The following is a 56174-nucleotide window of genomic DNA, read 5'->3' as shown; positions in this document are numbered from 1 at the left end:
GCGGGAGTGTCCGCGGCATGGATGCCGCGGCCAAGCCCCCATGGGTGAGGGCGCTTTGCTTGCGAAGCACTGCTTCGCAAGCGCCCGAACGCACAGCCGCCAGCGGCTGGGCCGGCCTGGGGGTTTACGGCGTCTCCCGCAACCGGACCCACCCCGCCTCCCCTCAGGAAACCAGCTTCTGCTGTTGCTGTTGCTGTTGCCGTTGCTCTGGATCGTACCCGGGTGCAGGGCGCAGCCCTGCCGAGCAACCCTATACTTGCCGCCGTGACTGCCTTCCCTGCCCTCGTTCCGCTGGATGCGCCACTGCTGGTGGGCTACAGCGGCGGTGTCGACTCGACGGTGCTGCTGCACTGGCTGTGGCGCTGCGCCAAGGCCTCCAGCACGGCGCTGCGCGCGGTGCACGTGCACCATGGCCTGCACCCCGATGCGGACGACTGGGTGCTGCATTGCCAGCAGCAATGCGCAGCGCTGGGCATCGAACTGGCCGTGCATCGCGTGCAGATCGACCCCACATCGGGCCTGGGCCTGGAAGGCGCAGCACGGCAGGCGCGACGCGCCGCGTTCGCCACCGAACTGCGCGACGGCGAAACACTGGCGCTGGCGCAGCACCTGGACGACCAGGCCGAGACCTTCCTGCTGCGTGCCCTGCGTGGCTCCGGCGTCGATGGTCTTGCCGCGATGTCCGCAGACAGCCGCGTAGGCGAACACCGTGTGTGGCGACCGCTGCTGGCGGTGCCGCGCCGTGCGCTGCTCGATTATGCGCACCAGCACGCGCTGCACTGGGTTGAAGACCCCAGCAACGCCGACGACCACGCCGATCGCAATTTCCTGCGACTGCAGGTGCTGCCGTTGCTGCGCCAGCGCTGGCCGCACGCCGCCGCGGCATTGGCGGGCAGCGCCCTGCATTGCCGGCAGACCCGCGAACTGCTGGACGAGGAGGACGCCGAGCTGATCGTGCATCTGGAGGTGGCACCGCGTGTGCTGTCGCTGCAGCTGCTGCGCCAGGTGTCACCGGGCCGCGCCGCGCGCGTGCTGCGTGCCTGGGTGATCGGCCATGGGGCCGCCCCACTGCCGGCCACGGTGCTGCAGCAGGCGCTGGACGAGCTGCTGCCAGCCAGCAACGATCGCCAGGCGCGGGTGCGCTGGCACGATCATGCCATCCAGCAATGGCGCGATCATGCCTATCTCCTGCCCGCGCAACTGCCGGCGCTTCCCCATGATTGGCAGGCCGGATGGGATGGACGCGCGCCATTGGCGCTGCCCGATGGCGGTCAGCTGCACCTGCACGGCGCCGAGGCCTTCGAACGGCCGCTCCAGGTCCGTGCGCGTGTGGGCGGCGAACGCATCCTGCTGCCCGGTCGCCAGCATTCGCATGCGCTGAAGGACTGCCTGCAACGCGAACACCTTGCCCCCTGGCGACGCGCCCAGCTGCCGCTGGTCTTCGATGGAGCGCAGCTGCTTGCCGCCGCCGACGTGGTCATCGCAGCTCCCCTGCAGGCCTGGTTGCAGGCCCACGACGCGCAGCTGCAGTGGCGTCCGGGCGGCTGGTGAATTGACCCCCGCGCGCAGCCCGTCCACACTTGCCGCATGGCCAAGAAGTCCCCCGAAAACGCCTCCCCGGTCGCCCAGTTCGAGCAGTCGCTCGAATCGCTGGAGCAGCTGGTGGAGCAGATGGAAACCGGCGAGCTGAGCCTGGAAGCGTCGCTCAGTGCTTACGAACGCGGTGTCGGTCTGTACCGTCAGTGCCAGCAGGCGCTGGAGCAGGCCGAATTGCGCGTGCGCCTGCTCATCGATCCGGCCCAGCCGGAAACGGCCGAGCCTTTCGATCCGCCCAACCATGACGGCTGAAGCCCTTTTCGCGCGCTGGCGCGACCGTATCGAAAGCCAGCTCGATGCCGCCCTGCCCTCGCCTGCCGAAGCACCGCAGCGCCTGCTCCAGGCCATGCGCTATTCGGTGCTGGGCGGTGGCAAACGCATGCGACCGCTGCTGGTGTATGCCAGTGGCCACCTGTTCGGCGCGCAGCCGGAACAGCTGGACGCGGCGGCGATGGCTGTCGAGCTGATCCACGCCTATTCGCTGGTGCATGACGACCTCCCGGCGATGGACGACGACGCCCTGCGCCGCGGCAAGCCGACCACCCACATCGCCTTCGACGAAGCCACCGCGATCCTGGCCGGCGACGCCCTGCAGACGCGTGCCTTCGGCCTGCTGGCCGATGCGCCGCTGCCGGCCACGCTGCGCGTGGCCTGCCTGCAGACCCTCGCTCACGCGTCCGGCGCCTCCGGCATGTGCGGTGGCCAGGCGCTGGACATCGATGCCACCGGCCAGCAGCAGACCCTGGCGGCACTGACCCGCATGCATGCGCTGAAGACCGGCGCGCTGATCCGTGCAGCGGTGCGCATGGGGGCGCTGTGCGGCCAGGCCCACGAGCCGCAGCTGGCCCAGCTCGACAGTTTCGCCGATGCACTCGGCCTGGCCTTCCAGGTCCGCGATGACATCCTCGATGTCGAAGCCAGTTCCGAACAGCTGGGCAAGACCGCCGGCAAGGACCAGGCGCAGGACAAGAGCACCTTCCCCGCGCTGCTCGGCATGGACGGCGCGAAGGCGCAGCTGCGCGAACTGGCCGCACGCATGCAGGCCACGTTGGCCGGCCATGGCGAAGAGGCCGATGCGCTGCGCGCGCTGGCAACGCTGGCGGTGGAACGCGATCACTGATCGCCGCCGGTGACGCTGCCCTCAAACAGGAACGCCCGGCAATGCCGGGCGTTCCTGTTTGCGCATGCGGCCGGTATTACTTGATCAGGCGCAGGGTGAACGGGTAGCGATAGGCTTCGCCGTTGTTGGCCTTGACTGCGGCAATGATGCAGAACACCAGGTTGATGATGCCCACGATCGGCGCCAGGATGCCGCCGATGATCACCACCATCAGGATGATGCTGATGACCATGGCGATGGTCACGGTGATCTGGAAGTTCAGCGCTTCCTTGGCCTGGTCGGTCACGAAGGCCTTGCTGGCGTCATCCTTGTTGATCAGCCAGATGATCAGGGCGCCGATGAACCAGGTGAAGATGCCCAGCAGGTGCGCAGCCAGCGCCATGGTGCGCTGGTCGGCCGGGGCATCGGTGGTTGCCGGCGGCGGCGGGACGTTATCGAATTCGCTCACGACAAAACTCCTTTTCATTGGGTGGTCTTGACCCACCAGCACCAAGCTGGTTGCGTCAGGCGCGCATAGCTTACGTCATCAATGCCATCAATCATTACCGGCGACGGTCATCCGCCCCAGCAGGATCGAACCGGTCCGGATGTGCGAGCGCGGGTCGACGTCGCTGCCGACCGCCTCGATGCTGCTGAACATCTCGCGCAGGTTGCCGGCGATGGTGACGCCGTCCACCGGGTACTGGATCTCGCCGTTCTCGACACGGAAGCCGCCCGCGCCTCGTGAGTAATCGCCGGTCACCCCGTTCACGCCCTGCCCCATCAGCTCGGTCACCAGCAGGCCGTCACCCATCTGCCGGGCGATCTCTTCCAGCGGGCCGGCATTGGCCGCCAGCTGCAGGTTGTGCACGCCGCCAGCATTGGCGGTGGTCTGCAGGCCCAGCTTGCGCGCCGAATAGCTGCCCAGCACGTAGCGCTGCAGTACGCCGTCTCGGACCAGCGCCGAACTACGGGTGGCCACGCCGTCGCCGTCGAAGGCGGCCGAGCGCAGGCCACGGCGCAGGTGCGGCAGCTCGTCGATCTGCATCCATTCCGGGAACAGGCGTTGGCCGACGCTGTCCAGCAGGAAGCTGGCCTGGCGGTACAAGGCGCCGCCGGACACCGCCGACAGCAGGTGGCCGACCAGGCTGCGCGCCACTTCCGGGGCGAACAGCACCGGCATGCTGCCAGTAGCCAGTGAACGCGGCTGCAGGCGGGCCACGGTGCGCTCGGCGGCACGACGGCCGACCAGGCCCACGTCTTCCAGGTCCTCCCGGCCAAGCGCGCTGGTGTACCAGCCATCGCGCTGCATGCCATCGCCCTGCCCGGCGATCAGCGCGCAGCCGACCGAATGGTGGGTGCCGCGCTCACGACCAAAGAAACCATGCGAATTGGCATACACCGACAGGCTCTGCATGCTCGACACCGATGCGCCGTCGGAATTGCGGATCTGCGCGTCGGCCTCGCGACCGGCCGCCTCGCAGGCCAGGGCCAGGTCCACCGCCTCATCGGCCTGCAGCGCCCACGGGTGCCAACCGTCCAGCTCCGGGAAGTCGGTGGCCATCAGTGCGGCCTCGGCCAGGCCGGCAGCCGGGTCATCCTCGGTATGCCGGGCAATCGCGCAGGCCTGCTCGACCGTAGCGGCCAGGCTGGCCTCGTTCAGGTCACCGGTGCTGGCACTGCCCTTGCGCTGGCCGAAATAGACGGTCACGGCGATGCCGCGGTCGCGCGTGGACTGCACGGTCTCGACCTCGCCGAGGCGGACATTGACCTCCAGTCCGCGGTCCTCGCTGCAACTGACCTCGGCCTGGCTGGCGCCCAGCGCGCGGGCGCGGTCGAGCAGCTGCTGGGAGAGGTCGGCCAGCCGTTCCAGCCGGGCCGGGCTGTCGTCGCCGACGGCCACTTCAGGGGCGATCACGTTCAATGCTTTATCCTGTACAGGTTGGGCCCGGCATCACGCCGGGCGACTTTTTTTGAGATCAGGTAGGGACGATGCGCGGACGCGACGAAGAAACCGGTGAATTCCACGACAAGAGCCGCAGCCAGAACCGGCGCGACGCGCTCGACGTCCTGGCCCTGGGCGAGAAGCTGGTGTCGTTGACCCCGGCCCAGCTGGCGCGCCTGCCGATCCCGGAAGACCTGCTGCCGCATATCGCCGAGTGCAAGCGCATCACCGCCCACATCGCCCACAAGCGCCAGCTGGCGTTCCTGGCCAAGCACATGCGCCGCGAGGACGAGGCAACGCTGGACGCGATCCGCGATGCGCTGGACGCCAACAGCGAGACTGGCCGCCGCGAAGTGGCGATGATGCACCGCGTGGAAGACTGGCGCGACCGCCTGTTGGCCGACGGTGACAAGGCGCTGGCCGCCCTGCTTGACGACTACCCGCAGGCCGACCGCCAGCAGCTGCGCACCCTGGTACGCAACGCGCAGGCCGAAAAGGCGAAGAACAAGCCGCCGCGCGCCTACCGCGAGATCTTCCAGGTGCTGCGTACGCTGATGCTGCCGGCGGCGCTGGGCTTGAAGACGGCGGGCGACGAACACGCCGGCGATCCGGTCGACGAGGCCGACGAGGACTGAGTCCGCGCCGGCCCGGGCGGTGGCCGCGGCCATCGCCACGCTCAGGCCTGCGTACCGCCGACGGTGATGCCCTCGATCAACAGCGAGGGCTGGCCGACACCCACGGGCACACTCTGCCCGTCCTTGCCGCAGATGCCCACGCCCTCGTCCAGGGCCAGATCGTTGCCGACCATGCGCACCTTCTGCATGGTCTCCGGGCCGTTGCCGATCAGGGTCGCGCCCTTCACCGGGGTGGTGATGCGGCCATCCTCGATCAGGTAGGCCTCGGTGGCCGAGAACACGTACTTGCCGCTGGTGATGTCGACCTGGCCACCGCCGAAGTTGACCGCGTACAGGCCCTTCTTCACCGAACGGATCATCTCCTGCGGGTCGTGCTCGCCGGCGCGCATGTAGGTGTTGGTCATGCGTGGCATGGTCAGGTGCGCGAACGATTCGCGGCGCCCGTTGCCGGTCGGGGCCATGCCCATCAGCCGCGCGTTGAGGCTGTCCTGCATGTAGCCGACCAGGATGCCGTCCTCGATCAGCGGGGTGCACTGGCTCGGGTGGCCTTCGTCGTCGATGTTCAACGAACCGCGGCGACCGTCGAGGGTGCCGTCGTCGACGATGGTCACCCCCGGTGCGGCGACACGCTCGCCGATGCGGCCGGCGTAGACGCTGGTGCCCTTGCGGTTGAAGTCGCCTTCCAGGCCGTGGCCGACCGCTTCGTGCAGCAACACGCCCGGCCAACCCGGGCCGAGCACCACCGGCATCATGCCGGCCGGCGCCGGCACCGCGTCCAGGTTCACCAGCGCCTGGCGCAGCGCTTCCTGGGCCAGGGCTTCGGGGCGGCCGCTGGCGAACAGCGCTTCGTAGCCATAACGGCCACCGCCACCGGCGTAGCCGGACTCGCGACGGCCGTTGTGTTCGACGATGACCTGCACGTTCAGGCGTACCAGCGGGCGCACGTCGGCCGCCAGCACGCCGTCGCTGCGGGCGATCAGCACCGTATCGACGCCGCCGGACAGGCTCACCATCACCTGCTTCACGCGCGGGTCGGCGGCACGCAGGTAGCCATCCAGGCGCTTGAGCACCTCGACCTTGGCCTCGTTGCCGATGCCGTCGATCGGGTCCAGCGCCGGGTACAGCGCGCGCGCATTGCCGCGCAGCAGCGAACGTCCGGTCTGCGCACCGCCCTCGCGCGAGATCGCGCGCGCCGACTGCGCCGCCGCCAGCAGCGCATCGGCATGGATGTCATCGGAGTAGGCGAAGCCGGTCTTCTCGCCGGAAATCGCCCGCACGCCCACGCCCTGCTCGATGGAATGGGCGCCGTCCTTGACGATGCCGTCTTCCACGCTCCAGCTCTCGCGGCGGGCGTGCTGGAAATAAAGGTCGCCGAAGTCGACACCAGGGCCGAGCAGCTGCCCGAAGGTGAGCTCCAGGCCGGCGGTATCCAGGCCGCCGGGGCGCAGCAGGCGGTCTTGGGCAAGCGTCAGGGCGATATCAGTCATGGTTTCGATCTGGGGGTGCGGGGGCGCTCAGGCAAGCCCCGTGAACAGGACGCCGTGCTCAGCGCGAGCGCGGCAGGTCGGTGACGGTCGGCGGAATGGCCGGTGCAGGTGCCGGCACGGGCGGTGATGGGGTCTTGTCGCGGCTGCGCTCGATCACTTCCACCTTCGGCTCCTTCCATGGACCGGTCACCTTGTAGGTACGGGCGCCAATCTCGCCCAGCGGCTTGGACAATACCGCATTGGTGGCCGCGCCCAGCGCCGCCCCCACCGGGCCGCCGGCCACTGCACCGACCACGGTCAGCAGGTTGCCCGCGCGCGGGTTGACGTCGATGGTCTGGTCGAACTGCTGGTTGCGCAGGTCGGCCTGGCCACGGATGGTGATGTTGGCCGCCGGGCCTTCGATCAGCACCTTGTCGGTGCGCGCCATGCCCTGACCGAACTGCATGCTGCCCTCGATCTGGTTGAACGCGAAGCCCTTGGAGAAGAAGTCGCGGAAATCGAACATCAGCCGCCGCGGCAGCTGCGCGACGCTCAGCAGGCCCAGCACGCGGCCGGCGCCCGGCTCCAGCTCCAGCAGCTGGCCATTGCGCGCCTGCAGGTCGAGGCTGCCCTGCAGGTTGCCCAGCTGGAAGTCCGACGGCCCCCCGCTCCAGGCCGCCTGCAGCTGCGCCTGGCCGGAACCGCCGCGCAGCTGGCCGCCATAATCAAGGTTCTGCATCAGCCCGCCCAGGTCCTCGCTGCGCACCTGCGCGGTCAGTTCGGTACGGGCGCCGCCCGTACGGCCGAGCCAGCGGCCGGTGATGTCGATTTCCTGGTCCGGCGCGCGGAAGCGCAACGCGTCCACGTTCAGGCCGTTGGCCAGCGGGCGCGTGCGCAGCACCGCCTGGCCCAGCACCACCTTGCCGAACTTCAGGTCGGCGATGTCCAGCGCGAACGGCGGCAGCTTGGCCGGGTCCATGTCATTGGCACCGGCCTGTACCCGCGCCGGCGCGGCGGCCGCCCCCGGTACCGCCGGCAGTGACTGCCAGTGCACGCGGTCAAGCTGGCCGCTGATGGTGCCGCCGTCGGCGTTGGGTACGGTCAGGCGGCCGGCCAGCGACGGCCCGTCCAGGCGCACGTCCAGTGCCTGCGGGCCCGGGTGCAGCTGCAGCCGGGTCTGCTCGAACACTCCGCCGATCAGCTTGAGCTGGCCGACCTGCACGTCGACCGCGCGCAGCGGCATCGCGTCGTCGTCACTTCCCCCGCGCGCCAGGCTGATCCACTCCAGCGCATCCAGGGTCGGGCTGCGGCCATTGACCGTCAGTCCGCTCGCCGGCGGCTCGCGGTCGACATGGTCGCTGCCCAGCGTGACCTGCACACCGGTCTGGTTGTTGTGGCTGCGCGCGGCCAGGGCCAGGCGCTGGCCGAACGCTACGTCGATGCGGCCGGCGCCCATCGGCAGCTGCGCGGCCACCGTGGTCGCCAGCGGCTCGGCGGCCGGCTTGTCCAGCGGCGCCGGCAGGTCGAGCCGGGTGCCGACCAGGTCCGAACCCAGTCGCAGCTCGCTCGGCGGCGCAGGTGCGCCGGGCGCCACCTTGGGCAGGTTGACGCCGATGGTCCAGGCCGAATTGCCGTTGATGTAAGGCTTGAGCCAGGCCATCTCGGGAGCACGGTCGATCAGCACGCTGGCATCGAGGCGGGCGGTCAGCTGCGACTCGAAGGCGCGCGTGCTGTCATGCACGTAACCGCCGGCACGCAGGCTCAGCCGTCCTTCCTGGCCGAGGTGGCGCACCGCCAGGTCCTCGGCGCCGAAACCGCCATTGCTGTAGCGCGCCTGCCCGTGCATGTTGTCAAAGGTCAGCTGGAAGCGCTTGTCGACCAGCTTCACGCCGGCCAGATCGACCGTGCCCTGCAGGTGGCCCTCGCCTTCATCCTGATGCAGCGGCTGCAGCAGATCGAAGGTCACATGGGCCGGACCACTGGCGACCAGATTGTCCAGCGTATCGCCGTAATCCTTGTGCAACGGGCTCTGGCGCAGCATCGCCAGCAGCTTGCCGGCCTCGCTCGGCGCGTCGGCACGTACGTACAACGGCTGGTGCCCGAAGTCCGGAATGCCCGCTTCGAATTTCTGTACCGCCACGCCGGCAAGATCACCCCGTCCACGCATGTCGAAGCCAGGGCCGATGAAGGCGATGTCGGCGTCGACCTGGCTCATCAGCGGCCAGTCGTGCTGGAAGCGGATGTCGCCATTGGTGATGTGGCCGGTGGCCTCGAAGCGGCCATCATTGTTGTCGAACGGCCAGTCGTCCAGGTCACCGGTGACCAGGCCGACGCCATTGCGCACCTGGCCGCCAGCCAGCGCCATGTCCAGCCAGTCGGTGGCGCCCTTGCTCATCTTGGAGTGGATCCAGAAGCGCTTGGCCGCCGTCATCGGCACGTCGTCCAGCTTCGCGGCCAGCTGCAGCCACGGCCGCGTGCCGTCGCCCTGGAACCAGACCCCGCCGCGCACGTCGGCCGCGTAGTCGGTGCCTTCCACACGCATCGCCGGCGTCCCGATCCGCCAACCACCGCCCTCGTCGCGCCAGCCCACGATCTGTCCGGCCAGGTGCAGGTCATGGCGCACGCCGAAGCCGGTCGGCCAATCGAACTGCAGCTGCCGTTGCGGTTGCAGCTGCAGGCTGAAGCCGTCGGCGTCGCCTTCAAAGCGCCCGCCCAGGCCGCGCAGGCCGGGCGAGTTGCCCACGCTGGCGAAACCCAGCGACTGCAGTTCACCCTGCGCCCACAGGGGGCCATCGCGTTCGCCCGACAGCTGCAACGCGCGCACGTCCAGCTGCGGCCTGGACAGGAACAGCCAGCGACGCAGGCCCGGCTCAAGGCGATCACTCAGGGCCAGCGCACGCAGTGCGATGCCGGCCTGCACTTCACCGGAACGGACCTGCAGCTGTTTGCCGACCTGCAGCTGCAGGCCATCGAGGCGCTGCTCGCCGTCTTCATTCTTCAGCCGCAGCTGCGGTACCTGCAGCGCCCAGCCCTCGGCCTGGCGCTGCCAGCGCAGGCGGGCCTGCAGTCGCTGCAGCTGCAGCTGCGGCGCCGCCATGCCGGGTATCGGTGCGCCATCGATACGCACGTCGCGCAGGTCCGAATCCGTGGTCAGCGCCACCGGCGCGAAATCGCGCAGGGTCAACCACAGGTTCAACTCGCCCTTGCCCTCGCGCAGGCGCACGCCGCCAGCCGCCAGCAAGGGCGCCCAGGCGTGGAAATCGACCGGGTCGGCGCCCAGCCAGGCCTCGCCGTTGCCGCGCGCACGGTCCACGTCCAGCACCGCGGTCAGCGGCAGCGCTTCGGGCTGCGCCCAGGCGCGTAGGCCCACGCGCAGGCGATCGCCATTGACCCGCATGCGCAGGTCGATGCGCGGCAGCGTGGTGTCGATGCCCAACGTCGGCGCGTGCACGCCCAGGCGCCCCCCGATCACCTGCAGCTCGCCCAGCCGGCGCAGCGCATCCAGCGGATCGCCGCCGTTGTCCGATTGCGGCAGCCCGCGCACCGTCCAGCGTCCGTCCTCGCCCTGCTGCAGATCCAGCGCCAGGCCACGCAGGCGCAGCTCGGTCAGCGAGCGCCCGGGCAGCAGCCCGCTGTACATCGATACCAGCACCTCGGCCTCGCCGATCGCCAGGCCCTGCCCGGCGCCGATGCGCAGGCCTTTCAGCTGCAGCAGCGGGCCACGACGGGTCCAGGCGGTCTGCAGCTGGTCGAAACGCACCGGCTGGCCGGCACGCTCGCTCAGCCAGGCGGCGATCCTGTCAGGATGACGCTCGGCCAGCGGCAGCAGCTGGCTGAGCGTGCCCACCAGCAGTGCAAGCCCGACCAGGCCCACCGCACAGGCGGCAATGAAATGACGGCGGATCCTTCGCAGTCGCAGGCGCGGCGGCGCGCTCATCGGCCACCGCCGGCCTGCAGCCGGCGAGGATCAGAGCAGAACGACATCGAATTGCTCCTGCAGGTACTGCTCGTCCGCCTGGAAGCGGATGCTCTTGCCGAGGAACTCTTCCAGCTCGGCCACCGCCGAGGATTCCTCATCGGTAATGCGCGCGACCACCTTGGTCGAGGCGATCACCAGCAGGCGCGCAGCATCGAACTGGCGCACGGCACGGGTGATCTCGCGGAAGATCTCATAGGTCACCGTCTCGGTGGTCTTGATGCTGCCGCGGCCACTGCACTGCGGGCACGTTTCCGACAGCTGGCGCTCCAGGCTTTCCACCGTGCGCTTGCGCGTCATCTCCACCAGCCCCAGCGGCGAGAAGTCGTACACCGTGGTCTTGGCATGGTCGCGGGCCAGCGCCTTTTCCAGCGTGCGCAGCACCTGGCGGCGATGCTCGGCATCGTCCATGTCGATGAAGTCGATGATGATGATGCCGCCCAGGTTGCGCAGGCGCAGCTGGCGGGCCACCGCCTGTGCCGCTTCCAGGTTGGTGCGGAACACCGTCTCTTCCAGGTTGCGCTGGCCGAGGAACGAACCGGTATTGACGTCGATGGTGGTCATCGCCTCGGTCTGGTCGATCACCAGGTAACCACCGGATTTCAGCGGCACCTGCTTGTCCAGCGCGCGGCCGATCTCGTCCTCCACGCCGAACATGTCGAAGATCGGGCGGTCACCGGAGTACAGCTCCAGCTTCTCGGCCAGCACCGGCATGTACTTGGCGACGAAGGCCTGCAGTTGGCCGAAGGTCTCCTTCGAGTCCACCTTCACCTTGTCCACGTCCTTGCGGATCAGGTCGCGCACCGACCGCAGCGGCAGGCTCAGGTCTTCATAGATGATGCTGCACGACGGCGCTTCGCGGCCGCGGCGCTCGACCACGTTCCACACGCGCGACAGGTAGGCGATGTCCTCGGCGATGGCCTCGGCCGGCTGGCCTTCGGCGTTGGTGCGCACGATGTAGCCGTAGCCGCCGTGCTGCGCCGACAACTCGGTCACCAGCGCCTTCAGGCGGGCGCGCTCGGTTTCATCCTCGATGCGCGCGGACACCCCCACCACCTTGGACTGCGGCAGCAGCACCATGTAGCGCGAGGGAATGCTGATCTGCGTGGTCAGGCGTGCACCCTTGGTGCCGATCGGGTCCTTCACCACCTGCACCACGATGTCCTGGCCGTCACGCAGCAGCTCGACGATCGGCACGCTGGCCGGCGGCGGCAGCGTCGTGTTCTCGGTGTCGGCACTGGCCACCGGGGCCGGGCGCACCACGTCGTTGGCGTGCAGGAACGCGGCGCGCTCCAGGCCGACCTCGACGAACGCGGCCTGCATGCCGGGCATGACCCGCTGCACCTTGCCCTTGTAGATGTTGCCGACCACACCCCGGCGCCAGCCGCGCTCGATGTGCAGTTCCTGCAGCATGCCGTTCTCGATCACCGCGACCCGGGTTTCGCGGGGGGTCACATTGACCAGGATTTCCTCAGACATCGGCAGCCTCCCTGGCGGCATCGGCAGTGGGGGCCGGCACGCCACAGCGCGCCAGCAGACGATCGGTATGCAGCAATGGCAGCCCCATGACGCCGGAGTAGCTGCCGGAAAGATGTTCGATCCAGCGCTCGGCCCCGCCCTGGATGGCGTAGGCCCCGGCCTTGTCCAACGGCTCGCCGGTGGCGACATAGGCGGCGATGTCGGCGGCGGCGATCGGGGCGAAGGTCACTTCGGAAATGACCAGTTCGCTGTCCAGCCCGTCGGCGCCGACCACCACCACCGCAGTCATCACCTGGTGGGTGCGCCCGGCCAGGCGCGCCAGCATCGCGCGCGCGCCGGCGGCGTCGGCCGGCTTGCCGAACACTTCACCGTCCAGCACCACCTCGGTGTCCGAGCCGAGCACCCGCGCCTGCGGGTCTTCGGCCAGCACCCGGGCCAGCCCGGCGCGCGCCTTGTCGGCGGCGACCCGGCACACATACTGTTCGGCACTCTCGGTCGCGGCGCGCTGCTCGACGACCTCCAGGTCCAGGGCCTGGAAAGGGCGTCCGAGTCGGGCCAGCAACTGGTTGCGTCGGGGGGAGCGGGAAGCAAGATAGAGCATCGGCACAGCATAACCTGAGCCCGTCACCTGAATCGTCGGCAACCCGTTACGGAACGCGTACAACCCCTTACAGGCTCACAGCGCGTTCATCGCTACGACACCACCCTCACCGCACAACAAGGAGATCCCATGCGCCTGACCGCCACCCCGCTGCTGCTCGCCCTGTCCCTCGCCCTTGGAACCTCGATGACTGCCCATGCTGCTCCGTCGTCGCCGTCGATCGCCGCCGCGGCCGAAGGCACCCTGCTGAACATTTCGGCCAACGCCGAGGCCACCCGCGTGCCGGACGTCGCCACCCTGTCGGCCGGCGTGGTCACCCAGGCCGCCGACGGCAACAGCGCCATGCGCCAGAACGCCCAGCAGATGGACAAGGTGCTGGCCGCGATCAAGGCCGCCGGCATCGCCGAGCGCGACGTGCAGACCAGCGGCGTCAGCCTCAACCCGCAGTACCGCTATGCCGACAACGAGGCGCCGAAGATCACCGGCTACCAGGCCAGCAACACGGTCAGCCTGAAGGTCCGTGACATCGCCAAGCTCGGCAAGGTGCTCGATGCGCTGGCCGCTCAGGGCGCCAACCAGATCAACGGTCCGCAGTTTGAGATCGACCAGCCCGAACCGGTCTATGACGAAGCCCGCCTGGCCGCGCTGAAGAAGGCCCAGGCCCGCGCCCAGACCTATGCCAAGTCGCTGGGCCTGCAGGTGCGCCGCATCGTCAGCATCTCCGAGAACAGCAGCGGCGGTTTCCGCCCGATGCAGATGATGCGCACCATGGCGGCCGGTGCGGCGATGGACAAGGCCACCCCGGTCGCACCGGGCGAATCGACCGTCTCGGTCAACCTGGACGTGGTGTTCGAACTGGGCCGCTGATCGCGTCCGCCGCGGTCGACGACACAGGCGGGTCCCGCAGGGGGCCCGCCTTTTTCGTGCCCTCCGCCGTCACTGGCTGAAGGCCAGCCCAACGATCATGCCCCTGCCTCTAGGCAGTAGCCGTCATGCCGCGCTACTGATGGACTGCCAGCCGCGTGCGGCAACCCCGCCACGGGCCCTGGTGCGTTGAGGACTTCGTCACTGGCATGGAGGTGGATCATGGTTCGTACGTACCCCGTTGCATCCCTGCATTTCGACCCCGCCCGGGTGGCCGCCTGGAGCGCGGCGATCGCCCTGCACCTGCTGGCCTTCCTGTTGCTGCTCATCCCTGCGACCTACCAGGCCGTGCAGGTCCCGCGTGAAAAGACGCCGGTCCGGCTGATCGAGAAGATCCCGCCACCGCCAACGCCGCCGGTTCCGGTCCCGCCCAGGGAGATCGTCCAGGTGGTGCCGAAACCGCGAACGCAGCCGGTGGTACCGCCACTGCCCGCGCCCACCGCGACCGTGGAGGAGACCCAGGGCATCGCGCTGCCGGCCGCCGAACCGGCTCCGCCGCAGCTGGCGCCCAGCATCGACACGTCCACCCCTCTGGCCGGCGCCCAGCTGCAGTACCGCAGCGCCCCGCCGCCGACCTACCCCATCCAGTCCCTGCGCAACCACGAACAGGGCACGGTGCTGTTGCGGGTGGAAGTGGACAGCCATGGCCAACCGGTCGCGGTCAGCGTCGAGCGCAGCAGCGGCTCGCGCAACCTGGACCAGGCCGCCCGCCAGCAGGTGCTCCGGCACTGGCGCTTCGAGCCTGCCCAGCGTGACGGCGTGGCAGTTCCGGCCATCGGCCTGGTACCGGTGCAGTTCTCGCTGCCCGACTGAGCCCCACCACCGGCCCGGCCTCGCGCCGGGCCGGTCCCTGCCGCTGCCCGGGAAATGCGGACAGGCCAAGGACCAAGCGTTACCGATTAAGCAAAATTTCACGACTTCGTCACCTGCAGGAAACCTAGATTGGCGCGTCCCGGTATCGATCCGGCGACAGCCCTCAACGCTACGGTTTTCCAGTTAGGAGAGAAGCTGTGAAACACCCGATCCAACGGCCCGCCAGCCGCCGCCGCAGCACCCTGGCATCGTCCATCACCCACATCCTCACCGGCGGCGCCCTGCTGCTGGCCGGCGCCGTCGCTTCCTCCTCCGCCTTCGCGCAGGAAAAGGCCACCAACCTCGACCGCATCACGGTCACCGGCTCCAACATCCCGCGCACCAACACCGAGACACCGTCGCCGGTGCAGGTGGTGACCCGCCAGGAAATCGACCGCACCGGCAAGACCTCGCTGGCCGAGTACCTGCAGACCATCACCGCCGATGGCGCCGGCTCGATTCCCAAGACCTTCGGCAACGGTTTCGCCGGCGGTGGCGCCGGCATCTCGCTGCGCGGCCTGGGCGCCGGCTCGACGCTGGTACTGTTGAACGGCCGCCGCATGGCCACCTATGGCCTGGCCGATGACGGACAGAAGGTCTTCACCGACCTCAGCACCATTCCGCTCGATGCCGTCGAGCGCGTGGAAGTCCTGAAGGACGGCGCTTCGGCGATCTACGGCTCCGATGCCATCGCCGGCGTGGTCAACATCATCCTGCGCAGCGACTTCCAGGGCGCCATCCTGCGTGGCTCCTACGGCCTGTCCGGTGACAGCGATGGCGACGCCCGGAAAGCAACCCTGACCGCCGGTACCGGTGACCTGGCCACCGATGGCTGGAACGCCTTCTTCAGCCTGGACGTTGGCAAGACCGACGCGATCAAGATCAGCGACCGCAAGAACCGCAAGTGGATCGGTACCGGTGACACCCGCCCGTGGGGCTATGACAAGACCGCCCAGTTCCTCGGCGGTGCCTACACCCGTGGTGGCACCTCCGGCGGTTCCGGCCCGAACGGCTCCTACCTCGACGCCACCGGCCATCTGGTGCCGCTGCCGGGTTGCGCCGGCCTGACCACCATCGGTGGGCAGACCCCGGCCAGCATCGCCGCCGATGGCTGCCTGTGGGATCCGGCGCAGCAGTACCGCGACCTGATTCCGGAAGAGAAGTACGTCAACGTGTTCGGTCGCGCCAGCTTCGCCTTCGGTGAAGGCGGCGAGATCTACACCGAGATCGGCTACTCGAAGAAGGAAACCATCTTCAGCAACACCCCGTCCGGCGTGTCGGGCGGCTGGGGCTATCCGGGCGGCCCGGTCAATGCCAACAGTGGCCCCGGTGCCACCGTGCTGGGCCCGAACCATCCCGACAACCCGACCCCGGGCACGGCGCGCCGCGTGCGTTACTCGGCCTGGGATGTCGGCCCGCGCGTGACCGACAACACCAATGAGTTCAACCGCTTCCTGGTCGGCATCAAAGGCAACTGGGGCGACTGGAGCTACGACACCGCCTACCTGCACTCGGGCACCGACCTGACCAACAAGCGCACCGGCTTCCTGCGCTACAGCGCCGTCCAGTGTGCACTGGGCAATGCCAACTGCGCCGGTGGCGTGTGGCGTATCGGTGATGATGCCGGCAAGAACTCGCAGGCGCTGTACGACTACATCTCGCCCACGATCAGCGCCCGCGCCAAGTCCAGCCTGGACATGTTCGACTTCACCGTCTCGCGCAGCCTGATGGACCTGAAGGGTGGTCCGCTGGGCCTGGCGATCGGTACCGAGTGGCGCAAGACCAGCAACAGCCTGACCCCGCAGACCTACACCGACCAGGGCGACATCATCGGCCTGGGCTACTCGGCCTATGACGGCACCCAGAACGTCTACGCCGGCTACGTCGAACTGTCGGCACCGGTGCTGGAACAGCTGGAACTGTCCGGCGCCCTGCGTTACGACAAGTACGAAAGCGGCGAAGGCAAGGCTACGCCGAAGCTGGGCGTGAAGTGGACCCCGGCCGACTGGATCGCCCTGCGCGCCAGCTACGCCGAAGGTTTCCGCGCGCCGAACCCGGCCGAGAACGGTGACGGTGGCCTGGCCGCCTTCTCCACTGCGGTCGACCCGGTGCGTTGCCAGATCAGCGGCGGCGCTGCCAGCGAATGTGGCGCCAATTCGGTGGCGATCATCACCAAGCCGAACAAGCTGCTGAAGCCGGAAGAGTCCAAGAGCTACTCGGTCGGCATCGTGCTGCAGCCGACTTCGACCACCTCGATGACCGTCGATGCCTGGCAGATCAAGCGTACCAACGAGATCGTGCAGGGCAGCACGGCGGCGGCGATCCTGGCCGGCAACGTGCTGCGCGACAGCAACAATCTCAATGGCGTGGCCAACAGCGGCACCATCCTGGCGGTCAACACCGGCTACGTGAATGCCAGCTCGTCGCGCGTGCGCGGTATCGATACCGATATCCGCCAGACCTTCGAGATCGGCCCGGGCCAGCTGGAGCTGGACCTGCAGTGGAGCCACATCCTGAAGTTCGAGCGCACCGAAGGCGGCGACACGGTTGATTACGTGGGTACCCACGGCAACTGCGACGTCACCAACTGCATCGGTACGCCGAAGGACAAGGTCAACTTCGGCACCACCTGGAAGCAGGGCCCGTGGAGCGTCAGCGGCATCGTCAACTACATCAGCAAGATGGACAACATCGACAGCCGTGGTGGCAGCTACCTGGCCTTCTACGCTGACGGTACGCCGGTGAAGAAGATCTCTTCGTTCACCACGATGGACCTGTCCGGTCGCTGGAGCATCAACGACTCGTTCGAACTCAACGCCTCGGTGGCCAACGTGTTCGACCGCATCGCCCCGCTCGATCCGACCACCTACGGCGCGGTGAACTACAACCCGATGCACTTCTCCGGTGCGCTGGGCCGTTACTACACCGTCGGCTTCAAGTACACGTTCAAGTAAGACCGGTTGCAGCGTCACCTTCGAAGGCCCGGGCCGTTGCCCGGGCCTTCGTCGTTTTCACGCGGGCCGGTTCCTGCAGGCTGGCGCTTGCCCGCTGGCTCTTGCGGACATGTTCACGAGGACATGGCTACCGTATGCTCGCGGCATTCGCGCCGCAGGGGATCTCCATGGCCGCGACATCGCAACGGCTGGGCCTGCCCGCGTTGACTGCACTGGTAGTCGGCTCGATGGTCGGCGCCGGCATCTTTTCACTGCCGCAGAACGTCGCGCGCAGCGCCGGCCCGGCCGCCGCCTTGATCGGCTGGGCGGTCAGTGGCGCCGGCATGCTGATGCTGGCCTTCGTGTTCCAGGCCCTGGCCAATCGTCGCCCCGACCTGGATACCGGCATCTACGCCTATGCGCGCGAAGGCTTCGGCAACTACATCGGCTTCTCCGCGGCGTGGGGCTACTGGGTGGCGTCGGTGCTCGGCAACGCCAGCTTCTTCGTACTGATCTTCAGTGGCCTCGGCCACTTCGTGCCGGTCTTCGGTGAAGGCAATACACCCGCCGCCGTAGCCGCTTCATCACTGCTGCTGTGGACCGTGCACCTGCTGGTGCTGCGCGGCCTGCGCACGGCCGCCATCGTCAACGGCCTGGTGACGGTGGCCAAGCTGCTGCCCATCGCGTTGTTCCTGATCCTGGCGGCGGGCGCGTTCCGCATGGACGTATTCCGCGCCGATTTCCTCGGTACGCCCGCACTCGGCGACCTCGGCCAGCAGCTGCGCGGCATGATGCTGGTGACCGTGTGGGTGTTCATCGGCATCGAAGGGGCCAGCATCTATTCGCGGCGTGCCGCGCGCCGTGCCGACGTTGGCCGTGCCACGGTGATCGGTTTCCTCGGGGTCTGGCTGCTGCTGGTACTGGTCAGCCTGCTGTCGATGGGCGTGCTGTCGCAGGCCGAACTGGCCGGGCTGCCCAATCCGTCGATGGCCTACGTGCTGCGCGCCATCGTCGGCGAATGGGGCGCGACGGTGATCATCATCGGTTCGATCGTCTCCGTACTCGGCGCATTGCTGGCCTGGGTGCTGCTGTGCGCCGAAGTGCTGTATGCCGCCGCCGGTGACGGCACCATGCCGGCCTTCCTCGGCCGCGAGAACGCGCGTGGCGTGCCGGCCAATGCACTGTGGTTGAGCAATGGCCTGATCCAGTTGTTCCTGCTGATGGTGCTGGTCAGTTCGGGCAGCTACACCGGGCTGGTGCTGCTCGCTGCGTCGATGAGCCTGGTGCCCTACTTCCTGTCCACCGCGTTCGGCGTGCAGCTGGCCTGGCGCGGGCAGGCCTACGCCGGCGAACCAGGCGTGCGCTGGCGCGATTTCGGGGTCGCACTGCTGGCCAGCGCCTATGCGCTGTGGCTGGTGTATGCCGGCGGCCTGGACAACCTGCTGCTGTCGGTACTGCTGTACGTGCCCGGCGTGGTGTTGTTCGCTTTGACCCGGCGCCAGCGCGGCGAGCGGGTATTCACGCGCTGGGAGTGGGTACTGTTCGGCGCGATCCTGGCGGTGGCGATCGCCACGCTGGTGGCCTTCTGCAGAGGTGAGCTGGCACTGTAGAGCCGAGCCCACGCCCGGCTTCACACAGGCAGCCGAGCATGGCTCGGCTCTACAACTGGCGATCCGCCAGCATGCCGATATCCTGCATCCAGCGCTCGGCCAGCTGCGGCCACGCCGCGACCGGTGCATCCTTCATGCGCAACCCGAATGCGTGGCCGCCGCGTGCGAACAGATGCATTTCCACCGGCACCCCCGCGTCCGCCAGGGCACGGTAATAGGCCAGCGATTCGCGCACGTCATCGGTGCGATCGTCGGTGGCCTGCGCGATGAACGTCGGCGGCACCTTGTCATCCACGGTGATGTCCCTGACCAGCGACAATCCCTTCCCGTGCCCTGCCCACAGGTGCCCGGAATACATCACCATGGCGAAATCGGGACGGCTGGGTTGCTCATCCGCAGCATCGACCGGCGCGTAGCTGCGCAGCGCGTGCGTGCTCAGTCCAGCCACCACGTGACCACCGGCGGAAAAGCCGATCGCCCCGATACGCTTGGGATTGATTGACCAGCGCTCGGCCTGTGCGCGCAGCAGGCCCATTGCACGCTGTGCATCCTGCAGGGCCATCGGCACTTTCGGAAAGTCGCGGCAGTTGCACTCGGGGTCCCAGTTCGGGCCAGAGGCTGGCACCCGGTACTTCAGCAATGCACAGGTGATGCCCTGTGCGGTCAGCCAGTCGCAGATCTCGCTGCCTTCCAGGTCCATCGCCAGCACCCGATAGCCTCCGCCAGGCACCACCATCACCGCGGTGCCGGTGGCCGGTCCCTTCGGTGGAAACACGGTGAGGGTCGGCGCAGCGACGTTCTGCAGCATCATCCAGTGTTCGCCACTGGCTTCGGAGATCACTTCGCTGACCTGCTCGGGCCCCTTCAACTTCGGTGGCGCGATCACCGTGCCCTGCGGCCACAACGGAAGCTCGGTGGTGCCCTGTGGCGGATGCCAGGTGGAAGGCGCGGCCTTCGTTGTGGCGAACGGCACCATCGCCAGCAGCAGGAAGCTCGAGGACAGCAGCACGCGCACGATCGGCATCCATGGTTGCAGCAGCAGAGTGTAGCGACAAAAAAAAACCTGCATCTTGCGATGCAGGTTTCTCAAGGTGGCGCCCGAAGTTGGACTCGAACCAACGACCCCCTGATTAACAGTCAAGTGCTCTAACCGGCTGAGCTATTCGGGCAGACGACTAGTATAACCACTCTTCACGCGCGATGGTAGGGGTGATTGGCAATCATTGCGGCGGCCCGATACAGCTGCTCGGCCACCACCAGGCGCACCAGCATGTGCGGCAGCGTCAGCGGTCCGATCGACCACTTCTCATCGGCCAGCGCGGACACCTCCGGCGAATGCCCTTCCGGGCCACCAATCAGGAACGCCAGGTCGCGGCCCTGCCCGCGCCAATGCTCCAGGCGCTGTGCCAGCTGTTCGGAACTCAGCTGTCGTCCTGGCACATCCAACGCCACCACATAGGCGTTCTTCGGCAGCGAAGCGATGACCCGCTTGCCTTCCTCTTCAGTGGCGCGGCGCGGATCACGCCCCTTGCCGCGCAAGCCGGGCTCGATTTCCACCAGCTCGAACGGCAGCCAGTGCGACAGCCGCTTCTGGTACTCGGCGAAGCCCTGCGCGACCCAGCTGGGCGCGCGTTCACCGGTGGCGATCAGGCGGGCTTTCATCTACACGGTCCTCCAAAACGTCGACGGCGCCATCGGCGCCGTCGAAGGGATGCATCAACGTGCGGCTCAGGCCACTTCGTCGTCGCTGGACGGCGGCTGGTCGCCAACGGTCCACAGGCGCTCGAGGGCGTAGAACTCACGCACGCGCGGCAGCATCACGTGGACGATCACGTCGCCCAGATCGACCAGCACCCACTCGGCTTCGCGCTCGCCTTCAACACCCAGCGGCATCACGTCGATGTTCTTGGCGAAGCGCACGACTTCATCGGCGATCGACTTGACGTGGCGGGTCGAGGTGCCCGAAACGACGATCATGTAGTCGGCAACGCTGGACCGGCCGCGCACGTCGATCTCGACCAGGTCCTTGGCCTTCAGGTCTTCGGTGGCTTGGCGGACGCTGGCCAGCAGTTCCGGCACGGACGGCGGCGGGCTGGGCAGATCGACCTTGATGGTCTGGGGCTGGGTCTGGTTGCTCAAAGTGGATCGACTCGATAAACGTGGGGGCGATTATACGGGGATGGCACGGCGGCGCCATTCACGCTGTGGCCGGGCGGTACAGCCCGTGTGCAGCGACGTAGTCCGCGACAGCCGGCGGCAGCAGGGCGCGCCAGGGGCCACCGGCGGCGATCTGCGAGCGCACGGCGCTGGCCGATTCCTCGCGCAGCGGGTGGTGCAGGCGCAGGATGCGTCCGGCCGGGCTGGCGAACAGGGCCTGTTCGTTGTCGGCCCAGCGCCCCTGCAGGGCACGCCCCAGTTCACCGTCGATCGACGCCTGCAGCGGGCTGCCCGGCCGCTCGGCCACCACGAAGTGGGCCAGCCCGAACAGGGCCTCCCATTCGTGCCAGCCGGACAGGCCCAGCAGGCTGTCGGCGCCCACCAGCCAGGCCAGTGGCCGGCTTGGGCCCAGCTCGCCACGCAGCTCGCGCAGGGTATCGACGGTGTAGGACGGACGACCGGGATAGCGCGTGGCACGGTCCAGTTCACGACGGTCCAGCAGCAGGCCCGGTTCGTCGCCGATGGCCAGCGACAACATGGTGCAGCGCTGCTCGGCGGTAGCGCCGGGCACCGCACGGTGCGGCGGATCGCCTGCCGGCAACATGCGCACGGCCACCTGCAGTTCGTCCCGGGCGGCTCGCGCGATTGCCAGATGCCCCAGGTGCACCGGATCGAAGGTGCCCCCGTAATAGATCCGCAGGCTCATCGCTCAGGCCCGCGCCAGCAGGCGCACGGCACGCGGTTCGGCCACGGCCACCAGCAGGCGCTCCAGCGCCAGCCAGGCATCGCCGTCGGCCCGCCCCTTGGCGATGCGGTCGACCAGCCCGGCTTCGGCCACGAAGCGTTCCCAGCGCTTGCCTTCCGGGTGCCGCTGCAGCGCGCGCTTGTAGGGCGCCTGCCGTGATTCCCAGATGCCACGCGATTTCATTTCGGCGGCTAGGTTGCCGCCACGGGCCTGCACACGGGCCAGGCCGGCACCGGCCAGCAGTTCACGGATCACGATCGGCATCAGTGCGGCCACCGCTTCGCCTTCGCCGCGCAGGCCAGCCAGCATGCGCAGCACGGCCGGCGGCTGGCCGGAGAACGTCGCCTCCACCAGCCGGAACACGTCGTAGCGGGCAGCGTCAGCCACCAGCGATTCCATCCGCTCCACATCCAGCGGCTGGCCATCGGCCAACAGCGCCAGCTTGTCGATTTCCTGGGCGGCGGCCAGCAGGTTGCCCTCCACCCGCTCGGCCAGGCGCTGCACGGCGGCCGGGTCGGCACGCAGGCCCTTGCCGCGCAGGCGGCGCTCGATCCAGTCCGGCAGTTCGTGCGGCTTGATCGCCCAGGCCACCGACAGCACGCCGATGCGGCTGACCGCCTCGGCCCACTTGCCCTGATGGGCCTTGCTCCATTCATTGGCGGTGATCATCAGCACCACGTCCGGCGCCGGATTGGCGCAGAACTGGCTGATCACTTCGGCGCCGTCCTTGCCGGGCTTGCCGCTGGGCAGGCGCACCTCGACCAGGCGGCGGGCGCTGAACAGGCTGGGCGCATTGAAGCTGGCGTCGAGCTGGTTCCAGTCGAAATCCCGCCCGTCGGCGTCGAACACTTCGCGTTCGCCGATGCCGGAGGCGCGCGCGCGCGCGCGGACGGCATCTGCCGCCTCCAGCACGCGCAGGGTTTCCGGGCCTGCGATCAGGTACACCGGCGCCAACGGGGTGTCAGCGCCCTGGCTGGCCAGCTGCTCCGGACGCAGTTCCATCGTCGCTGCCGCTCAGTGCTTGACGTCGGCGGCCGGCACCGCACCCTCGATCGGCTTGGCCTTCGGCGCGGACAGGCTGCCGCCCTTCTCGATCTCGGCGCGGACCACGCTGTCGATACGGCGGATGATCGAGGCGGACATTTCCCGGCGCAGCTCCGTGGCCAGGATTTCGCGTTCGGTGGTGGTACCGGTGGCGTCGGTCGGCGGCGACACATAGTCGCGCGACAGTTCGATCACCTGCTGCGGCACCAGTTCGCTGCCATCCTCGCGACGGAAGATGAAGATCACCGCGTAGCGCAGGCTGTATTCCTGTGCGCGGCCCTGCGAGTCGATGGCGATCGGCAGGTCACCCCAGCGCTCGGACAGCACCTGCAGCTGGGCGTTGGGTCCCTTGCTGTCCTCATCGGCCAGCTTGGCACCGGAGGCCAGCAGGCTGCGGTTGAGCAGCTTGACCAGTTCACTGTACGGGGCGGTGGAGACCACCTTCACCGGGGCAGTGTCGGTCGGCAGCATCAGCTTGTTGCGCAGATGGAAACCGCAGCCGGCGAGGCCGAGGACAAGAACGAGGGCAAGCAGGATTCGGGTCATGGAGACAGTCTGGCGGAGCCGGGCGATCACGGCAACACACAGCGTGCCCGAAGCCGCGTGAATGCAGGGCCATCAGGCGCCCGGCCCTGCTCATGGAATGGCACCGGCCACCGCGCGGGTGACCGGTGCCGGGGACATCAGGCAGCGACGATGTTCACGATCTTGCCCGGGACGATGATGATCTTGCGCACCGTCAGGCCTTCCATGAACCTGGCCGCGTTGGGCTCGGCCAGGGCCAGCGCCTCGACCTGCTCGCGCGCGGCATCGGCCGCCACCTCGATGGTGCCACGCAGCTTGCCGTTGACCTGCACCGCCAGGGTCAGCGCATCGCGCACCAGCGCGCTGCTGTCGGCCTGCGGGAACGGCTGGTCTTCCAGCAGCGTCTCGCCATGACCCAGCACCTGCCACAGGGCGTGGCTGGCATGCGGGGTGATCGGGTTGAGCAGCAGCACGATCGCCTGCAGCGCTTCCTGGCGCACCGCGCGGCCCTGCTCGCTGCCATCCTCGAACTTGGCCAGCGCGTTCATCAGCTCCATCACCGCAGCGATCGCGGTATTGAAGCTGTGGCGGCGGCCATAGTCGTCACCGACCTTGCCGATGGTTTCATGGGTCTTGCGGCGCAGCGCCTTCTGGTTGGCATCCAGCGCCGCGGCATCCAGCGCCGGGGCGGCACCGTCGGCAGCGTGCTTCTGCACCTGGGCCCAGAGGCGGCGCAGGAAGCGGGCCATGCCGTCCACGCCGGCTTCGTTCCACTCCAGCGACTGTTCCGGCGGTGCGGCGAACATCGAGAACAGGCGCACGGTATCGGCGCCGTACTTGCCGACCATCGCCTGCGGGTCCACGCCGTTGTTCTTCGACTTGGACATCTTCTCGGTACCACCGACCACCACCGGCTGGCCGTCGGCGATCAGGGTGGCGCCGGTGATGCGGCCGCGCTCGTCGCGCTGCACTTCCACGTCGGCCGGGTTGATCCAGTCCTTCGAGCCGTCCGGGTTCGGGCGGTAATAGGTTTCGGCGATCACCATGCCCTGGCACAGCAGGTTGCGCGCCGGTTCGTTGCTGTCCACCATCCGCGCGTCGCGCAGCAGCTTGTGGTAGAAGCGGAAATACATCAGGTGCAGGATCGCGTGCTCGATGCCACCGATGTACTGGTCCACCGGCAGCCAGTAGTTGCCGCGCTTGTCGACCGCATCACGGGCACCCGGCGAGGTGTAGCGGGCGTAGTACCAGCTCGACTCCATGAAGGTGTCGAAGGTGTCGGTCTCGCGCTCGGCCGCGCCGCCGCAATCCGGGCAGGTGGTCTTGCGCCATTCCGGGTCGGTCTTGATCGGCGAGCCGGTACCGGCGAAGGCCACGTCTTCCGGCAGCACCACCGGCAGCTGCTCTTCCGGCACAGGCACCGCGCCGCACTTGGCGCAGTAGATCACCGGAATCGGGCAGCCCCAGTAGCGCTGGCGGCTCACGCCCCAGTCGCGCAGGCGGTAGTTGACGCGGCGCTGGCCCTGGGCCTTGCGCTCGAAACGTTCGGCCAGGGCTTCAAAGGCGCCCTGGAAATCCAGGCCGTCGAACTCGGCCGAGTTCACCAGCTCGAAGGCACGGCTCTTGTCGCTGTACCAGTCCTGCCAGCGGCTACCGTCCCAGTTGCGCTCCTCTTCGGTGCGCGCATCCTTCAGCGCGATCACCTGCTTGATCGGCAGGCCGTACTTGTTGGCCACTTCGTTGTCGCGCTGGTCATGGCCCGGAACGGCCATCACCGCGCCGGTGCCGTAGCCCATCAGCACGAAGTTGGCGACCCACACCGGCACCGGCTCGCCGGTGACCGGATGCAGCGCGCGCAGGCCGGTGTCCATGCCGCGCTTTTCCTGGGTTTCCAGTTCAGCCTCGGACACGCCACCCTGCTTCAGGTCGGCCAGCATCGCCGCCAGCTCCGGGTTGTTCTTCGCCGCATGCAGCGCCAGCGGGTGCTCGGCGGCGATCGACACGAAGGTCACGCCCATCACCGTGTCCGGGCGGGTGGTGAACACGCGCAGCGGGTCCAGCGCGCTGCCATCGACATCGCGCACATCGAACTGGATCTCCAGGCCCTCGGAACGGCCGATCCAGTTGCGCTGCATGGTCTTGACCGATTCCGGCCAGCCGTCCAGCTCGTCCAGGCCGTCCAGCAGTTCCTGGGCGTAGTCGGTGATGCGCAGGAACCATTGCGGGATCTCGCGCTTCTCCACCAGCGCACCGGAGCGCCAGCCGCGGCCGTCGATGACCTGCTCGTTGGCCAGCACGGTCTGGTCGACCGGGTCCCAGTTCACCACCGCGTTGCGGCGGTAGGCCAGGCCCTTGCGCATCAGGCGGGTGAACATGCGCTGCTCGTGGACGTAATAGTCCGGACGGCAGGTGGCGAACTCGCGCGACCAGTCGATGGCATAGCCCAGCGACTTCAGCTGGCTGCGCATGTGGTCGATGTTCTTGTAGGTCCACGCCGCCGGCGCGGTCTTGTTCTTGATCGCAGCGTTTTCCGCCGGCAGGCCGAACGCGTCCCAGCCCATCGGCTGCAGCACGTTGTGGCCGGTCATGCGCTTGTAGCGGCTGATCACGTCGCCGATCGTGTAATTGCGCACGTGGCCCATGTGCAGCGCACCGGACGGGTACGGAAGCATCGACAGGCAGTAGTACTTCGGCTTGTCCGAAGTCTCGTCGACCTCGAAGGCACGGGTGGCGTCCCAGTACTGCTGGGCGGCGGATTCAACCTGCTGCGGGTCGTAGGCGTTGGTTTCAGCGCTGGTCATGGAACACGCGGATGCGGCGGCAAAGCGGTACAGCGTACCGCAGTGCGGCAAATGGCTCCAATCCTGCCTGCCGGACGCCGGCGCCGCGGCGCTCGGGGAGGCGTCTCAGCGCGGGCGCGACAGCGGCAGGGCCGCCGCCAGCCAGACCAGCCAGCAGGCGAACGCGAGCCGTTGTGCCATCGGCGCCGGCAGTGTGCCCTGCAGGGCGAACGCCGCCAGCGCGGCCAGCACGCCGCAGCCCAGGGCCACTGCGCCCAAGGCCCGGCCATGCGCCTGGCGCAGATGGGACACGCCCAGCAGCACGGTGCCCGCGACGAAACCCAGCACCCAGATCATCCAGGCGCTGGCATGCAGCTGGCTGGCGGGCCCATGCAGGTCATCCACGTCCAGTGGCAGCAACCCCATCGCGGCAAAGGCCAGACCGGCCAGCAGCAGCATCTGGCTGCCGACCCGTGGCGCCCAGCCAGCAGTGGCCGGCAGACTGCGGCGCAGGCGTTCAGCCACCGCCACCGCCAGCACGCCGGGCAGCACGAAACCCAGCAGATTGAAGGCCAGCGCATGCGGTACACCGCGCGCACCCAGCAGCGCCACCGGGTGGCGAGCCTGGGCATAGCCGTCCAGGCCGGCACCGAAGCCGGCCACGGCCAGGACGAATACGACTGCCGCAAGCAGCCCCAACCAACGATCAAGCCGGACCACGGACATTGCGCGCAATCACCTGGAAAGGAATGGACCACGGCATTGTCGCGGTAGCGGCGCGATGCGCCAAGCGCGGCGCATTCCAGAGCACTTCAATATCCGCCTGCTGCGCCTACCGTGATGCTCGAGGCATGGCAGTTCCGCCCTGTCGCAAGCGCGCCTCCCCATCGAAGCCTATCGCCTCCGGCTAGTGGGTGATCCACACGCTGCACTGCGCCCCTGCCGGCCCGCCAGCACCACTCGAGGGCGTACTCCGTGATGGCAGGGTTGAGACCGACATCGATCGTCACCATAGAATCGGTCTCCAGATGCCAAGCGATGCCTCCCCCATGACCGAGACGACCTACGTATTCGACGCCACCACTGCGACCTTCGAGGCCGAAGTCCTGCAGAAGTCGCTGCAGACGCCGGTGCTGGTCGACTTCTGGGCCACCTGGTGCGGGCCGTGCAAGACCCTTGGCCCGATGCTGGAAAAGCTGGCTGCCGAGTACAACGGCGCTTTCGAGCTGGCCAAGGTCGATGTCGACAAGGAACAGCAGATCGCGGCGGCCTTCCAGATCCGCTCGGTGCCCACCGTGTTCCTGGTCAAGGGCGGCCAGCTGGTGGACGGCTTCCCCGGCGCCATTCCGGAAGGCCAGCTGCGTGAATTCCTGGCCCAGCACGGCATCGTGCCGGCCGATGTCGGCGATGCCGCCCCTGAAGATGACGCCCCGCTGGACCCGCAGGCGCAGGTCGACGTACTGCGCGCGCAGATCGCCGCCGAGCCGGACAAGGATGAGCTGAAGCTCGACCTGGCCCTGGCCCTGCTGCAGATCGGCGGCGTGGACGAGGCCGGTACGCTGATCGACGGCCTGCCGGCCAATCTGGCCACCGACGACCGCGCCGTGCGCGCCCGTGCCCGCCTGGCCTTCGCCGCTGCGCTGAAGGATGCCCCGGCGGCCGAGGTGCTGGAGGCCCGCATCGCCGCTGATGGCAAGGATCTCAAGGCCCGCCACCTGCGCGGCGTGCAGCTGCTGCTGGGCGGGCATGACGAGGCCGCCCTGGCGCAGTTCCTGGAAATGCTGCGGATCGACCGTGGATTCGAGGAGGGCCTGCCACGCAAAGCCTTGATCGACGCCTTCAATGTGATCTCCGACGAGGACCTGGTGGGCCAGTACCGCCGCAGGATGGCGTCGCTGCTGTTCTGAACGGAAGCCCGCTCCGTTCAGAATCCCTGCACTGAACGCGGGCAATAATGCGCGCGCTGGCGGCCTTGCGGTCGCCACGATCCGTTCGGGGGGATGAGGTCGGGGCCATGGGGTCTTGCAGCTGCACCCCCGCATTGCCGGGATTGCAAACTGTGACCGTCGTCCGCTCTCTGTCGTTCGCCATGCGTTTAACGGGCGCCCTGCTCTGCGCCCTCCTCCTGCCGCCTGCCATCGCCGGCGCCCAGGACTGGAACTACCGGGTCCGGCCCGGCGACACCCTGTGGGACCTGGGCGGGCTGTACCTGAAACCCTCGGTACGCTGGCAGCAGCTGCAGCAGCACAACCGCATCGACAACCCCTACCAGTTGCCGCCGGGCCAGCTGCTGCGCTTCCCGATCAGCTGGCTGCGCACCGAACCGGCGCCGGCCCGGGTGCTGTCGGTGCGCGGCAAGGTCGAGCTGTCCGGTGCCGATGGCACGGCGACCCGTGCGCTCCAGGCCGGCGAGCAGCTGCATATCGGTGACACCGTGGAAACCGAGGGCGATTCCAGCATCACGCTGGAATTTGCCGATGCCTCGCGCCTGCAGCTGCGCGAATACTCGCGCCTGCGCCTGGACCAGCTCAGCCGCTATGGCCACACCGGCATGGTCGACACCCGCCTGCGCCTGCAGCAGGGGCGCGCCAGCAACCGGGTGACGCCGGCGCGCGGCCCGGCCTCGCGCTACATCATCGATGCACCCACCGCGACCAGCAGCGTGCGCGGCACGGTGTTCCGGGTCAGCGCCGGGGATACCGGGCACGTCGGCGCCACCGAGGTCCTGCAGGGCAAGGTGCAGGTCGGCAACCCCCATGGCCAGCGCTTGGTGCGCCCGGGGCAGTCCACCCGCAGCAGCAGCGCCGATGCGGCCCCCGCCGCGGTCTCGGCCCTGCTGCCGGCGCCGGCGCTGCGCAATGACGCGCTGCGCCTGGCGCCGCTGCCGACCCTGCTTGCCTGGGAACCGGTCACTGGCGCCGATCACTACCGGGTGGAAGTGGTGCAGGCGGCAACGCCGGAGATCCTGCTGTTCGCCACCACCACCGCCGACACCCGGTTGGCGATCGGCGACCTGCCGCCCGGCCAGCTGCGCCTGCTGTTGCGCGCGGTCGACGCACAGGGCGTCGAAGGCCTGGATGCGAGCGCCGATTTCGAGCTCAGTGACCAGCCACCGCCGCCGCTGACCATATCGCCGCTGCATGGGCAGACGATCAACAGCGACCGCCCGCGCTTCCGCTGGAGCCAGGCCCCCGGTGCACGCAGCAGCGTGCTGCAGATCGCCGCCGAACCCAGCTTCCGGCAGCCATTGCAGGAGCAGGCTACCCATGCGACCGACCTGCGCCTGGCGCAACCGTTGCCGCCCGGACAGTACTACTGGCGCGTGGCCTCGCGCGATGCCGAAGGCCACCAGGGCCGCTATGGCCAGGCGCTGCCGCTGCAGCTGAGCAACGAGCCGGTGGACCCGGCACTGCAACCGCCCGAGGCCGCGCACGGCGAGCTCACCCTGCGCTGGCAGGCCGGCAGCGAAGGCCAGCGCTACCGGGTGCAGGTGGATCGCCGCGGTGACTTCAAGGCCCCACTGATCGATGAAACGGTGGCCCAGCCGCAGGTGAGCTTCAAGCGCCCGTGGAGCGGCACGCTGCACGTGCGCGTGCAGTACATCGACGATGACGGCCACGCCGGCGAGTTCTCTCCTGCCCAGCAGATCCCGTTGCCATGCCGCCTGTGCTACGGCGCCGGTGGCGGTGCACTGCTGCTCTGGTTGTTGTTGTGAGGCGCTCGCCGCTGCCATGGTCGAAGCGGATCCTGCTGGCCCTGCTGGCCGGCGTGCTGACCATCGTGGCCAGCCAGGGCCAATGGCTGTGGCGCCAGGACGAGGCAGCCTATGACGCACTGATCGGCAACTGGGACTACCGCCCCGACCCCAGCGTGCTGATCGTGGCCATCGACGAAGGCAGCCTGCAGCGTATCGGCCAGTGGCCCTGGCCGCGCTCGGTGCATGCCCGCCTGCTGGACCGCCTGACCGATGCCGGCGCCGAACGCGTTGCGCTGGACCTGATGCTGTCCGAACCCGACCGTCGCGACAGCCGCCAGGATGATGAGCTGGCGGCCGCGATCCGACGCAACGGCCGGGTGGTGCTGCCGGTGCTGGCGGCACCGGCGGCCGGCGACCGCATGGCCGAGGAAATGCTGCCGATCCCGCAGATCGCCGCCAGTGCCGCCGCGATCGGCCACACCGATGTCGAGGTGGATGGGGACGGCGTCGCCCGCGGCGTCTATCTGCACGCCGGTATCGGACGGCCGCACTGGCCGGCACTGGGCCTGGCACTGGCCGACCTGCCGGCGGGTGCGGTACGCGGCCTGCCCGACCCCGACCCGGCGCTGGGCTCGCCCTATCAATGGCGTCGCGATGATTACGTGCGCGTGCGCTACGCCGGCCCGCCCGAGCGGCTGCCGCAGGTGTCCTATGCGGACGTGCTCGATGGGCACGTGGATGGAGCGATGCTGCATGGCCGCCGCATCGTGGTCGGCATGACGGCCAGCGGCATCGCGCCTCGCCTGCTGACCCCGACCACCCGCGAGTTCTGGATGAGCGGCAGCGAGTACCAGGCCAACATCACCTCGATGCTGCTGCAGCACAAGCAGATCGACGTGCTGCCGCACGCCTGGCAGCACGCCATCAGTGGCGTGCTGGTGGCGCTGTGCGTGATCCTGCTCGGCCTGCGCCTGCCGTGGCTGGTCGCGCTGTGTTCGCTGCCGATGCCGCCGCTGCTGAGCTGGCTGCTGCTGCGCACCGGTGACCTGTGGTGGGCACCGGCCAGCGCGATGCTGGGCGTGGTGCTGGCACTGCTGGTCTGGGCGGTGTGGCGGATCTCGGCCTGGCACCGCCTGGCCAACCGCGATGCCCTCACCGGCCTGGGCAACCGCCTTCGCTTCGAGCAGTCACTGCAGCAGGAATGCGACGCCGCGCGGCGCAGTGGCAAGCCATTGAGCCTGGCGCTGATCGACGTCGACCACTTCAAGCGCCACAACGACCGCCATGGCCACCAGGTCGGTGACCGCGTGCTGCGTGATGTCGCCCGCCTGATCGGCGCGCATGCCCGTCGCCCGCGCGACATGGCGGCGCGCTACGGTGGCGACGAATTCGCACTGGTGCTGCCGGATACGCCGGCCGAGGGCGCGCGCCGGGTGATCGAGGACCTGATTGCCTGCGTGCGTGCACTGCCGGCGCCGGGCGATGGCAGCGATGACGGCGTCACGCTCACCATCGGGGTATTCACCCGCGTGCCCGACGGTGACCTGCAACCGCACCATTTCGTGGAAGGCGCCGACACCGCCCTTTACCAGGCCAAGGCCAACGGCCGCGACGGGTTCATGATCGACGGCGGGACGTGACTCCCGGGGTGCAACATACGCATGCGAATGGTTAGACTGGGCACCTCGCCTCGCGCCCCGGACCCGCATGAACGCCCGCCTGTTCCGCTTCGGCATCAACCTCTGGCCGCCGTTCCTGTTCACCGGCATCCACGTCACCCGGATCACGCCCGATTACCGGCAGATCGACGTGGCATTGCGACTGCGGCCGTGGAACCGCAATTACGTGGGCACGCATTTCGGCGGCAGCCTGTTCGCGATGACCGATCCATTCTGGATGCTGGGCCTGCTGCACATCCTCGGCCGTGACTATTACGTGTGGGACCGGGCCGGTGCGATCGATTTCCTCAAGCCTGGCCGGGGCACGGTGCGCACTTCGTTCCGCATCGATGATGCACTGCTGGCCGAACTGCGTGCCGAAGCGGCCGGCGGCGAAAAGGTGCTGCGCTGGTTCAGCAACGATGTCGTCGACGAAAGCGGCGAAGTGGTCGCCCAGGTACGCAAGCAGGTGTACCTGCGGTTGAAGCCGCACGCACGCTGATCCAGCACGCGCGCGCTATCCTCGGCCTCCCTGCCATGGAGGCTCCGATGCGCCCGTATGCGCTTGCCACACTGCTGACCCTGCTGTCCTTCACCGCCCACGCCCTCGACCTGCCACCGGTGCAATATCCGACGCTGCCGGCCCAGGCGGCCAATGCCGCCGGTTTCGTCCCGCAGGGCTGGGCACTTGAATCGAGTGTCGAAGGCGATCTCGACCAGGATGGCCGCGCGGACCTGGTGCTGGTGCTGCGTCAGCAGGCGCCACGCAACGTCATCGAGCACGATGGCTTGGGTCCCTCGCCGTACGACAGCAACCCGCGCATTCTCGCCGTGGCGTGGTCGCGCCCGTCCGGCTATGTGCTGGCGGTGCAGGACCACCAGCTGATACCACGCCCGGACAATCCGGTGATGAGCGACCCGCTCGAAGACGGCGGCGTCAGCATCCAGCGGGGCACCCTGAAGGTCGCACTGTTTTCATTCGCCAGCGCGGGCAGCTGGTCAATGGGCACGACCGCCTTTACCTTCCGTTGGCAGGACGATGCCTTTGCGCTGATCGGCTACGACCAGAATTCGGTGATGCGCAATTCCGGGCAGACCGAGTCGGTGAGCGTGAACTTCTCCACTGGCAGGGTAAAGCGGAGCGAAGGCAGCATCGAGGACGACAAGGACAGCGTGCACTGGGAGCCCCTGCACAGCCGCCGCCGCTGGACGCTGCAGACCATCGGTGATGGCTGGGCATTCGATCCGCTGGCGGGCAGCGACTGAGACGCTGCTCAATCGCGCGCAGCAGCGGCCGGGGCGTTCTCCATCACCAGCGGCACCGACAGCCATGGGCTCTCGTCGGTGCTGCGCGACGGTGAACGCCGCGGCACCTGCAGACGGCGGCCATCGGCCGACAGCTGCGGTGCCCGCACCGGCGAGCGGAACTGCGCAGGCAGGCGCTGCAGCGCATCCACCGGATCCTGCGCCTGCTGCCTCAGCCAGCGCTGCGCGCCGATCAGCCGCACCATCGCGGCGGCATCCTGGGTCCGTGACGAATAGGCCGGATAGACCGGGCGGGCAATATCGGTCAGCACGCACCCCAGGATGTTCGACAGGCAGCCAAAGTCATGCTGCGGCGGTGCCGGCACCGGCAGCGGGCGATCCGCTTCCAGCGCCGCCATCGCCGCCGCGCCGCAGGCCCAGCCCAGATTGCCCGCCGCGCGCGCCAGGGTACTGCTGCGATCCAGGACCAGCACCCCGCCGAATTCCTGCGCCGAGGTTTCGATCGCAGCCCGGCTCATCGCGTACTCACCCTGCATCGCACGGCACAGGCTCTGTTCGGCGGCCAGCATCGGCTGCATTGCCTGATCGCATTCCGCTGGCAACGGATGGTCGGCCGGCAGTTCGACCAGCATGTCGGCCAGCAGCTGGGCATTGGCCTGCACCAGGCTGGCACCGATGATGCTCTCCACCAGGTAACTGCCGCCCGTCACCAGCCGCCGGCCCAGCTGAAGCCCCCTGCAACTGCCACGCAGCGCACCGTCGATATCGCCCTGCACATAGGCCAGCGCGCGTGCGCTGGTGGCATCGATCATCAGGCCATAGGTCGGCATCGGCACCAGGATGCCGTCGCCCTTGGGCCGGAATGGCGACACGAAGTGGTCCGCATCGGCCAGCTGGTCCAGGCGCGCATGCAGCTGCTGGTGGCCAGCGTGGGCATCGACGAAGCGCTGCGGGTCGGCGCGCACCTGGCCCAGGCAGTCACTGGCGGTCGGCCCGCAGCTGGCCGCCGGTCGTGATCGCAGCGCGTCATGGTCCTCCGCCAGCTGCGGTCCGGCGCCGCCATTGCCGCGCGGATCGGCCTCCCAACGCTGCACGTCGCGGGCCAGGGCCTGTTCGCGCTGGCGCGCGTCCAGATCGTCGAACGCGAGCGTCCACAGCAGCGCAAAACCGTTGTGGCCGTGGACAGGCAGGCGGGCCTGCAGGCGCTGCTGGGCCTGTCGCCGCGATTCCGGCACCGGCCACATGCGCGAGGCGCACCACACCACGATGGCCAGCACCAGAAGGCCTGCCAGGGTCCAACCCAGTCCGTGCAGAATCTTCAACACAGCTTCCCTTCCATGTGCCGTTGCCGCAGTCGATTGCCCAGCGTAATCGACCGGCCGTGACCGCTACAATGCGCACATGTCGCTCGAAGCCCCCGCCCTGGTCCCCCGCCCCTCCCTGCAGCGCCTGTTCCTGACCGGCCTGCTGACCCTGCTGCCGATCTGGCTGACCTGGGTCGTGGTCAAGTTCGTGTTCGTGCTGCTGTCGGGCATTTCCAGCCCGTTGGTGGTGCCACTTTCCGAGCAGATCGCGACAAGCTTTCCGCACTACCTCGGCTGGGTCCGGGCCGAGTGGATCCAGAACACCATCGCCCTGCTGGCCACCCTGCTGGTGATCCTGGCGGTGGGCGTGGCCAGCCGCCGCGTGCTGGGCCAGCGCCTGCTGCGCTGGGTCGGCGCGGTCATCAAGCGCATTCCGCTGGCCAGCATCATCTACGACAGCGCCAAGAAGCTGCTGGACATGCTGCAGACCGAACCGGGCAGCACCCAGCGCGTGGTGCTGATCGACTTCCCGCACCGCGACATGAAGTCGGTCGGGCTGGTCACCCGCGTGATCAAGGAACACGGCACCGACCGTGAACTGGCCGCGGTGTACGTGCCAACCACGCCGAACCCGACTTCGGGTTACCTGGAAATCGTGCCGGTGGAACTGCTGACCCCGACCGACTGGACCGTCGACCAGGCCATGAGCTTCATCATTTCCGGCGGCGCCGTCGCGCCGTCCAGCGTTCCGTTCACGCGCGCCGGCGATCGCCCCGGCGATCGCAGCGAATGACCGCGGCGCCGATCGAGCGCCCGTTGCAGGACCGCGCGGTCCTGCTGTTCATCGTGCTGGCTGCGTTCTTCTGCGGCAATGCGGTGCTGGCCGAACTGATCGGAGTGAAGATCTTCGCGCTGGAAGACACCCTCGGCATCGATCCGCTGAACTGGAACCTGTTCGGCCAGACCGGTTCGCTCAGCTTCACCGCCGGCACCCTGCTATGGCCGGTGGTGTTCATCATGACCGACACCATCAACGAGTTCTTCGGCAAGCGCGGCGTGCGCTTCATCTCGTGGCTGGCCGTGGTCCTGATCGCCTATGGCTTCCTGTTCGCCTTCGCGGCGATCTCGCTGGCGCCGGCCAGCTGGTGGGTCACCTCCATGGACGGGCACGGCGTGCCGGACTACCAGGCCGCATTCGCAGCGGTGTTCGGCCAGGGCATGTGGACCATCGCCGGTTCACTGGTGGCCTTCCTGCTCGGCCAGCTGATCGACGTGGCGGTGTTCCATCGCATCCGCCAGGCCACCGGCGAGCGCCACGTGTGGCTGCGTGCGACCGGGTCCACCGCGATCTCGCAGGTGGTGGACAGCTTCGTGGTGATCTGGATCGCCTTCGTGCTCGGCCCGCAGCACTGGCCGACCTCGCTGTTCCTGGCCGTCAGCAGCGTCAACTACATCTACAAGATGGGCTTTGCAATTGCCCTGATTCCGCTGCTGTACCTGATGCGGCGTGCGATCACCCGCTATCTGGGCGCAGACAGGGCCGCTGCGCTGCGCGCGGCGGCGGCGGCTGACTGAAGCCCCAGCGGCGGCAAGCTGACTGCGCCTTCACGCTGGCCGTACGCGGCCGGATCGTGCAAGCTCCACGGTCTGTGTTCCACGGAAGCTCCTGATGCCGCATCCCACCCGCGCCCTGGCCGCCGCCATCGCCGCGTTGTTCCTGTTCAGTGCCGTGCCGTCGGCCGAAGCAGCGAAAAAGAAGGCCAGCCGCCCTGCCGCCGCGCAGACCCGCCAGGCTGCCAAGCCCAAGGCCAGGCCCGCCCGCGCCACCGCACCGGCGCGTGGCAGCTCGGCACGCCGCGCCGCGCCGCGTCCGGTCGCGCCGGCCCGTGCCGTACCCAAGCAGGTACAGCTGGAGCGCCTGTACGACGAGTACTGGGATGCCTCGATGCGGTTGAACCCGCTGCAGGCCACCTTCCAGGGCGAATCCCGCTACAACGACCAGCTGCCCAACATCCTGTCCGCCGCCTGGCGCCAGCAGTCGCACGACTTCACCACGCAATGGCTGGGCAAGGTCGAGAAGCTCGGCAGTGATGGCCTGCAGGGCCAGGACCTGCTCAGCTACGAGATCTTCGTGCGCGACGCACGCGCCTCGCTGGCCGCCGAGCGCTACCCGAGCTGGATGATGCCGATCAGCCAGTACTACAACATCGGCAGCATCATGGCGATCCTCGGTGCCGGTGCCGGCGCGCAGCCATTCAACACCGTGCAGGACTACGACACCTGGTCGCGCCGTTCGCTGGGCATTCCCGAACTGTTCGACCAGGCCATCGACAACATGCGCCAAGGCATGAAGGCCGGCGTGGTACAGCCGCGCGACCTGATGGAAAAAGTGCTGCCGCAACTGGATGCGGTGATCAAGCCGACCGCCGAAGAGAGCATCTTCTGGTCGCCGATCCGCACCATGCCCAACACCATCCCGGCCGAGGACAAGGCGCGCATCAGCGCCGAGTACAAGCGCATGATCGAACTGCGCATCATGCCGGCCTATCGCGCCCTGCGCGGCTTCATCGCCACCGAATACCTGCCGGCCACGCGCGCCAGCAGCGGCCTGGGCGCACTGCCCGATGGCCAGGCCTGGTACGCCAGCCTGATCGTGCAGACCACCGCCAGCGACCAGACCGCCGCGCAGCTGCACGCGCTGGGCGAACAACGCGTGCAGGAACTGCAGGCGCAGATCGCCACGGTGATGAAGGATGCCAGGCTGCGCGGCACCCCCACCAAGCTGCTGCGCAGCATGCGCAACGACCGCCAGTTCCAGTACGGCGATGCCAATGCGCTGATCAACCGTTACCGCCAGGTGCAGCAGCAGGTCAACGCACGCCTGCCGCAGGTGCTGGATACCTTGCCGAAGGCGCCGCTGGACGTACGCGCGGTGGAACCGGAGCGTGCGCTCACCGCCGCTGCCGCTGCCTACCAGCCGGCACTGCCCGGGCAATCCGCGGTGCTGTACGTGAACACCCGCGACCTGCCCGGCCGCAAGCGCTGGAACGTGCCGGTGCAGTACCTGCATGAAGCGATCCCCGGCCACCACGTGCAGCTGGGCCTGCAACAGGAGCTGGCCAAGCTGCCGCGCTTCCGCCGCCTCGGTGGCGATCTCGCCTTCGTCGAAGGCTGGGGCCTGTACGCCGAAACGCTGGGCGAGGACCTGGGCATCTACACCGATCCCTACGACCGCATCGGCTACCTGTACTCGCGCCTGCTGCGCGCCGCCCGCGTGGTGGCCGATACCGGCGTGAATGCCCAGGGCTGGAGCAAGCAGCAGGCTGTCACCTACCTGCAGAAGACCGTGGACATGAGCAGCGACGATGCCAACGCCGAAGTCGAGCGGGTCATGGCCCAGCCTGGCCAGGCACTGTCGAACGTGGCCGGCCTGACCACCATTGTCGCCCTGCGCGACAAGGCCAGGGCGCGCCAGGGCGCCGCCTTCGACCTGCGCCGCTTCCACGCCGAACTGCTGAAGGACGGCTCGATGCCGCTGGACGTGCTGGACCGCAAGATGGAACGCTGGATGGCCCAGCCGGCCAGCGCCACGCCCGCCCCGTCACCCTGAGCCTTCCGGAGCCGCCATGCGTCCTGCCGTCGCCCTGTTCGCCGCCGTGCTGGGCCTGCTGCCGCTGGCCACCGTTGCCGCACCGGTGCTGGCCCCACCGGATGCGGGCATCGACGGCCTGATGCAGGCCTACGACGGCCAGGTGCCCGGCGCCGCCGTACTGGTGCTGCATGACGGCAAACCGGTATTCCGGCGCGGCTATGGCCTGGCGGTGGTGGAGGACGGCACGGCGGTCACCGCGGCCAGCAACTTCCGGCTGGCCTCGGTCAGCAAGCAGTTCACCGCTGCGGCGGTGTTGCTGCTGGTGGAAGATGGCCGGCTCGGGCTGGACCAACCTGCCCGGCAATGGCTGCCCGAACTGCCCCCGGCTGCGGCCGCCATCACCATCCGCCAGCTGCTCTCGCATACCGGTGGCCTGCCCGACTACGAAGACCTGATGGACCCGGCTGATGCTCGGCAGGTGCATGACGCCGATGTGCTGACCCTGCTGTCGCGCCAGGACCGGCTGAACTTCGCGCCCGGCACGCAGTACCACTACAGCAACAGCGGCTATGCGCTGCTGGCACTGATCGTCGGCCGCGCCTCCGGCCAGGATTTCGCAGCCTTCCTGCAACAGCGCATCTTCCGCCCGCTGGGCATGGCCCACACCGTGGCCCATCAGGACGGCATCGATACCATCGCCGCACGCGCCTATGGCTACAGCTGGATCGATGGCCGTTGGCGGCGCACCGACCAGAGCACCACCAGCGCCGTGCTCGGCGATGGCGGCATCTATTCCTCGCTGGACGACCTGGCCCGCTGGGATGCGGCGCTGTACGACGACCGCCTGCTGTCGAAGGCCTCGCGCCGCGCGATGTTCAGCCCCGCCACATCGACGCCCGAACCGGATGTACCGCACTACGGGTTCGGCTGGCGGCTGAATGGCCCCGTGCAATGGCACAGCGGCGAGAGCATCGGCTTCCGCAACGTGATCGTGCGCCACCCGGAAAAACACCTGACCGTGATCGTTCTGACCAACCGCAACGACCCCGAACCCTATCCGCTGGCGCTGAAGATCGCCCAGCGCTGGCTGGACACCCTGCAATGACCGCCGATTCCGGTGCCCTGCTGGGCATCCACCACGCCGCACTGATCTGCAGCGACTACGCACGTTCAAAAGACTTCTACGTGCGCATCCTCGGCCTGCGCGTGCTGGCCGAGAACCACCGCGCCGCGCGCGACTCCTGGAAGCTGGACCTGGCCCTGCCCGACGGCGGCCAGCTGGAACTGTTCTCCTTCCCCTCGCCGCCGCCCCGTCCCAGCCGCCCGGAAGCCCAGGGCCTGCGCCACCTCGCGTTCCGGGTGACTGCACTGGAACCCTTCATCCAGCGCCTGGCCGCGCATGGTGTCGCCTGCGAACCGATCCGCGTGGACGAGTACACCGGACGCCGCTTCACCTTCTTCGCCGACCCCGACGACCTTCCGCTGGAGTTGTACGAAGCCGGTTGACGTCCCCGGGGGTCAGATCCCTTTTCCGTCGGAAAAGGGATCTGACCCCGCATTCCCACGGTCCGTCTTATCCACGCATGGCATGGATCTGTGTCGACCAAGGTCGACACCCACCAACCGCACCAGCACCGGCAGATCGCCGGAAACTGTCGAAGGCGGGGCATTGTGGGTTTGCGGGGTGTGAGCCGCATGGATGCGGCGACCAAGCCCCCAGGGACGGGTTTGCGGCGGCCCCGCAAACCCACAGTGCCCCGCCATCCCTCAGCAAGTCCGCTTTTGCTGTTGCTCCGGCTGTTGCGGCTGCCTCTGCAGGTGCAGGGCGCAGCCCTGCAAAGCCCCCCTTCCCCATACCCCGCCGAATGGGTATACAGTCGACCCATGCCGGCACCGTGCCGGAATGAACCCTGGGAGGGGACCATGCGCAACACCTTCAAGACCCTGCTGCTGGCACTGCCGCTGTGCCTGGCCGCCCTGTCGGCCCAGGCCGCCGACGGCGCCGCCGGCCGCTGGAAGACCATCGACGACAAGACCGGCAAGGTGAAGTCGATCGTCGAGATCAGCCAAGCCGCCAACGGCACCCTGACCGGCAAGGTGGTCGACATCCTGCACTCGGACAAGGGCCCGAACCCGGTCTGCGATGGCTGTGAAGGCGCCAACAGGAACAAGCCGGTGAAGGGCATGACCATCCTCTGGAACCTGAAGGCCGATGGCGCCAACAAGTGGTCCGGCGGCACCATCCTCGACCCGGCTAACGGCAAGACCTACAAGTCGAAGATGGAGCTGCAGCCGGGTGGCACCAGGCTGGACGTGTCCGGCTGCATCGCCTTCATCTGCCGCGCCCAGACCTGGCAGCGCGAATAAGCGCCCCGGCCCCCGCTTCATCCCCGTGACCCGGCCCCGGCCGGGTCACGTCGTTGCGGGCATGCGATACTCTGCGGTTCCCCTCGGCTTCACCCCGCGACCATGACCCGTACCGCGCTCGTCACCACCGCCCTGCCCTACGCCAACGGCCCGCTGCACCTGGGCCACCTGGTCGGCTACATCCAGGCCGACATCTGGGTGCGTGCGCGGCGAATGAGCGGCGGCAAGGCCTGGTTCGTCTGCGCCGACGACACCCACGGCACGCCGATCATGCTGGCCGCGGAAAAGGCCGGGGTCACCCCGGAAACCTTCATCGCCAACATCCAGGCCAGCCACGAACGTGACTTCGCCGCCTTCGGCGTGGCCTTCGACCACTACGACTCGACCAACTCGGCGGCCAACAAGGCACTGACCGAGCAGTTCTACCTGAAGCTGGAAGCGGCCGGCCACATCAGCCGCCGTTCGGTCGCCCAGTTCTACGACCCGGCCAAGGGCATGTTCCTGCCCGACCGCTACGTCAAGGGCATCTGCCCGAACTGCGGCAGCCCCGACCAGTACGGCGACAACTGCGAAGTCTGCGGCGCGACCTATGCACCGACCGACCTGAAGGAGCCGCGTTCGGTCATCTCCGGCGCCACGCCGGAAATGCGCGATTCGGAGCACTTCTTCTTCGAGGTGGGCCACTTCGATGCATTCCTGCGCGAATGGCTGGCCGGCGATGTCGCCCTGCCGGGCGTGAAGGCCAAGCTGGGTGAGTGGCTCAACGCCGAAGGTGGCCTGCGCGCGTGGGACATCTCGCGCGATGCGCCGTACTTCGGTTTCCAGATTCCCGGCCAGCCGGGCAAGTACTTCTATGTCTGGCTGGATGCGCCGATCGGCTACCTGTCCAGCTTCCAGACCCTGTGCGGCAAGCTCGGCGAGGACTTCGAAGCGCACCTGCGCGCCGGCACCGCCACCGAACTGCACCACTTCATCGGCAAGGACATCGTCAACTTCCACGGCCTGTTCTGGCCGGCGGTGCTGCACGGTACCGGCCACCGCGCGCCGACCCGCCTGCACGTCAACGGCTACCTCACCGTGGACGGTGCCAAGATGAGCAAGTCGCGCGGCACCTTCGTGATGGCGCGTACCTTCCTCGATGCCGGCCTGGAGCCGGAAGCGCTGCGCTACTACTACGCCGCCAAGTCCGGCGGTGGCGTCGACGATCTTGACCTGAACCTGGGTGATTTCATCGCCCGCGTCAACGCCGACCTGGTCGGCAAGTTCGTCAACCTGGCCAGCCGCTGCGCCGGCTTCATCAGCAAGCGCTTCGACGGCCAGCTGGCCGCGCAGCTGCCCGACGCGGCGCAGTACCAGCGCTTCGTCGACGGCCTGGCGCCGATCCGTGAAGCCTACGAGCGCAACGACCCGGCTGCGGCGATCCGCCTGACCATGACCCTGGCCGACGAAGCCAACCGCTACATCGACGACGTCAAGCCGTGGGTCATCGCCAAGCAGGAAGGCGCCGACGTGCAGCTGCAGGCCGTGTGCAGCCAGGGCCTGAACCTGTTCCGCGTGCTGGTCACCGCACTGAAGCCGGTGCTGCCGGCCACCGCCGCGCAGGCCGAGGCCTTCCTGGCCGCGCCGGTCAATGACTGGACCGAACTGGCACAGCCGCTGCTGGGCCACCGCATCACCGACTACACCCCGCTGTTCACCCGTATCGACCCGAAGAAGATTGACGCCATGATCGACGCCTCCAAGGACACCCTGCAGCCGGCCGCCGCTGCCGCCCCCGCCGCCAGGACCGACGCCGCCAAGCCGGCCACACCGGCCCCGGCCAAGGACGACGCGAAGAGCGCCGATGCTCCGGCCTATATCGGCATCGACGATTTCGCCAAGCTCGACCTGCGCATCGGCAAGGTGCTGGTGTGCGAGTTCGTGGAAGGTTCGGACAAGCTGCTGCGCTTCGAACTGGATGCCGGCGAACTGGGCAAGCGCCAGATCTTCTCCGGCATCCGTGGCAGCTACGGCGAGCCGGAAGCCCTGGTCGGTCGCAGCGTGGTGTTCATCGCCAACCTGGCCCCGCGCAAGATGCGCTTCGGCCTGAGCGAAGGCATGATCCTGTCGGCCGGTTTCGACGGCGGCGCGCTGGCGCTGCTGGACGCCGACAGCGGCGCGCAGCCGGGCATGCCGGTCCGCTGATGCCTGCAGCGGGCGCGGCCACCGCCGCGCCTGCCGGCAGCATCGGCCAGCGGAGGCAACGCGATGGGAAGCAATGGAATGGAACTGGCGCTGTTCGACTTCGACCACACCGTGACCACCTGCGATACCTATGGCCGTTTCCTGCGCCGCGTGGCCACCGCCGAACAGCTGGCGCAGGCGTGGTGGAAGGTCGGCCCGTGGCTGGCCGCATACAAGCTGAAACTGATCTCGGCCGAACGCATCCGTGCACGCGTCACCCGCCTGACCTTCAGCAACCGCCACAGCGATGACATCGCCACGCTGGCCGCAGGCTTCTCGCGTGAGTTCCTGCCCGAGGTGGTGCGCCCGGAAATGCTGGAGCAGATCCGCTGGCACAGGGAACAGCAGCATACCGTGGTGATCGTGTCCGGCTCGCTCGACCTGTACCTGCGGCCATGGTGCGAGCAGCTGGGCCTGCAGCTGATCTGCAACCGGCTGGAAAGCCAGGACGGCCGCCTGACCGGTCGCTATGCCGGTGGCGACTGCGGCCCGCGCAAGGTCGAGCACATCCGTCGCCAGTTCGATCTGTCCCGCTACGTGCGCATCCACGCCTACGGTGACAGTTCCGAAGACAAGCCGATGCTGGCGCTGGCCCACGAGCGCTGGTTCCGTGGCAAACCCCTGAAGTAACCCCGACGCGCAGCCTTCGCCACGCATGAGCCTGATCCCGCCCCTGACCGAACGCCTCGACCGCCTGCTGCCGCAGACCCAATGCGGGCAATGCGGCTACGACGGCTGCCGCCCGTATGCGCAGGCGATGGCGCGCGGCGAGGTGAGCGTGGACCGCTGCCCGCCGGGCGGCGATGCTGGCGCGCGCGCGCTGGCGCAGGTACTGGGCGTGCCTGCCATTCCGTTTGATCGTTCGCGTGGCGAACACAAGGTGCCGCAGGTGGCGCTGATCGTGGAAGCCGACTGCATCGGCTGCACCAAGTGCATCCAGGCCTGCCCGGTGGACGCCATCGTCGGCGGCGCCAAGTACATGCACACGGTCATTGCCGATCTGTGCACCGGTTGCGAACTGTGCATTCCGCCGTGCCCGGTGGACTGCATCGAGTTGCTGCCCCTGTAACAGGGTCGGATCCCTTTCCGCGGGAAAGGGATCCGACCCCATCCCGCAGTTACGGCACGGCCGCCGTCACCACGATCTCGACCTTCCACTCGGCGTGGGCCAGCTTGGCTTCGAAGGTTGCGCGGGCCGGGGTCGCGCCCTCGACCACCCACTCGTCCCACGCCTTGTTCATGCCGTCGAAGTCGGCGATATCGGCCAGGAACACTTCCGCGCGCAGCACGTGCTGGCGATCACTGGCGACCAGTGCCAGCAGCTTGTCGATCTCCGCCAGCACCTGCCGGGTCTGCCCGGTGATGTCCTGGCTGGTGTCTTCCGGAATCTGGCCGGAGAGGTAGGCGACCTTGTTGTACACGGTCATTTCGGACATGCGCGGTCCGACGTCGTAACGCTCCATCATGGGCGTGGCTCCTGCGGGTGATCAGGCCTGCATTGTCCTCCAATCCGGTCGACGGTGGGTGCACGGGCACCTTCCGCGACACGTCACTACCGGGCTCCGACGGTCCCACTGGTCAAATGACGATGACAGGCGCACGATGCGCCACGCCCGCGTTGACACCGCCCTCGCCCCTCCTGCCGCACCCTTGCGCCGATGACCGTCCCCGTCGATTCCACCACTGCCCCTTCCACGCCAGCCTGGAAGCGGGTTGCCACCATCGTCATCCCGCTGCTGATCCTCGCCCTGGCCCTGCACGGCCTGGCCAACGAGTTCGACGAGCACGGCTACCGGGCCATCCGCCAGGCGTTCCGGCAGCTCAGTGGCATGCAGATCGCGCTCACCGTGGTACTCGGCCTGGCCAGTTACGCCTGCCTGATCGGCTTCGATGCCATCGGCCTGCGTCGCAGCGGCATCCGCGTGCACCCTGCGCGAGTCGGCATCACCGCGTTCCTTGCGCACACGCTGGGCCAGACCGTGGGCTTTGCCGCGTTGACCGGCGGCGCGGTGCGCCTGCGTGGCTACCGCAGCGCCGGCCTGGACCTGGCGCAGATCGGCCAGGTGGTGCTGATGAGCACGCTCGGCTTCGTGTTCGGGGCATGGCTGCTGATCAGCGTGGCACTGTGCATGGAACCTGCAGCGGCAGCGTTGGCATTGCCATTGAATCCCGATGCCGTGCGCATCGTCGGCATCGTCGCCCTGCTCGCATATCTCGGCACCGTGCTGCTGGTCGGCCGCGATGGACGGCAGTTCAGCGTGTTCGGCCATGCGTTGTGGCTGCCCGACCGCCGCACCATGATCGGCGTCACCGTGCTGAGCGTGATCGAACTGGTGCTGGCCAGTGCCGCGTTCTACGTGCTGCTGCCGGACTCCACGCCGACCGGACTGCCCGGCTTCGTCGGCCTGTACCTGGTGGCCGTGCTGGCCGGCCTGGTCTCGACCGTGCCCGCCGGCCTTGGCGTGTTCGAGTGGAGCCTGCTGAAGCTGTTGCCGCAGGTGGCACCGGCGGCGGTGCTGGCAGCGGCGCTGATCTACCGCGTCACCTACTACGTGCTGCCGCTGGTGCTGGCCACCCTGCTCGCCCTTGCGCCCGCCCTGCGTCAGCCACTGCAGGCCAGCGCCGGGGCAACCCGTGCGGGCTGGAACGCGCTGCGCCCGTGGCTGCCGCAGATCATCGCGCTGGCGGTGTTCAGCATCGGCGCCGCACTGGTCATCGACGGCACGCTGCCGACGCCACGCCGTCACCTGGTCAATGCCTCGCTGCCGATCCTGGAGACCTCGCACCTGATCGGCAGCCTCAGCGGCGTCGCACTGCTGCTGATCGGCCAGGGCCTGGCCCGGCGCAGCCACGCCGCGTGGGTGCTGGCGATGGCGGTGTGCGTGATCACCCCACTGCCGCTGTGGCTGCGGGGTGGCCAACTGTTGATCGCCGTCTCGGCAGTGCTGGTGGCGATGGCACTGTGGGCCGCACGTCGCGAGTTCTACCGCCAGGGCGCGCTGCTGGACGAAGCCTGGTCATGGCCGTGGCTGCGCAACCTCGGCCTGGTGCTGGTCGCGGTCACCTGGCTGCTGTTCTTCACCTACAGCCATGTCGAGTACCAGAACGAGCTGTGGTGGCAGTTTGCGATATCCGGCAACGCACCACGCGCGCTGCGCGCGTTGCTGGTCGTGGCGATCGCGCTGGTGATGTTCGGCCTGGCGCGGCTGCTGCACAGCACGCGCAGCCCGCTGCCAGCCGCCGACGAGGCCACGCTGCAATCACTGGCGCCGGTACTGGCCGGTGCCACCGATACCCAGGCCTGCCTGGTGCTGACCGCCGACAAGGCGGTGCTGCGCGACGAGGCGAAACAGGGCTTCGTGATGATGCAGCGCTACGGCGGTTCGCTGATCGCGATGGGCGATCCGGTCGGCCCGCCGGAGGTCGCCCGCGCATTGATCTGGCGCTTCCGCGAGGAAGCCGACCGGCTCGGCCTGCGCCCGGTGTTCTACCAGGTCGGCGAGTCCTACTGGCAGACCTACCTCGACCTGGGCCTGGGCCTGGTCAAGCTGGGCGAAGAAGCGATGGTGCCGCTGCACGATTTCGGCCTGGAAGGCCGCGAACGTGCGGACCTGCGCCAGGCCTGGAACCGGGGCAAGCGCGGCGGCCTGTCCTTCCGTGTGGCACCGGTGGAGGAAATTCCCAGCCTGCTGCCGCGCCTGCACGCGATTTCCAACGCGTGGCTGGAAGACAAGGCCGGCGACGAAAAGGGCTTTTCGCTGGGCAGCTACGACCCGGATTACCTGGTGCGGTTCCCGGTGGCACTGGTGGAGGCCGAAGGCCAGATCGTGGCGTTCGCCAACCTGTGGCAGGCGCCGGCCGGTGCCGAGCTGTCGGTGGACCTGATGCGCCACGTCAACGAGGCGCCGAAGGGCACGATGGACTTCCTCTTCATCGAGCTGTTCCTGTGGGGCCGCGCGCAGGGCTATGCACGCTTCTCGCTGGGCATGGCGCCACTGTCCGGGCTGGCGCAGCATCGCCTGGCCGGCCGCTGGAACCGCCTGGCCGGCCTGCTGGCGCGGCATGGCGAACGCTTCTACGGCTTCAGTGGCCTGCGCCGCTTCAAGTCGAAGTTCGACCCGCAGTGGCGGCCACGCTATCTCGCTGCGCCCGGTGGCATGCACCTGCCGGCCGCACTGCTGGATGCCACGCGCCTGATCTCGCTGGACCCGCGGCGCAACTGACGCCCCGCACCACCAGGCATACCCGGCGCCACCTGCCGCCCGGTAGGTGTCGACCTTGGTCGACACGCTCATCCCCAAGGCGCCCTCAGCCCCAGCGCCGACCAAGGTCGGCGTCTACCAAGCGCTACATACCGCCCTTGAGGATCACTTCGGCCAAGCGGTCGTAATCACCATTGAAGTGGTGGTCACCCGGCAGCTTCACCTTCTTCACACCGTCATTGGCCGGCAGGTCCGGGCACAGTGCGTCCTCATCCTTGTCGCCGTACACGCACAGCGTCTTCTCCGCCGGCAGTCTGGCCACGTCCGGCGCGATCGGCAGTCCGTCGCCGCCGCCGCCCAGCCAGTTGCTGACGTGGAACTCGAAGTCGGCCTTCTTGCCTACCGACAGCAGCACGATGCGGTCCAGCGCTGCACGGGTATCGGCATCGAGTTGGTTGATGGTCGCCGGCAGCACGTCGGCACCCTGCGAGAAACCGATCAGCATCACCTTGTCGCGGTGCCACTGCTGGCGGTAGTGATCGATGATCTTCTGCAGGTCAGCAGCGAAGCCCTTCGGCGTGCGCTCGCTCCAGAAGTAGCGCAGCGAGTCGATGCCGACCACGGCCACGCCGTGCTCGTTGAGCGACGACGCCACATCCTTGTCCAGGCCGGCCCAGCCACCATCACCGGAGACGAACACGGCCAGCGTGTCGCCGTTGCCGGTCGACGGTACTTCCACCACCGGCAGGCCCTTCAGCGCGGCCGGCGGCGGTGCCAGGCTGACGCCTGCCTGCGCACCCATCACCCGCGCTGCAGCCACCAGGCCCGGTGAGGCATCACCACGCGCCGTGCGCTTGAACTCGCGCGCCATCGCCACCTGCTGCACGAAACCGCTGGCCTCGCCCGCCTTGCAGCCGTGATCACCGGCTGCACTCAACCACGGGAAGTTCAGTTCGGCGGGTTGCAGCGTGTTGCGCTTCACGCCATCGCCGCAGACCATGCGCTCGTGGTTGTGGTCCGGGCAGAAACCAGTGGTGAGCAGGCCGGCGAACACCTGCGTATCGGCCTGCGCAGCCAGCGCATAGGCCATTTCAGCGCCTTCGCCATCGCCGCCGACCAGCGGCAGGTGGTACCCGGGCAGATGCAGCGAGGCCTGCAGCCAGCGCGAGAAATTCTCGACATCGCCGGAACCGAACGAACAGGTCGGGTTGCCTTCGCGCTTGAGCACGCCGCGCAGGTGCGCGATGTCCACGGCGGCGACCATCGCACCGTCGGCACGCAGGGCCTCGATCGGCAGACGGCTGGTATCGCCACCGGGAGTCGGTTCGTGGAACCAGATCACCACCCGCTGCGGGGTACCGGCCGGCATATGCACCGGAATCTGTTCGAACCGCCCGTGGCTGAACTGCTGCACGGTCGCTGCCGCGGTTGCCGGCAGTGCGGCCAGCGCCAGCACCACGCCCATTACCCTGCCCAGCCCTGCACGCTTCATATCGCAGCCCCGATGGAATGCGCACACGATACGCTGCCTCCACGTGCACGGCACGTACCGGTGCAGGCCGTTGGGGTTTCAGCAGGCTGCGGCGCGACGACTGCGCCGATACAGCGCCAGCGCCAGATACAGCAGCCAGCCCACGATCACCACGATCACCACTTTCTGCCCCAGCCCGCGCGGCGGCCCGCCACGCCACAGCACGTGCAGCCACAGCAGCACGAAGGCCAGCCAGGCCCAGCCCCAGAGCAGGCCGGCGGCGGATTGCCAGCCCGGTTCGCGGCGCAGGTACCAGGCCTGCAGCAGCATGCCGACGCTGGCACACAGGAATGCAGTGTTGGCCGCCAACCCGTGGATGAACGGTGCCAGCAGCGGGGTTGCTTCGGGCAGCCAGCTGTCACCGATGGCGACCGTGGCCAGGCCCAGCGCCGAGACCGTGAACAGCAGCGGCGCCGCCGCGCTGCGCCGCGGGCCGATGCTGCCGCGATAAAGGGCGATGCCGAGCAGGGTGATCGCCAGTGCCAGCAGGCAGTACGCCGCACGCAACGCCAGCCCCCACGGCCCGTGCAGGTAGAGGCTGAGCGTGGCCCGCACCCAGTCCAGGTCGGTGCGTGCGAACTGGGTCCACAGCGCGGTAACCAGGAACAGAACCAGGGCTGCCAGCGCCAGCAGCGCCGCCGGACGCGCGCGGCTCATGCGGAGGCCTCCGGGTGCCGCGCCTGCCATTCGGCCAACGCCTTGCGATAGCGCTGCAGCTCGTCGGCATACAGGTCCAGCACGCACAGCGGGCAACCGCTGCCACAGCATTCGTTGGGACCGGGCTCTTCCGGCGGCAGCGGACGGGGATCGGGATCAGGGACGGACACGGTTGGAAGCGGCAATCGGTGGAAACGGGCCCCAGTGTAGCGGGCTGGCTCAGCGACCCAGCTGCCGCCGCAGGTTGTCGCGCGCGGCCGCGTCGAGGCGCTGGTGGAAGAACTCGCTGAGGAAGATGCGCGGTGCGCGCAGCAGGCCCTGCAGGAAACGGCGGCGGCCAGCGCGATACAGGAAGCCCGGCACCACGCCCTTGTACTCTTCGGCCACGCCCCGGTCATAGGCGGTGAACACCGGTTCCGGCGCGGCCAGGATCGCCATGTCGCAGTCCAGGAACAGCGCGGCCTCGGCATCGACATCGTCCGGGCCGAGCGCGCCATGGCGGGCGGTCAGCAGGATCAGCTGCTCGACCCGGGCGGCATCGACAGCGGCGAGTTCCGGCGCCTGCGTGATCGCCTGCAGGGCCATCTGCGCCGAACGTGCTTCGTTGTCCTTTCGCCCCGCCACGTAGATCGCATCGTGGTAGAGCACGGCCAGGTAGACCTCGGCCGGCTGCTGCCAGCCGGGGCCGTCGGCAACCTCCTGGCAGTGCTGCAGCACCGCGCGCACGTGGCCGAAGTGATGGTAGGCGCGTGGTGGCGTTGCATAGCTGTCCTGCAGCGCCTGCCACTGCGCCGGAGCGAGCGTCAGTGGGGAAAAGTCCATGCCCGGATCATCCCGCCTGCGCGGTTGACGGGCAAGCTGTCGCTTTTTTCACCATGCCCTCACAACGCCCTTCGCAGTAAGCCGCAACGCGGTTGTCCACAGCTTTCCCGAGCGCTGGTCCACACCGGTTGTGGATGAACGTGCGGACCGACCAACGGTCGCTGCAGCGGTGCGCGCACAGGTCTACACTCGCCTCAGGCGGGAGCGCCCGCCGCTGCCGGGAGCCGTCATGTACCGTCCTGCCGCCCGATTCGTTCTGCTCGCACTGGCCGCATTGGCAGCACCGTCCGCGATCGCACAGGATCATCCGGGAACGGCCGCGCCGCTGGTCGTTGCCAGCACCGCCACTCCGGCGATGCCGACGCCGCAGCAGGTGTTCGCGATTCCACCGGCGATGCGCGACATGCTGCGCACGCAGGTGATCAATCACGGTTACTCCCGCGAGCAGCGCCTGCAGGCGCTGGTGGAGATGATCTTCGACCGCCACGGCCTGGATCTGCAGTACGACGCCGATGCGACCTTCACCGTCAGCGAGATCTGGCAGCAGCGGCGCGCCAACTGCCTGGCCTTTACCCTGATGTTCGTCGCGCTGGCACGCGAAGCCGGCATCCAGGCACGCGTGCAGGAAGTCGGCCAGGTCGTGTCGTGGTACCAGGACCAGGCCCAGGGCCTGGTCTACAGCGTCGGCCACGTCAATGCCGGGGTCGGCTTCGCCGGCCGCTTCGCCACCGTCGATCTGGATCGCAACGTGCTGTACGACCGCCGCGGGCCGCTGCCGATCAGCCAGGCACGGGCATTGGCACACTTCTACAACAACCGCGGCGCCGAACGCATGGCCAGCGGCGATCTGGTGGGTGCACGCACCTTCTTCAATGCCGCGCTGGCACAGGACAACAGCTTCGCCGCCACCTGGAACAACCTGGGCGTGCTGGAAAACCGTACGGGCGATACCGCCGCCGCGCGCCGGGCATTGGAAACGGCGCTGCGACTGGACGGCCGCCAGGACGCTGCACTGACCAACGCCAGCGCGCTGTACCGGAAGCTGGGCATGATCATGCAGGCGCAGGCGCTGGAGCAGCGCCTGCAGTCGGTGCAGCGCGAGGATCCGTTCGCGCAGTACATGCTCGGCGCCGAGGCCGAACGCGCCGGCCGACTGGATCAGGCGATCCGCTATTACCGGCAGGCCGTGCGCCTGTACGACACCGCACACCAGTTCCACTTCGGGCTGGCGCGGGCCTATTTCCTGGCCGGCCAGCTCAAGCGCGCCGATCGTGAACTGCTGCGCGCGCAGGCGCTGGGCGGTGCCCCGCAGCAGGCGCGCTACCAGGCCAAGCTGGACAGCCTGGCCCGCTGGCGCGCACAGCAGCAGGCCAGGCGCTGAAGGCCGGTCAGGCCTTCTTGAGGAAGCAGGTCTTCAGGACCAGGCCCTTGATCTTCTCCGAGTTGCCTTCGATGTGCTCGGCATCGTCCTCGACCAGGCGGATGTTGCGGATCACGGTGCCCTGCTTGAGCGGGATCGAGGAACCCTTCACCTTCAGGTCCTTGATCACGGTGACGGTGTCACCGGCCTGCAGGGTATTGCCGTTGCTGTCACGCACGACCAGGGTCGAACCGGCACTTTCCTCGGCGGTCCATTCGAAGCCGCAGTCGGCGCAGATCCACAGCGCGCCATCGGCATAGGTGTTTTCCAGGGTGCACTGCGGGCAGGCGGGGGCAGAAGACATCAGCAAGTACCTCAAAGTGAATCAACAGCCGCCATTGTAACCGCCCGGCTCGCCTGCCCTTTTCCGGGCGCCGCCCGGCTCCCGGCTTGACCCGATCCGGCCTCCCGGTACGGAATGGGAGGCCGCAGGAACTTGCAGTCGGCGGCGAACTGCAGCAGAGTGCGCGGCCCCTGATCGCCCCCCGGAACTCCCCATGCGCCTCGGCATCGACTTCGGTACCAGCAACTCCGCCGCCGCCATCGTGCATGAGGGAACACTGCTGCCGATCCGCTTCGGCGACGCCGAGCAGTTCCGCACCAGCGTGTACTTCCCCGGCGTGGTGCCCGACCCGGACGACTTCCAGCTCGACGACGGCCAGGAACACCAGCTGCAGCAGATGATCGACAGCGCCGCGCGCGCGGCGCGCGCCGCCGGCCAGGAACGCACGCCGCAGGCGCTGCGCCGCGAAGCCCTGCGCGCGCTGCGCCGGGAATGGATGGAAGCCCGCGCCGGCAAGGAACGCAGCGCCAACGACCTGCTGCAGAACGCGGTCTACGGCGACGAAGCGCTGGAAGCCTATTTCGAGGAACACGAAGGCAACCTGGTGCAGAGCCCGAAGTCGATGCTCGGCTACAACCTGCACCCGCGCGCGAAGCAGACCATCACCGGCATCGCCGCGCACATCCTCGAACACATCCGCCTGACCGCCAGTGCCCAGCTCGGCCGGCCGCTGCGCGCCGCCCTGCTCGGGCGCCCGGTGCAGTTCCGCAGTTCGATCGGCGCAGCCGGCAACGACCAGGCGCTGGACATCCTGCGTGAAGCGGCCACCCAGGCCGGCTTCGACCAGGTTGATTTCCTCGAGGAGCCAGCCGCGGCGGCCATGCATTACCACGCCGAAAGCCGCGAGCGGCACCAGGCGGTGATCGTCGATATCGGCGGCGGCACCACCGACATCGCCCATGCCGAAGTCGGCGGCGACGACGCCCCGCGCATCCACCGCGCCTGGGGTATCGCCCGCGGCGGTACCGACATCGACCTGGCGCTGAGCCTGTCCAGCTACATGCCGCTGTTCGGCCGCGGCATCACCCGCGTGCCGGCCCACCACTACGTGGAAGCGGCCACCGTGCAGGACATGACCCGCCAGCGCGAATTCCGCCTGCACAAGTACGACCATGTCGACGCGCCCTGGGGCGACCGCCTGCAGGCCCTGCAGGACACCGGCAACACCGCCCGCCTGTACCGTGACGTCGAACGCGCCAAGATCGCCCTCAGCGCTGCCAGCGAGCACCGCAGCACGCTGGACTACATCGCCCGCGACCTGCATGCCGACAGCAGCGCCGACGGCCTGGCCGCCGCCGCCCATGGCTACCTGGAGCAGATCCGCGAGCTGCTGGCCCAGGTCCGCAGCGACATCGGCGGCGACCCGGATGCCGTGTTCCTGACCGGTGGCATGTCCCGCGCCGGCTACCTGCGCCAGGCGGTGGCGGCCGCCTTCCCGGGCGCCCGCATGGTCCACGGCGAGCCCTCGCTGGGCGTGGTCCAGGGCCTTGCGCTGGCGGCAGCCAGCCAGGATTAACAAAACGTTACGCGGTCTAAGTTACTCTTGGTCGGCTAGAACCCTGCTGCCCCTTCCACCGGCCATGCCGGTGTGTGTCCACGGTGCAGCCTGGCCCGCCCAGCGGGCCTAGCGGCCATGCCTTCCTGGCTCGTTCATGGTCCGCGCAGCACCTGAGCCGCCATTGAGACCCGCTTTGGGCACCCGCCAGGCCCCTGAGGCCTTACAACCTGACGCAGCACCTGCACCCATCGACTGCCGCCGTTGTGACGCGGTCTGTTGCCGGTTGCCCGTGCTGCTGCAGCCCGGCGACCACGTGCCCGGCCAGTTCCTGTCACGCGACACCCACGGCCGTGCCGTGATGGCGCGCAACGAGGAAGGCTGGTGCGCGGCGATCGATCCCTATCACCTGCGCTGCACGATCTATTCGCAGCGCCCGGCGATCTGCCGCCAGTTCTCGATGGGCGGCGATGACTGCCGCCGCGAGCGGCAGGACTACCTGCGCCAGGCCGATGCCTGGGCGCTTTCCTCCCCTTCCACCTGACAGGAGCAACCATGCCCCGCAAGGCAAAGACCCCCGCGAAGGCCAGCAACAGCATCCGCAGCGAACGCAAGGGCGCGGCCGCCAGCACCGTGGTCAGCAGCGATTCGATCGCTTCGGACCTGGCAGCGTTCCGCAAGGCCGGTGGCAAGATCGAAGTCCTCGGCACTACCTGGGCGCTGAAGAAAGCCAGCTGACCCAGCTCCGACCGCGGCGGCGCTGCCGCCGCGGCCTGCCGGACCGCGCTCAGCGATCCAGGCGTACCCGCACACTGCCCGAATGCGACTGGATGCGGATGTCACCGTCGCCATTGCCGAGCCGAGTATCGAGATGGCTGCCGGGGCCGTAGCGCGGCCGTTCCACCTGGCCGGCGTCGCTGTTGATCGACCCGCTGAAGCTGTTCACCGACAGCTGCGCCGAAACCGTGCGTGGCAGGCGCAGGTTGACCGACGCGCTCACCGATTCGACATTGATACGGCCCCCCGGCGCCAGCCCGGCCGCCGACAGGTCGATGCTGCCCGACACGGTTTCCACCGCCAGCCGCTGCACCCGCCCGGCATCGACCTCGACCCGGCCGGATACCGTCTGTGCACCGATGTCACCGGACACGCCGCCGCCGGCTTCGATGCGGCCACTGACCGTGTTCACGTCCAGCTTCGGCGTCTGCAGGCGCGCGATGACACCGCCGCTGACCGTATTGAGCTTGCTGTCGCCGCTGCGACCGGAGGCGCTCAGGCTGCCGCTGACCGTGTCGGCCTGCAGGCGGCGCACATCGATGCCGCTGATGTCCTGGCTGGCACTGACCGTACTCAGCAGCAGTTCCACCGAGCGCGGCACGTTCAGCACCAGCGTCGCGCCGCCGTTGTTGTTGCGACGCGGATACTCGATCTCCCAGCGCACGCGGTTGGCACTCTTCTCCTGGCGCAGCTGCAGGCCATCGCTTAGCGTACCGGTGAGCTGCACGTCGTTGCGGTCCCAGCCACGCACGCTCACTTTGCCGGCCACGTTGCTCAGTTCGATGCGGCCGCCGGCGGCCAGGTTGTGGCGCTCGTCGATCCGTGTGTCAGCCAGGGCCACCGCGGGCAGCAGCAACAGCGCGGCGCAGCAGGTCATCAGGGTTCGTGTCATCGGGGGTCTCCTCAGGTCGTCAGGCCGGACTCGGCGGCATAGGCCGCCTGCCGGGTCAATTCCAGCCGCAACGCATAGGTGCGCTTGAGCTGGCCAAGCAGATGCGGCGCGCGTGGATCCTGCGCCAGCGCGGCCCGGATCTGTGCCGCGCTTTCATCGAGTTCGTGCAGCGCCGGCTGCCATTCCGGCGCCCGGCCTGCGGGCAACGAGGCCACTGCCTGCTGGTACTGCTCGGTCATCGCCGCGGCCTGCAGTTGCAGGGTAGACGGCACCGGCGCGTCCGGTTGCGCATGGCGCCACGGCGCCACCGCGTAGAGCGCCAGGCTTGCGGCCAGTGCGGCCCCCACCGGCAACCACCAGCGCCGGCGCGAACGCCCCGGCAGCACCACCACGTTGCCGGTCGGCGCAGGCGCCGCCTGTGGTTCACGCGGCGGCAGCTGCGCCGACAACCGCGCCCAGCCATCGGCGGGCAGGCCGCGTTCGGAAGGCAGCGCGCGCAGTCGGGCCACCAGATCGTGGTCGGAATCGTGTTCGTGTGTACTCATGTCATGTCTCCCAGCCGTGCGCGCAACAGGCCGCGCGCACGATGCAACTGTGCCTTGGAGCTGCCGACGGCCATCTGCAGCTGCGCGGCGATCTCCTGGTGTTTCCAGCCCTCGATGTCATGCAGCACCAGTACCGCGCGCGCCCTCGGCGGCAGCGTCGCCAGCGCGCGCTCCAGGTCGCGCTCGGTACCGGCGCAGCGGTCGTGTACGGCCAGTTCCTGCAGTCCTGCGTCCACATCATCAAGACTGTCGTGGTCCTGCCCGGCGGCGCGCCCACGCAGTTCCATCAGCGCAGCGTTGACGCCCAGGCGATGCAGCCAGGTCGACAGGCTGCTCTCGAAACGGAACCCCGGCAGCGCCTTCCACGCCTGCAGGAAGGCTTCCTGCAAGGCGTCTTCGGCACGCGCCTGCTGGCCCCCGCACAGCCGCCACAGCACGGCGAACACGCGCGGTGCATGCCGCCGGTACAGCAGTTCATAGGCCAAGGTATCGCCGGCGGCGGCCGCCCGCACCAGGGCGGGTTCATCGACGGCGTCGTGGGCGGCAGGCGGCGCGGGCATGGTGGTGTCGAGCATATCGCTTGGATGCGGCGGCCCGGGAAAAGGTTTAGAGCCGGACGACGATCACTGCCGTGCAACCTTTTCGACACCTGCTGCATCCATGGAAGGTCCTTCGCGAAATTGCCGTCCAGGAGTCCTGCCATGTCCAGCCCAACCTGCGCCGCCCTGCTGGTGATCGCCGCCTGCGTCGTGCTGCAGGCACTGGGCCTGTCGCTGCAGCTGCACCCCGGTAACGGCCGTGCCTGCCTGCAACAGCACCGCCAGGCGCTGGTGTGCCTGGCCTGGGCCCCGGCGGTCGAATCCCCGGCACGCGCCGGGTAACATCGAAGGTCGTTATTGCCACCTGTTGTCGCCCCATGATGTTGTCGCTGAAGGATCACCTGCCGCCCTGGACCCACCCGTGGTTGAACTACGCCGGCGTCGCCCTGCAGATCGTAGGGGTGCTTCTGGTCGCGT

General features: G+C 68.4%; 53 protein-coding genes and 1 tRNA gene (1 of these 54 cut by a window edge). 29 read left to right on the top strand and 25 right to left on the bottom strand.

From position 1 onward, the window contains the following. The first annotated feature begins 264 nt into the window (after positions 1-264). The 3 genes from tilS to VG556_RS18010 are packed head-to-tail and all read left to right on the top strand — an operon-like array spanning position 265 to position 2716. Positions 265-1551, top strand: coding sequence for a tRNA lysidine(34) synthetase TilS (gene tilS / locus VG556_RS18020; RefSeq protein WP_238381473.1), 1287 nt, complete (start codon positions 265-267; stop codon positions 1549-1551). A 36-nt stretch (positions 1552-1587) separates the two neighbouring features. After that, the gene (locus VG556_RS18015; RefSeq protein WP_100450426.1) at positions 1588-1848 is read left to right on the top strand and encodes an exodeoxyribonuclease VII small subunit; all 261 of its coding nucleotides are present in this window, start codon (positions 1588-1590) and stop codon (positions 1846-1848) included. Continuing rightward, the gene (locus VG556_RS18010) at positions 1838-2716 is read left to right on the top strand and encodes a polyprenyl synthetase family protein (protein ID WP_100450427.1); all 879 of its coding nucleotides are present in this window, start codon (positions 1838-1840) and stop codon (positions 2714-2716) included. Before VG556_RS18015 ends, VG556_RS18010 begins: the two co-directional genes overlap by 11 nt. Before the next feature lie 76 nt (positions 2717-2792). Here VG556_RS18010 and VG556_RS18005 read toward each other — a convergent pair whose 3' ends face one another. Both VG556_RS18005 and pmbA read right to left on the bottom strand, forming a co-directional pair. Further along, positions 2793-3164 carry a DUF4870 domain-containing protein gene (locus VG556_RS18005; RefSeq protein ID WP_014647933.1) on the bottom strand — a complete coding sequence of 124 codons (372 nt, stop codon included), beginning with the start codon at positions 3162-3164 and terminating at the stop codon, positions 2793-2795. Between the two features lie 87 nt (positions 3165-3251). Continuing rightward, positions 3252-4619: a metalloprotease PmbA gene (gene pmbA, locus VG556_RS18000; protein ID WP_100450428.1), complete on the bottom strand. Its 1368-nt coding sequence runs from the start codon at positions 4617-4619 to the stop codon at positions 3252-3254. A 68-nt stretch (positions 4620-4687) separates the two neighbouring features. On the opposite strand from pmbA, the gene yjgA reads away from it, so the two are divergent. Continuing rightward, positions 4688-5275 (top strand): ribosome biogenesis factor YjgA, encoded by a 588-nt coding sequence (yjgA, locus tag VG556_RS17995; RefSeq protein WP_014647935.1) that lies wholly within the window; start codon positions 4688-4690, stop codon positions 5273-5275. A 41-nt stretch (positions 5276-5316) separates the two neighbouring features. On the opposite strand, the gene tldD is transcribed toward yjgA, so the two are convergent. The 4 genes from tldD to VG556_RS17975 are packed head-to-tail and all read right to left on the bottom strand — an operon-like array spanning position 5317 to position 12797. Further along, entirely contained in the window at positions 5317-6762 is a 1446-nt protein-coding gene (gene tldD / locus VG556_RS17990) for a metalloprotease TldD (RefSeq protein ID WP_100450429.1), read from the bottom strand. Positions 6763-6820: 58 nt separating this feature from the next. Continuing rightward, entirely contained in the window at positions 6821-10678 is a 3858-nt protein-coding gene (locus tag VG556_RS17985) for a YhdP family protein (protein ID WP_100450430.1), read from the bottom strand. Positions 10679-10708: 30 nt separating this feature from the next. Then, the gene (gene rng, locus VG556_RS17980) at positions 10709-12196 is read right to left on the bottom strand and encodes a ribonuclease G (protein WP_005418079.1); all 1488 of its coding nucleotides are present in this window, start codon (positions 12194-12196) and stop codon (positions 10709-10711) included. Further along, positions 12189-12797: a Maf family nucleotide pyrophosphatase gene (locus tag VG556_RS17975; protein WP_032961948.1), complete on the bottom strand. Its 609-nt coding sequence runs from the start codon at positions 12795-12797 to the stop codon at positions 12189-12191. Before VG556_RS17975 ends, rng begins: the two co-directional genes overlap by 8 nt. 129 nt (positions 12798-12926) lie before the next feature. Here VG556_RS17975 and VG556_RS17970 point away from each other — a divergent pair, with 129 nt between their 5' ends. The 4 genes from VG556_RS17970 (at position 12927) to VG556_RS17955 (ending at position 19116) form a co-directional block, all read left to right on the top strand. Then, positions 12927-13664 carry an SIMPL domain-containing protein gene (locus VG556_RS17970; protein ID WP_049406598.1) on the top strand — a complete coding sequence of 246 codons (738 nt, stop codon included), beginning with the start codon at positions 12927-12929 and terminating at the stop codon, positions 13662-13664. A 219-nt stretch (positions 13665-13883) separates the two neighbouring features. After that, the gene (locus VG556_RS17965) at positions 13884-14534 is read left to right on the top strand and encodes an energy transducer TonB (RefSeq protein ID WP_100450431.1); all 651 of its coding nucleotides are present in this window, start codon (positions 13884-13886) and stop codon (positions 14532-14534) included. 197 nt (positions 14535-14731) lie between these two features. Continuing rightward, positions 14732-17527 (top strand): TonB-dependent receptor, encoded by a 2796-nt coding sequence (locus VG556_RS17960; protein WP_014647941.1) that lies wholly within the window; start codon positions 14732-14734, stop codon positions 17525-17527. A 167-nt stretch (positions 17528-17694) separates the two neighbouring features. After that, positions 17695-19116, top strand: a complete 1422-nt coding sequence (locus VG556_RS17955) for a basic amino acid/polyamine antiporter (protein ID WP_046431885.1) — start codon at positions 17695-17697, stop codon at positions 19114-19116. A gap of 49 nt (positions 19117-19165) precedes the next feature. Here the strand turns inward: VG556_RS17955 and VG556_RS17950 are convergent, their stop codons facing one another. From VG556_RS17950 to VG556_RS17910, 9 genes are all read right to left on the bottom strand, one after another. Further along, positions 19166-20092 carry an alpha/beta hydrolase gene (locus tag VG556_RS17950; RefSeq protein ID WP_423172667.1) on the bottom strand — a complete coding sequence of 309 codons (927 nt, stop codon included), beginning with the start codon at positions 20090-20092 and terminating at the stop codon, positions 19166-19168. Positions 20093-20208: 116 nt separating this feature from the next. Next, positions 20209-20285, bottom strand: a tRNA-Asn gene (locus VG556_RS17945). Between the two features lie 22 nt (positions 20286-20307). Continuing rightward, a complete protein-coding gene (rlmH, locus tag VG556_RS17940) occupies positions 20308-20778 on the bottom strand; it encodes a 23S rRNA (pseudouridine(1915)-N(3))-methyltransferase RlmH (RefSeq protein ID WP_046431872.1) in 471 nt (156 codons plus the stop codon). A 66-nt stretch (positions 20779-20844) separates the two neighbouring features. Continuing rightward, positions 20845-21255: a ribosome silencing factor gene (gene rsfS, locus VG556_RS17935; protein WP_005418109.1), complete on the bottom strand. Its 411-nt coding sequence runs from the start codon at positions 21253-21255 to the stop codon at positions 20845-20847. Positions 21256-21313: 58 nt separating this feature from the next. After that, on the bottom strand, positions 21314-21979 hold the full coding sequence (gene nadD / locus VG556_RS17930) for a nicotinate-nucleotide adenylyltransferase (protein WP_014647945.1): 666 nt from the start codon (positions 21977-21979) through the stop codon (positions 21314-21316). 3 nt (positions 21980-21982) lie between these two features. Continuing rightward, positions 21983-23020: a DNA polymerase III subunit delta gene (holA, locus tag VG556_RS17925; RefSeq protein WP_032961944.1), complete on the bottom strand. Its 1038-nt coding sequence runs from the start codon at positions 23018-23020 to the stop codon at positions 21983-21985. 12 nt (positions 23021-23032) lie between these two features. After that, on the bottom strand, positions 23033-23608 hold the full coding sequence (gene lptE / locus VG556_RS17920; protein ID WP_032961942.1) for an LPS assembly lipoprotein LptE: 576 nt from the start codon (positions 23606-23608) through the stop codon (positions 23033-23035). Positions 23609-23745: 137 nt separating this feature from the next. Further along, positions 23746-26388 carry a leucine--tRNA ligase gene (gene leuS / locus VG556_RS17915; RefSeq protein ID WP_046431889.1) on the bottom strand — a complete coding sequence of 881 codons (2643 nt, stop codon included), beginning with the start codon at positions 26386-26388 and terminating at the stop codon, positions 23746-23748. Between the two features lie 105 nt (positions 26389-26493). Continuing rightward, on the bottom strand, positions 26494-27093 hold the full coding sequence (locus VG556_RS17910; RefSeq protein WP_075076259.1) for a DUF998 domain-containing protein: 600 nt from the start codon (positions 27091-27093) through the stop codon (positions 26494-26496). Between the two features lie 323 nt (positions 27094-27416). Here VG556_RS17910 and trxA point away from each other — a divergent pair, with 323 nt between their 5' ends. The 5 genes from trxA (at position 27417) to VG556_RS17885 (ending at position 32988) form a co-directional block, all read left to right on the top strand. After that, complete coding sequence (gene trxA / locus VG556_RS17905; protein WP_014038035.1) at positions 27417-28274, top strand: thioredoxin; 858 nt, start codon at positions 27417-27419, stop codon at positions 28272-28274. 107 nt (positions 28275-28381) lie between these two features. After that, complete coding sequence (locus VG556_RS17900) at positions 28382-30082, top strand: FecR family protein (RefSeq protein WP_100450433.1); 1701 nt, start codon at positions 28382-28384, stop codon at positions 30080-30082. Continuing rightward, the gene (locus VG556_RS17895) at positions 30079-31704 is read left to right on the top strand and encodes a CHASE2 domain-containing protein (RefSeq protein WP_049406215.1); all 1626 of its coding nucleotides are present in this window, start codon (positions 30079-30081) and stop codon (positions 31702-31704) included. The genes VG556_RS17900 and VG556_RS17895 overlap by 4 nt, the downstream gene beginning before the upstream one ends. Positions 31705-31771: 67 nt before the next feature. Beyond that, a complete protein-coding gene (locus tag VG556_RS17890; protein WP_014647953.1) occupies positions 31772-32224 on the top strand; it encodes a DUF4442 domain-containing protein in 453 nt (150 codons plus the stop codon). A gap of 47 nt (positions 32225-32271) precedes the next feature. Then, a complete protein-coding gene (locus VG556_RS17885) occupies positions 32272-32988 on the top strand; it encodes a hypothetical protein (RefSeq protein ID WP_100450434.1) in 717 nt (238 codons plus the stop codon). 8 nt (positions 32989-32996) lie between these two features. Here the strand turns inward: VG556_RS17885 and VG556_RS17880 are convergent, their stop codons facing one another. Then, the gene (locus VG556_RS17880; RefSeq protein WP_100450435.1) at positions 32997-34313 is read right to left on the bottom strand and encodes a hypothetical protein; all 1317 of its coding nucleotides are present in this window, start codon (positions 34311-34313) and stop codon (positions 32997-32999) included. A 76-nt stretch (positions 34314-34389) separates the two neighbouring features. Between VG556_RS17880 and VG556_RS17875 the strand changes: the two genes are divergently transcribed. From VG556_RS17875 to rnfB, 9 genes are all read left to right on the top strand, one after another. After that, positions 34390-35085, top strand: coding sequence for a DUF502 domain-containing protein (locus tag VG556_RS17875; protein WP_049404662.1), 696 nt, complete (start codon positions 34390-34392; stop codon positions 35083-35085). Then, positions 35082-35867, top strand: coding sequence for a queuosine precursor transporter (locus tag VG556_RS17870; protein ID WP_014038042.1), 786 nt, complete (start codon positions 35082-35084; stop codon positions 35865-35867). Before VG556_RS17875 ends, VG556_RS17870 begins: the two co-directional genes overlap by 4 nt. Before the next feature lie 94 nt (positions 35868-35961). Continuing rightward, positions 35962-37902, top strand: coding sequence for a DUF885 domain-containing protein (locus VG556_RS17865; RefSeq protein ID WP_100450436.1), 1941 nt, complete (start codon positions 35962-35964; stop codon positions 37900-37902). A gap of 16 nt (positions 37903-37918) precedes the next feature. After that, a complete protein-coding gene (locus tag VG556_RS17860) occupies positions 37919-38989 on the top strand; it encodes a serine hydrolase domain-containing protein (protein WP_046431895.1) in 1071 nt (356 codons plus the stop codon). Beyond that, positions 38986-39390, top strand: coding sequence for a VOC family protein (locus tag VG556_RS17855; RefSeq protein WP_100450437.1), 405 nt, complete (start codon positions 38986-38988; stop codon positions 39388-39390). The genes VG556_RS17860 and VG556_RS17855 overlap by 4 nt, the downstream gene beginning before the upstream one ends. Positions 39391-39807: 417 nt before the next feature. Beyond that, the gene (locus VG556_RS17850) at positions 39808-40251 is read left to right on the top strand and encodes a DUF2147 domain-containing protein (RefSeq protein WP_032958676.1); all 444 of its coding nucleotides are present in this window, start codon (positions 39808-39810) and stop codon (positions 40249-40251) included. A gap of 102 nt (positions 40252-40353) precedes the next feature. Beyond that, a complete protein-coding gene (metG, locus tag VG556_RS17845; RefSeq protein ID WP_032958673.1) occupies positions 40354-42435 on the top strand; it encodes a methionine--tRNA ligase in 2082 nt (693 codons plus the stop codon). 78 nt (positions 42436-42513) lie between these two features. Then, positions 42514-43104, top strand: coding sequence for an HAD family hydrolase (locus VG556_RS17840; RefSeq protein WP_032958670.1), 591 nt, complete (start codon positions 42514-42516; stop codon positions 43102-43104). Positions 43105-43129: 25 nt separating this feature from the next. After that, positions 43130-43543 (top strand): Rnf electron transport complex subunit RnfB, encoded by a 414-nt coding sequence (gene rnfB / locus VG556_RS17835; protein ID WP_032958691.1) that lies wholly within the window; start codon positions 43130-43132, stop codon positions 43541-43543. A 49-nt stretch (positions 43544-43592) separates the two neighbouring features. Here the strand turns inward: rnfB and VG556_RS17830 are convergent, their stop codons facing one another. Next, on the bottom strand, positions 43593-43940 hold the full coding sequence (locus VG556_RS17830) for a RidA family protein (protein WP_005418155.1): 348 nt from the start codon (positions 43938-43940) through the stop codon (positions 43593-43595). Positions 43941-44132: 192 nt separating this feature from the next. Here VG556_RS17830 and mprF point away from each other — a divergent pair, with 192 nt between their 5' ends. Beyond that, positions 44133-46697, top strand: coding sequence for a bifunctional lysylphosphatidylglycerol flippase/synthetase MprF (mprF, locus tag VG556_RS17825; protein ID WP_014647963.1), 2565 nt, complete (start codon positions 44133-44135; stop codon positions 46695-46697). Positions 46698-46821: 124 nt separating this feature from the next. On the opposite strand, the gene VG556_RS17820 is transcribed toward mprF, so the two are convergent. The 4 genes from VG556_RS17820 to VG556_RS17805 all read right to left on the bottom strand — a co-directional run bounded on the left by VG556_RS17820 (position 46822) and on the right by VG556_RS17805 (position 49686). Next, complete coding sequence (locus tag VG556_RS17820; protein WP_238381475.1) at positions 46822-48168, bottom strand: virulence factor family protein; 1347 nt, start codon at positions 48166-48168, stop codon at positions 46822-46824. Between the two features lie 78 nt (positions 48169-48246). Next, complete coding sequence (locus tag VG556_RS17815; protein WP_014647965.1) at positions 48247-48864, bottom strand: DUF998 domain-containing protein; 618 nt, start codon at positions 48862-48864, stop codon at positions 48247-48249. Then, positions 48861-49034 carry an oxidoreductase-like domain-containing protein gene (locus VG556_RS17810; RefSeq protein WP_032958663.1) on the bottom strand — a complete coding sequence of 58 codons (174 nt, stop codon included), beginning with the start codon at positions 49032-49034 and terminating at the stop codon, positions 48861-48863. Before VG556_RS17810 ends, VG556_RS17815 begins: the two co-directional genes overlap by 4 nt. 49 nt (positions 49035-49083) lie before the next feature. Then, positions 49084-49686: a hypothetical protein gene (locus VG556_RS17805; RefSeq protein ID WP_014647966.1), complete on the bottom strand. Its 603-nt coding sequence runs from the start codon at positions 49684-49686 to the stop codon at positions 49084-49086. Between the two features lie 229 nt (positions 49687-49915). Here VG556_RS17805 and VG556_RS17800 point away from each other — a divergent pair, with 229 nt between their 5' ends. After that, entirely contained in the window at positions 49916-51067 is a 1152-nt protein-coding gene (locus VG556_RS17800; RefSeq protein ID WP_100450439.1) for a tetratricopeptide repeat protein, read from the top strand. Positions 51068-51074: 7 nt separating this feature from the next. On the opposite strand, the gene VG556_RS17795 is transcribed toward VG556_RS17800, so the two are convergent. Next, on the bottom strand, positions 51075-51410 hold the full coding sequence (locus VG556_RS17795) for a zinc ribbon domain-containing protein YjdM (protein ID WP_049442344.1): 336 nt from the start codon (positions 51408-51410) through the stop codon (positions 51075-51077). Positions 51411-51603: 193 nt separating this feature from the next. Here VG556_RS17795 and VG556_RS17790 point away from each other — a divergent pair, with 193 nt between their 5' ends. The 3 genes from VG556_RS17790 to VG556_RS17780 all read left to right on the top strand — a co-directional run bounded on the left by VG556_RS17790 (position 51604) and on the right by VG556_RS17780 (position 53682). Beyond that, positions 51604-52965, top strand: coding sequence for an Hsp70 family protein (locus VG556_RS17790; protein ID WP_049407984.1), 1362 nt, complete (start codon positions 51604-51606; stop codon positions 52963-52965). A gap of 229 nt (positions 52966-53194) precedes the next feature. Next, positions 53195-53488, top strand: a complete 294-nt coding sequence (locus VG556_RS17785; RefSeq protein WP_053462562.1) for a YkgJ family cysteine cluster protein — start codon at positions 53195-53197, stop codon at positions 53486-53488. Between the two features lie 11 nt (positions 53489-53499). Beyond that, on the top strand, positions 53500-53682 hold the full coding sequence (locus VG556_RS17780; RefSeq protein ID WP_005410566.1) for a hypothetical protein: 183 nt from the start codon (positions 53500-53502) through the stop codon (positions 53680-53682). Between the two features lie 49 nt (positions 53683-53731). Here the strand turns inward: VG556_RS17780 and VG556_RS17775 are convergent, their stop codons facing one another. From VG556_RS17775 to VG556_RS17765, 3 genes are read right to left on the bottom strand one after another with little or no spacing between them, the layout of a single operon-like run. After that, positions 53732-54613: a DUF4097 family beta strand repeat-containing protein gene (locus VG556_RS17775; protein ID WP_032958651.1), complete on the bottom strand. Its 882-nt coding sequence runs from the start codon at positions 54611-54613 to the stop codon at positions 53732-53734. Between the two features lie 11 nt (positions 54614-54624). Continuing rightward, the gene (locus VG556_RS17770) at positions 54625-55158 is read right to left on the bottom strand and encodes a hypothetical protein (protein WP_046431913.1); all 534 of its coding nucleotides are present in this window, start codon (positions 55156-55158) and stop codon (positions 54625-54627) included. Next, positions 55155-55733: an RNA polymerase sigma factor gene (locus VG556_RS17765; RefSeq protein ID WP_049407981.1), complete on the bottom strand. Its 579-nt coding sequence runs from the start codon at positions 55731-55733 to the stop codon at positions 55155-55157. The genes VG556_RS17770 and VG556_RS17765 overlap by 4 nt, the downstream gene beginning before the upstream one ends. 126 nt (positions 55734-55859) lie before the next feature. On the opposite strand from VG556_RS17765, the gene VG556_RS17760 reads away from it, so the two are divergent. Both VG556_RS17760 and VG556_RS17755 read left to right on the top strand, forming a co-directional pair. Continuing rightward, positions 55860-56039 (top strand): hypothetical protein, encoded by a 180-nt coding sequence (locus tag VG556_RS17760; RefSeq protein ID WP_014647972.1) that lies wholly within the window; start codon positions 55860-55862, stop codon positions 56037-56039. A 35-nt stretch (positions 56040-56074) separates the two neighbouring features. Next, positions 56075-56174, top strand: the start of a protein-coding gene (locus tag VG556_RS17755; RefSeq protein WP_014647973.1) for a mechanosensitive ion channel family protein. The gene runs 494 nt beyond the window's last position; the window shows 100 of its 594 coding nt (coding positions 1-100); its start codon is at positions 56075-56077; its stop codon lies beyond the right edge, outside the window.

Source organism: Stenotrophomonas sp. CASM106, assembly GCF_049384825.1.
GTDB classification, from domain to species: Bacteria; Pseudomonadota; Gammaproteobacteria; order Xanthomonadales; family Xanthomonadaceae; genus Stenotrophomonas; species Stenotrophomonas muris.
This window is presented reverse-complemented; position numbering and strand designations above follow the sequence as displayed.

Coding starts and splice junctions, on each gene's coding strand:
- VG556_RS18015 (WP_100450426.1), top strand. CDS start 1,588: ATGGCCAAGAAGTCCCCCGAAAACGCCTCCCCGGTCGCCCAGTTCGAG.
- VG556_RS18010 (WP_100450427.1), top strand. CDS start 1,838: ATGACGGCTGAAGCCCTTTTCGCGCGCTGGCGCGACCGTATCGAAAGC.
- yjgA (WP_014647935.1), top strand. CDS start 4,688: ATGCGCGGACGCGACGAAGAAACCGGTGAATTCCACGACAAGAGCCGC.
- tldD (WP_100450429.1), bottom strand. CDS start 6,762: ATGACTGATATCGCCCTGACGCTTGCCCAAGACCGCCTGCTGCGCCCC.
- VG556_RS17985 (WP_100450430.1), bottom strand. CDS start 10,678: ATGAGCGCGCCGCCGCGCCTGCGACTGCGAAGGATCCGCCGTCATTTC.
- rng (WP_005418079.1), bottom strand. CDS start 12,196: ATGTCTGAGGAAATCCTGGTCAATGTGACCCCCCGCGAAACCCGGGTC.
- VG556_RS17975 (WP_032961948.1), bottom strand. CDS start 12,797: ATGCTCTATCTTGCTTCCCGCTCCCCCCGACGCAACCAGTTGCTGGCC.
- VG556_RS17970 (WP_049406598.1), top strand. CDS start 12,927: ATGCGCCTGACCGCCACCCCGCTGCTGCTCGCCCTGTCCCTCGCCCTT.
- VG556_RS17965 (WP_100450431.1), top strand. CDS start 13,884: ATGGTTCGTACGTACCCCGTTGCATCCCTGCATTTCGACCCCGCCCGG.
- VG556_RS17955 (WP_046431885.1), top strand. CDS start 17,695: ATGGCCGCGACATCGCAACGGCTGGGCCTGCCCGCGTTGACTGCACTG.
- VG556_RS17950 (WP_423172667.1), bottom strand. CDS start 20,092: ATGGTGCCGTTCGCCACAACGAAGGCCGCGCCTTCCACCTGGCATCCG.
- rlmH (WP_046431872.1), bottom strand. CDS start 20,778: ATGAAAGCCCGCCTGATCGCCACCGGTGAACGCGCGCCCAGCTGGGTC.
- nadD (WP_014647945.1), bottom strand. CDS start 21,979: ATGAGCCTGCGGATCTATTACGGGGGCACCTTCGATCCGGTGCACCTG.
- holA (WP_032961944.1), bottom strand. CDS start 23,020: ATGGAACTGCGTCCGGAGCAGCTGGCCAGCCAGGGCGCTGACACCCCG.
- lptE (WP_032961942.1), bottom strand. CDS start 23,608: ATGACCCGAATCCTGCTTGCCCTCGTTCTTGTCCTCGGCCTCGCCGGC.
- leuS (WP_046431889.1), bottom strand. CDS start 26,388: ATGACCAGCGCTGAAACCAACGCCTACGACCCGCAGCAGGTTGAATCC.
- VG556_RS17910 (WP_075076259.1), bottom strand. CDS start 27,093: ATGTCCGTGGTCCGGCTTGATCGTTGGTTGGGGCTGCTTGCGGCAGTC.
- trxA (WP_014038035.1), top strand. CDS start 27,417: ATGACCGAGACGACCTACGTATTCGACGCCACCACTGCGACCTTCGAG.
- VG556_RS17900 (WP_100450433.1), top strand. CDS start 28,382: ATGGGGTCTTGCAGCTGCACCCCCGCATTGCCGGGATTGCAAACTGTG.
- VG556_RS17890 (WP_014647953.1), top strand. CDS start 31,772: ATGAACGCCCGCCTGTTCCGCTTCGGCATCAACCTCTGGCCGCCGTTC.
- VG556_RS17885 (WP_100450434.1), top strand. CDS start 32,272: ATGCGCCCGTATGCGCTTGCCACACTGCTGACCCTGCTGTCCTTCACC.
- VG556_RS17875 (WP_049404662.1), top strand. CDS start 34,390: ATGTCGCTCGAAGCCCCCGCCCTGGTCCCCCGCCCCTCCCTGCAGCGC.
- VG556_RS17870 (WP_014038042.1), top strand. CDS start 35,082: ATGACCGCGGCGCCGATCGAGCGCCCGTTGCAGGACCGCGCGGTCCTG.
- VG556_RS17865 (WP_100450436.1), top strand. CDS start 35,962: ATGCCGCATCCCACCCGCGCCCTGGCCGCCGCCATCGCCGCGTTGTTC.
- VG556_RS17860 (WP_046431895.1), top strand. CDS start 37,919: ATGCGTCCTGCCGTCGCCCTGTTCGCCGCCGTGCTGGGCCTGCTGCCG.
- VG556_RS17855 (WP_100450437.1), top strand. CDS start 38,986: ATGACCGCCGATTCCGGTGCCCTGCTGGGCATCCACCACGCCGCACTG.
- VG556_RS17850 (WP_032958676.1), top strand. CDS start 39,808: ATGCGCAACACCTTCAAGACCCTGCTGCTGGCACTGCCGCTGTGCCTG.
- metG (WP_032958673.1), top strand. CDS start 40,354: ATGACCCGTACCGCGCTCGTCACCACCGCCCTGCCCTACGCCAACGGC.
- VG556_RS17840 (WP_032958670.1), top strand. CDS start 42,514: ATGGAACTGGCGCTGTTCGACTTCGACCACACCGTGACCACCTGCGAT.
- rnfB (WP_032958691.1), top strand. CDS start 43,130: ATGAGCCTGATCCCGCCCCTGACCGAACGCCTCGACCGCCTGCTGCCG.
- VG556_RS17830 (WP_005418155.1), bottom strand. CDS start 43,940: ATGATGGAGCGTTACGACGTCGGACCGCGCATGTCCGAAATGACCGTG.
- mprF (WP_014647963.1), top strand. CDS start 44,133: ATGACCGTCCCCGTCGATTCCACCACTGCCCCTTCCACGCCAGCCTGG.
- VG556_RS17820 (WP_238381475.1), bottom strand. CDS start 48,168: ATGAAGCGTGCAGGGCTGGGCAGGGTAATGGGCGTGGTGCTGGCGCTG.
- VG556_RS17815 (WP_014647965.1), bottom strand. CDS start 48,864: ATGAGCCGCGCGCGTCCGGCGGCGCTGCTGGCGCTGGCAGCCCTGGTT.
- VG556_RS17805 (WP_014647966.1), bottom strand. CDS start 49,686: ATGGACTTTTCCCCACTGACGCTCGCTCCGGCGCAGTGGCAGGCGCTG.
- VG556_RS17800 (WP_100450439.1), top strand. CDS start 49,916: ATGTACCGTCCTGCCGCCCGATTCGTTCTGCTCGCACTGGCCGCATTG.
- VG556_RS17795 (WP_049442344.1), bottom strand. CDS start 51,410: ATGTCTTCTGCCCCCGCCTGCCCGCAGTGCACCCTGGAAAACACCTAT.
- VG556_RS17790 (WP_049407984.1), top strand. CDS start 51,604: ATGCGCCTCGGCATCGACTTCGGTACCAGCAACTCCGCCGCCGCCATC.
- VG556_RS17780 (WP_005410566.1), top strand. CDS start 53,500: ATGCCCCGCAAGGCAAAGACCCCCGCGAAGGCCAGCAACAGCATCCGC.
- VG556_RS17775 (WP_032958651.1), bottom strand. CDS start 54,613: ATGACACGAACCCTGATGACCTGCTGCGCCGCGCTGTTGCTGCTGCCC.
- VG556_RS17770 (WP_046431913.1), bottom strand. CDS start 55,158: ATGAGTACACACGAACACGATTCCGACCACGATCTGGTGGCCCGACTG.
- VG556_RS17765 (WP_049407981.1), bottom strand. CDS start 55,733: ATGCTCGACACCACCATGCCCGCGCCGCCTGCCGCCCACGACGCCGTC.
- VG556_RS17760 (WP_014647972.1), top strand. CDS start 55,860: ATGTCCAGCCCAACCTGCGCCGCCCTGCTGGTGATCGCCGCCTGCGTC.